General features: G+C 71.0%; 47 protein-coding genes, 2 pseudogenes and 1 riboswitch. Of the genes and pseudogenes, 30 read left to right on the top strand and 19 right to left on the bottom strand.

The window, feature by feature from the left end:
• Window positions 1–95: 95 nt before the first annotated feature.
• Together ADL12_RS34585 and ADL12_RS34580 are read left to right on the top strand one after the other, a co-directional pair.
• Window positions 96–404, top strand: a pseudogene (locus tag ADL12_RS34585) (CoA transferase); the annotation flags it as partial.
• A gap of 162 nt (window positions 405–566) precedes the next feature.
• The gene (locus ADL12_RS34580; protein ID WP_107120097.1) at window positions 567–1,547 is read left to right on the top strand and encodes a CopD family protein; all 981 of its coding nucleotides are present in this window, start codon (window positions 567–569) and stop codon (window positions 1,545–1,547) included.
• 179 nt (window positions 1,548–1,726) lie between these two features.
• Here ADL12_RS34580 and ADL12_RS34575 read toward each other — a convergent pair whose 3' ends face one another.
• A complete protein-coding gene (locus tag ADL12_RS34575) occupies window positions 1,727–2,437 on the bottom strand; it encodes a VIT1/CCC1 transporter family protein (RefSeq protein ID WP_062709674.1) in 711 nt (236 codons plus the stop codon).
• A 218-nt stretch (window positions 2,438–2,655) separates the two neighbouring features.
• Between ADL12_RS34575 and ADL12_RS34570 the strand changes: the two genes are divergently transcribed.
• The 5 genes from ADL12_RS34570 to ADL12_RS34550 all read left to right on the top strand — a co-directional run bounded on the left by ADL12_RS34570 (window position 2,656) and on the right by ADL12_RS34550 (window position 7,681).
• The gene (locus tag ADL12_RS34570; protein ID WP_062709700.1) at window positions 2,656–3,666 is read left to right on the top strand and encodes a DEDDh family exonuclease; all 1,011 of its coding nucleotides are present in this window, start codon (window positions 2,656–2,658) and stop codon (window positions 3,664–3,666) included.
• Window positions 3,667–3,745: 79 nt separating this feature from the next.
• Window positions 3,746–3,979, top strand: coding sequence for a hypothetical protein (locus tag ADL12_RS34565; RefSeq protein WP_079052436.1), 234 nt, complete (start codon window positions 3,746–3,748; stop codon window positions 3,977–3,979).
• Window positions 3,980–4,050: 71 nt separating this feature from the next.
• Window positions 4,051–4,839, top strand: a complete 789-nt coding sequence (locus ADL12_RS34560) for an SURF1 family cytochrome oxidase biogenesis protein (RefSeq protein WP_062709669.1) — start codon at window positions 4,051–4,053, stop codon at window positions 4,837–4,839.
• A gap of 293 nt (window positions 4,840–5,132) precedes the next feature.
• A complete protein-coding gene (locus ADL12_RS34555) occupies window positions 5,133–6,920 on the top strand; it encodes a glycoside hydrolase family 15 protein (RefSeq protein ID WP_062709666.1) in 1,788 nt (595 codons plus the stop codon).
• 5 nt (window positions 6,921–6,925) lie between these two features.
• Complete coding sequence (locus ADL12_RS34550) at window positions 6,926–7,681, top strand: SDR family oxidoreductase (protein ID WP_062709663.1); 756 nt, start codon at window positions 6,926–6,928, stop codon at window positions 7,679–7,681.
• A gap of 92 nt (window positions 7,682–7,773) precedes the next feature.
• On the opposite strand, the gene amaP is transcribed toward ADL12_RS34550, so the two are convergent.
• The 5 genes from amaP to ADL12_RS34525 are packed head-to-tail and all read right to left on the bottom strand — an operon-like array spanning window position 7,774 to window position 10,144.
• Complete coding sequence (amaP, locus tag ADL12_RS34545; protein ID WP_208614676.1) at window positions 7,774–8,361, bottom strand: alkaline shock response membrane anchor protein AmaP; 588 nt, start codon at window positions 8,359–8,361, stop codon at window positions 7,774–7,776.
• Window positions 8,358–9,038 carry a DUF6286 domain-containing protein gene (locus ADL12_RS34540; protein WP_062709657.1) on the bottom strand — a complete coding sequence of 227 codons (681 nt, stop codon included), beginning with the start codon at window positions 9,036–9,038 and terminating at the stop codon, window positions 8,358–8,360. Before ADL12_RS34540 ends, amaP begins: the two co-directional genes overlap by 4 nt.
• On the bottom strand, window positions 9,035–9,427 hold the full coding sequence (locus ADL12_RS34535; RefSeq protein ID WP_425265176.1) for an Asp23/Gls24 family envelope stress response protein: 393 nt from the start codon (window positions 9,425–9,427) through the stop codon (window positions 9,035–9,037). The genes ADL12_RS34540 and ADL12_RS34535 overlap by 4 nt, the downstream gene beginning before the upstream one ends.
• Window positions 9,424–9,609: a hypothetical protein gene (locus tag ADL12_RS34530; RefSeq protein WP_062709653.1), complete on the bottom strand. Its 186-nt coding sequence runs from the start codon at window positions 9,607–9,609 to the stop codon at window positions 9,424–9,426. Before ADL12_RS34530 ends, ADL12_RS34535 begins: the two co-directional genes overlap by 4 nt.
• A 58-nt stretch (window positions 9,610–9,667) precedes the next feature.
• Window positions 9,668–10,144: an Asp23/Gls24 family envelope stress response protein gene (locus tag ADL12_RS34525; RefSeq protein WP_062709650.1), complete on the bottom strand. Its 477-nt coding sequence runs from the start codon at window positions 10,142–10,144 to the stop codon at window positions 9,668–9,670.
• A gap of 87 nt (window positions 10,145–10,231) precedes the next feature.
• Here ADL12_RS34525 and ADL12_RS34520 point away from each other — a divergent pair, with 87 nt between their 5' ends.
• Entirely contained in the window at window positions 10,232–10,951 is a 720-nt protein-coding gene (locus ADL12_RS34520) for a hypothetical protein (protein ID WP_062709647.1), read from the top strand.
• Window positions 10,952–10,963: 12 nt separating this feature from the next.
• On the opposite strand, the gene ADL12_RS34515 is transcribed toward ADL12_RS34520, so the two are convergent.
• From ADL12_RS34515 to ADL12_RS34500, 4 genes are all read right to left on the bottom strand, one after another.
• The gene (locus ADL12_RS34515; RefSeq protein WP_062709644.1) at window positions 10,964–11,767 is read right to left on the bottom strand and encodes an enoyl-CoA hydratase/isomerase family protein; all 804 of its coding nucleotides are present in this window, start codon (window positions 11,765–11,767) and stop codon (window positions 10,964–10,966) included.
• Between the two features lie 131 nt (window positions 11,768–11,898).
• Window positions 11,899–12,117 (bottom strand): helix-turn-helix domain-containing protein, encoded by a 219-nt coding sequence (locus tag ADL12_RS34510; protein ID WP_019758351.1) that lies wholly within the window; start codon window positions 12,115–12,117, stop codon window positions 11,899–11,901.
• A gap of 335 nt (window positions 12,118–12,452) precedes the next feature.
• Window positions 12,453–14,051, bottom strand: a complete 1,599-nt coding sequence (locus ADL12_RS34505) for an ABC-F family ATP-binding cassette domain-containing protein (RefSeq protein WP_062709640.1) — start codon at window positions 14,049–14,051, stop codon at window positions 12,453–12,455.
• Window positions 14,052–14,144: 93 nt separating this feature from the next.
• Window positions 14,145–14,996: a hypothetical protein gene (locus ADL12_RS34500; protein ID WP_208614675.1), complete on the bottom strand. Its 852-nt coding sequence runs from the start codon at window positions 14,994–14,996 to the stop codon at window positions 14,145–14,147.
• Between the two features lie 316 nt (window positions 14,997–15,312).
• Here ADL12_RS34500 and ADL12_RS34495 point away from each other — a divergent pair, with 316 nt between their 5' ends.
• Entirely contained in the window at window positions 15,313–15,726 is a 414-nt protein-coding gene (locus tag ADL12_RS34495) for a VOC family protein (protein ID WP_062709695.1), read from the top strand.
• Between the two features lie 13 nt (window positions 15,727–15,739).
• Here the strand turns inward: ADL12_RS34495 and ADL12_RS34490 are convergent, their stop codons facing one another.
• The 3 genes from ADL12_RS34490 to ADL12_RS34480 form a co-directional block, all read right to left on the bottom strand.
• Window positions 15,740–17,149 (bottom strand): hypothetical protein, encoded by a 1,410-nt coding sequence (locus tag ADL12_RS34490; RefSeq protein WP_079052435.1) that lies wholly within the window; start codon window positions 17,147–17,149, stop codon window positions 15,740–15,742.
• A gap of 402 nt (window positions 17,150–17,551) precedes the next feature.
• Window positions 17,552–18,679: an alpha/beta hydrolase gene (locus ADL12_RS34485; protein WP_062709634.1), complete on the bottom strand. Its 1,128-nt coding sequence runs from the start codon at window positions 18,677–18,679 to the stop codon at window positions 17,552–17,554.
• Window positions 18,680–18,850: 171 nt separating this feature from the next.
• Window positions 18,851–19,591, bottom strand: a complete 741-nt coding sequence (locus tag ADL12_RS34480) for a class II aldolase/adducin family protein (RefSeq protein ID WP_062709631.1) — start codon at window positions 19,589–19,591, stop codon at window positions 18,851–18,853.
• Between the two features lie 207 nt (window positions 19,592–19,798).
• On the opposite strand from ADL12_RS34480, the gene ADL12_RS34475 reads away from it, so the two are divergent.
• The 16 genes from ADL12_RS34475 (at window position 19,799) to cobC (ending at window position 40,199) form a co-directional block, all read left to right on the top strand.
• Window positions 19,799–20,548, top strand: a complete 750-nt coding sequence (locus tag ADL12_RS34475; RefSeq protein ID WP_062709629.1) for a lysozyme — start codon at window positions 19,799–19,801, stop codon at window positions 20,546–20,548.
• 176 nt (window positions 20,549–20,724) lie between these two features.
• The gene (locus ADL12_RS34470; protein ID WP_062709625.1) at window positions 20,725–21,960 is read left to right on the top strand and encodes an inorganic phosphate transporter; all 1,236 of its coding nucleotides are present in this window, start codon (window positions 20,725–20,727) and stop codon (window positions 21,958–21,960) included.
• A gap of 43 nt (window positions 21,961–22,003) precedes the next feature.
• Complete coding sequence (locus ADL12_RS34465; protein ID WP_062709622.1) at window positions 22,004–22,225, top strand: hypothetical protein; 222 nt, start codon at window positions 22,004–22,006, stop codon at window positions 22,223–22,225.
• A gap of 216 nt (window positions 22,226–22,441) precedes the next feature.
• Window positions 22,442–22,581, top strand: a riboswitch (cobalamin riboswitch).
• 102 nt (window positions 22,582–22,683) lie between these two features.
• A complete protein-coding gene (locus ADL12_RS34460; protein ID WP_062709620.1) occupies window positions 22,684–23,628 on the top strand; it encodes a cobalamin biosynthesis protein in 945 nt (314 codons plus the stop codon).
• Window positions 23,625–25,157: a cobyric acid synthase gene (locus ADL12_RS34455; RefSeq protein WP_062709618.1), complete on the top strand. Its 1,533-nt coding sequence runs from the start codon at window positions 23,625–23,627 to the stop codon at window positions 25,155–25,157. The genes ADL12_RS34460 and ADL12_RS34455 overlap by 4 nt, the downstream gene beginning before the upstream one ends.
• Window positions 25,154–28,825: a cobaltochelatase subunit CobN gene (gene cobN / locus ADL12_RS34450; protein WP_062709617.1), complete on the top strand. Its 3,672-nt coding sequence runs from the start codon at window positions 25,154–25,156 to the stop codon at window positions 28,823–28,825. Before ADL12_RS34455 ends, cobN begins: the two co-directional genes overlap by 4 nt.
• Window positions 28,822–30,822, top strand: coding sequence for a putative cobaltochelatase (locus ADL12_RS34445; RefSeq protein ID WP_062709615.1), 2,001 nt, complete (start codon window positions 28,822–28,824; stop codon window positions 30,820–30,822). Before cobN ends, ADL12_RS34445 begins: the two co-directional genes overlap by 4 nt.
• The gene (gene cobO / locus ADL12_RS34440; protein WP_062709612.1) at window positions 30,822–31,421 is read left to right on the top strand and encodes a cob(I)yrinic acid a,c-diamide adenosyltransferase; all 600 of its coding nucleotides are present in this window, start codon (window positions 30,822–30,824) and stop codon (window positions 31,419–31,421) included. Before ADL12_RS34445 ends, cobO begins: the two co-directional genes overlap by 1 nt.
• Window positions 31,422–31,428: 7 nt before the next feature.
• Window positions 31,429–32,955 carry a cobyrinic acid a,c-diamide synthase CobB gene (locus tag ADL12_RS34435; protein WP_062709608.1) on the top strand — a complete coding sequence of 509 codons (1,527 nt, stop codon included), beginning with the start codon at window positions 31,429–31,431 and terminating at the stop codon, window positions 32,953–32,955.
• Entirely contained in the window at window positions 32,952–33,686 is a 735-nt protein-coding gene (gene cobI, locus ADL12_RS34430) for a precorrin-2 C(20)-methyltransferase (protein WP_425265175.1), read from the top strand. The genes ADL12_RS34435 and cobI overlap by 4 nt, the downstream gene beginning before the upstream one ends.
• Before the next feature lie 90 nt (window positions 33,687–33,776).
• The gene (cobM, locus tag ADL12_RS34425; protein WP_062709602.1) at window positions 33,777–34,595 is read left to right on the top strand and encodes a precorrin-4 C(11)-methyltransferase; all 819 of its coding nucleotides are present in this window, start codon (window positions 33,777–33,779) and stop codon (window positions 34,593–34,595) included.
• On the top strand, window positions 34,592–35,863 hold the full coding sequence (gene cbiE / locus ADL12_RS34420) for a precorrin-6y C5,15-methyltransferase (decarboxylating) subunit CbiE (RefSeq protein WP_244188153.1): 1,272 nt from the start codon (window positions 34,592–34,594) through the stop codon (window positions 35,861–35,863). Before cobM ends, cbiE begins: the two co-directional genes overlap by 4 nt.
• On the top strand, window positions 35,860–37,563 hold the full coding sequence (gene cobJ / locus ADL12_RS34415) for a precorrin-3B C(17)-methyltransferase (RefSeq protein ID WP_062709598.1): 1,704 nt from the start codon (window positions 35,860–35,862) through the stop codon (window positions 37,561–37,563). The genes cbiE and cobJ overlap by 4 nt, the downstream gene beginning before the upstream one ends.
• A gap of 14 nt (window positions 37,564–37,577) precedes the next feature.
• On the top strand, window positions 37,578–38,216 hold the full coding sequence (locus ADL12_RS34410; protein ID WP_062709689.1) for a precorrin-8X methylmutase: 639 nt from the start codon (window positions 37,578–37,580) through the stop codon (window positions 38,214–38,216).
• The gene (locus ADL12_RS34405) at window positions 38,213–39,154 is read left to right on the top strand and encodes a sirohydrochlorin chelatase (RefSeq protein WP_062709596.1); all 942 of its coding nucleotides are present in this window, start codon (window positions 38,213–38,215) and stop codon (window positions 39,152–39,154) included. Before ADL12_RS34410 ends, ADL12_RS34405 begins: the two co-directional genes overlap by 4 nt.
• Window positions 39,111–40,199 (top strand): Rv2231c family histidinol phosphate aminotransferase CobC, encoded by a 1,089-nt coding sequence (gene cobC / locus ADL12_RS34400; protein ID WP_079052434.1) that lies wholly within the window; start codon window positions 39,111–39,113, stop codon window positions 40,197–40,199. Before ADL12_RS34405 ends, cobC begins: the two co-directional genes overlap by 44 nt.
• Window positions 40,200–40,791: 592 nt before the next feature.
• Here the strand turns inward: cobC and ADL12_RS34395 are convergent.
• Window positions 40,792–42,150, bottom strand: coding sequence for a glycoside hydrolase family 43 protein (locus ADL12_RS34395; protein ID WP_062709593.1), 1,359 nt, complete (start codon window positions 42,148–42,150; stop codon window positions 40,792–40,794).
• 311 nt (window positions 42,151–42,461) lie between these two features.
• Between ADL12_RS34395 and ADL12_RS57065 the strand changes: the two are divergent.
• The 4 genes and pseudogenes from ADL12_RS57065 to ADL12_RS34375 all read left to right on the top strand — a co-directional run.
• Window positions 42,462–42,735 (top strand): annotated as a pseudogene (locus tag ADL12_RS57065) (sugar ABC transporter substrate-binding protein); the annotation flags it as partial.
• A gap of 1,173 nt (window positions 42,736–43,908) precedes the next feature.
• Window positions 43,909–46,215 (top strand): beta-L-arabinofuranosidase domain-containing protein, encoded by a 2,307-nt coding sequence (locus ADL12_RS34385; RefSeq protein ID WP_062709587.1) that lies wholly within the window; start codon window positions 43,909–43,911, stop codon window positions 46,213–46,215.
• 100 nt (window positions 46,216–46,315) lie between these two features.
• Window positions 46,316–47,734, top strand: a complete 1,419-nt coding sequence (locus ADL12_RS34380; protein ID WP_062709584.1) for a non-reducing end alpha-L-arabinofuranosidase family hydrolase — start codon at window positions 46,316–46,318, stop codon at window positions 47,732–47,734.
• 88 nt (window positions 47,735–47,822) lie between these two features.
• Window positions 47,823–49,469 (top strand): glycoside hydrolase family 27 protein, encoded by a 1,647-nt coding sequence (locus ADL12_RS34375; protein WP_062709581.1) that lies wholly within the window; start codon window positions 47,823–47,825, stop codon window positions 49,467–49,469.
• A 132-nt stretch (window positions 49,470–49,601) separates the two neighbouring features.
• On the opposite strand, the gene ADL12_RS34370 is transcribed toward ADL12_RS34375, so the two are convergent.
• The 5 genes from ADL12_RS34370 to ADL12_RS34350 form a co-directional block, all read right to left on the bottom strand.
• Window positions 49,602–50,534 carry an SCO1860 family LAETG-anchored protein gene (locus ADL12_RS34370; RefSeq protein ID WP_062709576.1) on the bottom strand — a complete coding sequence of 311 codons (933 nt, stop codon included), beginning with the start codon at window positions 50,532–50,534 and terminating at the stop codon, window positions 49,602–49,604.
• A 183-nt stretch (window positions 50,535–50,717) separates the two neighbouring features.
• A complete protein-coding gene (locus ADL12_RS34365) occupies window positions 50,718–51,812 on the bottom strand; it encodes an amidohydrolase family protein (RefSeq protein ID WP_062709684.1) in 1,095 nt (364 codons plus the stop codon).
• A 35-nt stretch (window positions 51,813–51,847) separates the two neighbouring features.
• Entirely contained in the window at window positions 51,848–52,657 is an 810-nt protein-coding gene (locus tag ADL12_RS34360; RefSeq protein WP_062709573.1) for an amino acid ABC transporter ATP-binding protein, read from the bottom strand.
• On the bottom strand, window positions 52,654–53,496 hold the full coding sequence (locus tag ADL12_RS34355; protein WP_062709571.1) for an amino acid ABC transporter permease: 843 nt from the start codon (window positions 53,494–53,496) through the stop codon (window positions 52,654–52,656). Before ADL12_RS34355 ends, ADL12_RS34360 begins: the two co-directional genes overlap by 4 nt.
• Window positions 53,497–53,500: 4 nt before the next feature.
• Window positions 53,501–54,352: a basic amino acid ABC transporter substrate-binding protein gene (locus ADL12_RS34350; RefSeq protein WP_062709568.1), complete on the bottom strand. Its 852-nt coding sequence runs from the start codon at window positions 54,350–54,352 to the stop codon at window positions 53,501–53,503.
• A 217-nt stretch (window positions 54,353–54,569) separates the two neighbouring features.
• Here ADL12_RS34350 and ADL12_RS34345 point away from each other — a divergent pair.
• A partial coding sequence (locus ADL12_RS34345; RefSeq protein WP_062709681.1) for a pyridoxal-phosphate-dependent aminotransferase family protein occupies window positions 54,570–55,464 on the top strand: 895 nt, incomplete at its 3' end.

Genomic DNA, 55,464 nt, shown 5'->3' with positions numbered 1-55,464 from the left:
GGTGAGTGAAGACGGCAATCTCCACTACGCCCGGAGGTCCATTCACGATCAACAACCGGTAGCAGGCGTGTCACCAACCTCCCGGCCGAGTACACCTAGACCACGGGACGGGATATCTGCTGGCGGCGGCCGTGCTGCGGGCGTTGACCGAGCAGGCGGAGCAGGGGGACGGCCGGTGCGTACGGCTGTCACTGGCGCGCACGGCGGCATGGCTGACGAACCGGATCCAGCCGGGCCCGGAGGGAGACGTGGCGTACGACGGGCCCGATGCGTGGCTCGCCGAGAGGGACAGCGCGCTCGGTCGGCTGCGGTACGCCCTGTCGCCGGTGTCGTTCGCGGGCGGTCCGGTCGACTGGGCGCGGCCGCCGGGGGTTCGGGGCGCGGATCCGGCGGGGTGGGTCTGAGGGGCAGGGAGCCGGATTCCGCGTGGCGGGCCTGAGCGCCGGGGTTGCCCGAGACGTATCCAGGGGCGGAATGACGGACCACCACTTGTTTTCCGGTCCTTGCCCGGCTCTGTGATGGTTTGTGAAGATCTTGAGGTGACGTTGACGAGACCTTCCCTTGGCATGTCCGACGGGAGCGCGCCCGGACCGCGCCCCGGCGTGGGCCGAGCCGTCGCCGTTCTCGTCCTGGTGGCGCTGGCGGCGTTGATCCCGCTGCTCGGGCCGTCGGCCGCGCTGCACGGTACCGGGGAGGCCGCCGCGCCCGGCGTCGGCGGGATCGCGCTGCTGCGTGCGGTGCTGTTCGCGGCGCTGTGCGTCCCGGTGGGCGAGCAGCTCGTGAACCAGCTGGCCCGTCACGTACCCGGCGCTCCCCCGCACACGCCCCGCAGTTGGGCGCCGTACGCGGCCGGCGCCGGTTTCGTCGCCGCCCTGGGCCTGGCCTCGGTGGTGTCCACGGGCAACCTCGTGCCGCACAGCCCTTCCGACCTCGACGTCGGCGGCCTCTACGCGTCACGCGACGGCAAGCTCGCACTGCTGGAGGTCAACGCCTTCGCCGTGGCCGGGCTGTGCGCCCTCTCACGCCGACCCGCCACCCAGCTCTGGCCGTTGACCGCGGTCGTGGTCGCCGAGGCGCTGCGTGCGCACCCCACGACCGAGCACAGCCCGCTGCTCGGCTCCGGGCTGACGCTGGTGCACCTGGCCTGCGCGTCGCTCTGGGCCGGCGGGCTGCTGCACGCGCTGCGGACCCTGCGCGGACGGGGCGACGCGGAGGCGGGCGCGGCCCTGCTGGGGCTCTACGCGCGCGTGGCGGCCGTACTGCTCGCCGCCATCACGGCGACGGGGGTGTGGAGCTCGCTGCGCCGGATGCCGTCGGACACGATCCTGGAGCAGCTGACCGAGACGGCGTACGGGCGTGCCCTGCTGGCCAAGGTGATCCTGGTGGCGGCCGTGGCCGCGCTCGCCCTGTGGGCACGGATCAGGCTGCGCCGGGCGGCCGACCCGCTGACAGCCTGCTCTCCCGCGCGGGCGGAGGTCGTCGCCCTGGGCGTGGTGGTGGCGCTGTCGGGGCTGCTGACGGCGCTGCCGGTGCCGATCCGCTGGTGACTCAGTCGGTGGCCATGACCTTGAGCGCTGTGCGCCCGCCCATCGCTTCGTAGCCGGCAGGGGACGCCCTCCAGCCCGAACGTCAGGTCGAAGCCGGGCGACGGGTAGCGCAAACCGCACGGCAACCTGGTGCCCGCCGTCACGGAGCGGTGGGCGCTACACCCCGCCTGCACCTGCGCCTACACCCCCGAAGCCCCCAGCAGCGTCCCGGCCGCGTAGGTGACCCCCATGGCCAGCGCACCGCCCGCCGCATTGCGCAGTACCGCGCGGGGCGGGGCGGCGGCGCCCAGGCGGGCGCTGCTCCAGCCGGTCAGGGCGAGGGCGGCCAGGACCGAGGCGACCGTGACCGCCAGGCGCCGGTCCGCCGGCGGCAGCACCATCGCCAGCAGCGGCAGCAGCGCCCCGGCCGTGAACGCGAGGAAGCTCGCCCACGCCGCGTGCCACGGGTTGGTCAGCTCGTCCGGGTCGATACCGAGCTCCACGCGCGCGTGCGCCTTCAGTGCGTCCCGTTCCGTCAGCTGGACGGCCGCCTCCATGGCCACGTCCCGGGACAACCCCCGTCGCTCGAGCAGCTCCGCCAACTCCTCCAGCTCCGCCTCCGGCCGCTCCCGCAACTCCCGCTTCTCCAGGGCCAACGCGGCCTTCTCCGAGTCGCGCTGGGTCGACACCGAGACGTACTCCCCCGCCGCCATCGACATCGACCCGGCGAGCAGTCCGGCCAGCCCGGCCGTGAGCAGGGCGGAGCGGTCGTCCGTCGCGCCGGCCACGCCGACGACGAGTCCCGCGATCGACACGATGCCGTCGTTCGCCCCGAGAACGGCCGCCCGCAGCCAGTTCAGCCGCTCCCCCAGCGCGCCACCGTGAGCCTCGTCATGCGTTGGTTCGGTCACATGCGGAGGATTGCACCACAGCGGTCATCAGGGACGTACCGACGCTCTCGGTCAGGTATCGGACTCACGGTCAGATATCGGGCCCTCCGGGGGGGTACGGCAACACCGTGTACGGACTGACCAGTTGACGTGCTGACGTTCGCGAGGCTCGAACAGCCGGGCGGAGCAAGGCACCTGACGGCCAGGGCTGTCAGTCCCGGCCCGTATCCTCAGTGACCATGCTCGAAGACCTCACGACCGCGGCGTCCTTCCCCACAGCGTGGCCGGCCGCGTATCCCCAGGGGTACGCGGTCGTTGACGTGGAGACCACGGGCCTGGCCCGGGACGACCGGATAATCTCCGCGGCCGTCTACCGTCTGGACGCGCGCGGCGAGGTCGAGGACCACTGGTACACGCTGGTGAATCCCGAGCGGGACCCGGGCCCGGTCTGGATCCACGGCCTGACGAGCGACGTGCTCGAAGCGGCGCCCCTTTTCCAGGACATCGCCGAGGAGTTCTCGACCCGGCTCGACGGCCGGGTGCTCGTCGCGCACAACGCCGTCTTCGACTGGCAGATGATCGCCCGGGAGTACGCGCGCGCGGAGCGCCAGGCCCCGGTACGGCAGCGGCTGTGCACCATCGCGCTGTCCAAGGAGCTGGGCCTGCCGCTGCCCAACCACAAGCTGGAGTCGCTCGCCGCGCACTTCGGCGTCGTACAGCAGCGCGCGCACCACGCGCTGGACGACGCGCGCGTGCTGGCGGAGGCGTTCCGGCCGAGCCTGCGGGCCGCGGCGGCGGGCAGCGTGCGGCTGCCGCTGCAGGAGTGCCGGCCGCTGACCGAGTGGCGGGACACCGCCACACCCCGGATCGGACAGCAGGCGGGCGGCTACAGCGGCTACGGCAGCTCCAGCAGCTATCAGCCGACCAGTTGGCGTCCGTCCCGCAAGAGGCCCGCTTGCCCCTACCCCAACCCGGGGCGCTACGAAGAGGGCAAACGGCTCAAACAGGGCATGCGGGTCGCCTTCTCCGGCGACACGTCGATCGAGCGCGACCTGCTGGAGGACCGCGCGATCGAGGCCGGGCTGCATGTGTCGACGAGCCTGTCCCGGCTGACCAGCCTGCTCGTCACCAACGACCCGGACGCGGGCACGTCCAAGGTGGTCAAGGCCCGCCAGTACGGGACGCCGGTGATCGACGAGGCGGCGTTCGGGCAACTCCTGAGGGACGTGGAACCCGCGTCGGAGCAGTGACCGTACGGACGGGTGATTGCCGCGCGACTCGCCCGGAGCCGTCTCGCCCGGGCCGCGGTGACGGCTCACCCTGTGGCGCATGGCGACATGTGAAGTATGCGGAAACGACTACGGCATGACCTTCGAGGTGCACGCGCAGGGCGCGGTGCACGTCTTCGACTGCTTCTCCTGTGCGATCCACCGCATGGCACCGGTCTGCGAGCACTGCCGCGTCCAGATCATCGGGCAGGGCGTCGAGGTCGAGGGCCACTGGTACTGCGGTGCCCACTGCGCCCGCGAAGAGGGGAAGGTGGGGATCATCGACAAAGTGTGAGCCGGCCCCGACACCGGCCCCGACCCGTACCCCCCTGAAAGCACCCCACGACCGAGTTGTACGGTCGTGGGGTGTACCGCTTCCTGTTGTCCCGGCAGTGGGTGATCCTCACGCTGGTCGCCCTCCTCCTCATCCCCACGATGATCAGGCTGGGCTTCTGGCAGATGCACCGTTACGAGGAGCGCTCCGCCCGGAACCAGCTGGTCGCCGACGCGCTGGGCGCGAAGCCGGTGCCCGTGGAGAAGCTGACCTCACCGGGGCACACGGTCACCACCAAGGAGCGGTACCGCTCCGTGACCGCCGTGGGCCACTTCGACACCGACCGGGAAGTCGTCGTCAGGCGGCGCGTCAACGCTGACGAAGAGGTCGGCTTCCATGTGCTCACCCCCCTCGTCCTCACGGACGGCAAGGTGGTGCTGGTCAACCGTGGCTGGATCCCCGCGAACGGGCCCAGTCAGACGGCCTTCCCCAAGATCCCGGCGCCGCCGAGCGGGCGTGTCACCGTCACCGGGCGGCTGATGCCCGACGAGACGACCGAGGCGAGCGGTATCAAGGACCTCAAGGGGCTGCCCGACCGGCAGGTCATGCTGATCAGCAGCGAGCGGGAGGCGTCCCGCCTCGATGCGCAGGTCCTGGCCGGGTACGTCGTTCTGACGACGCCGGAGCCGAAGGGCGATACGCCGGAGCTGATCGGCAAGCCCGGCGAGGAGAACGCCCCGCTGAACTATGCGTACGCCCTTCAGTGGTGGCTGTTCGCGGCCGGGGTTCCCATCGGCTGGGTGATCCTGGCCCGCCGGGAGGCTCGTGACCGGGCGGCGAACCAGGAGAAGGCGGTGGAGGCGGAGCCGGTGGGAGTGTAGGTCCGCCTACTCGCCATGGGTGGCTGGTGCGTCGTCCGGCGGCTGCGGGTTCTGGGGGGCTGGTCGCGCCCCCGCGGCAGAGCCGCATATGGGACACAGCTCCGCGCCCCTTGAGGGACATCCACCGACCCGCGTTCAGCAGCAGCGCCCATGGCTGATCGGGCTGTGGGTCCTCAACCAAGCCCCCGCGGATCCAAGCGTGATCTTCTCCGGCACCGGGTCCCCGGCGAGCGTCTCACTCCCCCGGCCTCATCCCTGATTGGCCCACCGGCCCTTGGGGAACCCGCGATTGCGTGCCCCAGCGCATCGAGGACTACGCCCTCATCGGCGACGAGCAGACAGCCGCTCTGATCGGCAGGGACGGCTCCGTCGACTGGCTGTGTCTGCCCCGCTTCGACTCGGCCGCCTGCTTCGCGGGGCTCCTCGGTGACAAGGACAACGGCCACTGGCGCATCGCCCCCAAGCACGCCAAGGGCCCCTGCACCCGCCGCGCCTACCGCCGCGACACCCTGGTCCTCGACACCGAGTGGGAGACCGACGAGGGCGCCATCCGCGTCACCGACCTGATGCCCCAACGCGACCGCGCCCCCGACCTCGTGCGCATCGTGGAGGGCCTCGACGGCCGCGTCACCGTGCGCAGCACCCTGCGGATCCGCTTCGACTACGGCTCGATCGTCCCCTGGGTGCGCAAGTCCGACGGGCACCGGGTGGCCGTCGCCGGCCCCGACTCGGTCTGGCTGCGCAGCGAACCCCAGGTGCACACCTGGGGCAAGGACTTCGGTACGCACTCGGAGTTCACGGTCGAGGAGGGCGAGCGGGTCGCGTTCGTCCTCACCTGGCACCCCTCGCACGAGCCGCGCCCGCCGCTTGTCGACCCGTACAAGGCGTTGCACGTCAGCGTCCGGGACTGGCGTAGGTGGGCAGGGCGCTGCCACTACGACGGCCCGTACCGCGACGCCGTCGTCCGCTCCCTGATCACCCTCAAGGCCCTCACCTACCGGCCGACCGGCGGCATCGTCGCCGCCCCCACCACCTCGCTCCCCGAGGAGCTGGGCGGTGTCCGCAACTGGGACTACCGCTACTGCTGGCTGCGCGACTCCACCCTCCTGCTGAACGTGGGACTGTCGGCGGGCTACCGGGAGGAGGCCGAGGCCTGGCGCGACTGGCTGGTGCGCGCGATCGCGGGTGACCCCGCCGACCTGCAGATCATGTACGGCCTGGCGGGCGAGCGGCGGCTGCCCGAGTTCGAGGTGCCGTGGCTGTCCGGCTTTGCCGGCTCCACGCCCGTACGCATCGGCAACGAGGCCGTGAAACAGCTGCAGTTGGACGTGTACGGCGAGGTCATGGACACACTGGCACTGGCCCGGCACGCGGGCCTGCCCATCAAGCCGCACATGTGGGCCATCCAGTCCTCCCTCATGGACTGGCTGCACGCGGAGTGGCGGCAGCCGGACGAGGGGCTGTGGGAGGTGCGCGGCGGCCGCCGCCACTTCGTGCACTCGAAGGTGATGGTGTGGGTGGCCGCGGACCGGGCGGTGCGCACCCTGGAGAAGAACCCGAAGCTGCAGGGCGACCTCGACGGCTGGCGGAAGTTGCGCGACGAGGTGCACCGCGAGGTGTGCGAGAAGGGCTACGACGCCGAGCGGAACACCTTCACGCAGTCCTACGGCTCCCGCGAACTCGACGCCGCGCTGCTGCTCATCCCTCGGGTGGGCTTCCTGCCGCCCGACGATCCGCGCGTCACCGGCACCATCGACGCGATCCGCGCCGAGCTCAGCCATGAGGGCTTCCTGCGTCGCTACAGCACCGACGGGACGACCGTCGACGGGCTGCCGGGCAGCGAGGGCACGTTCCTGGCCTGCTCGTTCTGGCTCGCGGAGGCGCTGCACATGACGGGGCGTACGAAGGAGGCACGTGAGCTGTTCGACCGGCTGGTGGGGCTCGCCAACGACGTGGGTCTGCTGTCCGAGGAGTACGACCCGGTGGCCGGCCGCCAGCTCGGCAACTTCCCGCAGGCCTTCAGCCACATCGGCCTGGTGCACACCGCCCTCGCTCTGTTCGGGTCGGACCGGGCAGGATAGGGGCCATGGATCTTGGACTGAAGGACCGGGTGTACGTCGTCACGGGGGCCACCCGGGGACTGGGCAACGCGGCGGCGCGTGAGCTGGTGGCCGACGGGGCGAAGGTTGTTCTGACCGGGAGGGATGCTGAGCGGACCGTCGCTGCGGCTGCCGAGCTGGGGCCGAATGCCGTGGGGGTGGCCGTCGACAACGCCGATCCGGAGGCGGCCGCACGGCTGATCGCCGCGGCGCGTGAGCATTTCGGTGGGTTCGACGGCATTTTCATCAGTGTCGGGGGGCCGCCTGCCGGCTTTCTCGCCGACAACACGGATGAGCAGTGGCAGGCCGCGTTCGAGTCGGTGTTTCTCGGTGCTGTGAGGCTTGCCCGGGCGGCAGCGGCGGAGCTCGATGAGGGCGGGGTCATCGGGTTCGTACTGTCGGGGTCGGTGCATGAGCCGATTCCGGGGCTGACCATTTCGAACGGGCTGCGGCCGGGGCTCGCCGGGTTCGCCAAGTCCCTTGCGGACGAGTTGGGGCCGCGGGGGATTCGGGTTGTCGGGTTGCTGCCGGCTCGGATCGATACGGATCGCGTGCGCGAGCTGGATGGCATGTCGGCTGATCCGGAGGCCACTCGGGCCGCCAACGAGGCGCGGATTCCGTTGCGGCGGTATGGGGCGCCGGAGGAGTTCGGGCGTGCGGCGGCGTTTTTGTTGTCTCCGGCCGCGTCTTATCTGACGGGGATCATGTTGCCTGTGGATGGCGGGATGCGGCACGGGTTTTGAGCGCCATCGCCGTCTGACGGGTCGTGGGGGCCGGCCGCGCCCACGCGGCGGAGCCGCATATCGATACAGCCCCGCGCCCCTTTCGGGGCGCCTCAACTGACCCTTTCAGCACCGTGCTTGACGCCCCGCAAGCGGACCTCTGTCGGCAATGATGCGAGGCCCGCTGAATTGCGGGCGTGGGTCAGGGCCTGGGCCGTGAGGTCGTTCAAAGCGGTCCCCGGGTCCACATGCGGTTCCAGCAGCAGCCGTACCCGGGCCTCGGGGGCGCTGCGCCTGCCCCGCAGGTGCACGTGGGCGCGGTGGACGCCCTCCAGGGTCGCCGCCTCGTTCGCCAGGACGGTCTCCAGCGCCCGGCCCCGCAGCAGTGCGCCCTCGCCGTCGCCGGTGTCGACCAGGACCTCGGCGAGGCGGCGTCGGCGCAGGTTCGCGGTCAGCCACCACAGGGCGAGCAGGACCAGGACGGCCAGTACGGCGATCACGGTCGGCCACCACCAGCCGTCGTCCCGCCAGCGCGTCCGCTCGGCGTCGCTGAGCAGGACGTCGTGCCGGCTGTCGTGGATCCACCAGGACGGAGGGTCCAGCCCGAGTCCCACGGCCAGGACAGAGCCGCCGATCACGAGCAGCACCAGCCCGACGATCCCGATCAGCACCCGGTTGACGACCCTGAGCACGGCCCTCACCCCTTCCGTCCGAGCCGCCGTACATGCACCGACAGCGAGGGCGGCCGGGCCAGCCCCAGGCCCCTGATCGCTTGGGCGAGCGTGGCGTCCAGGTCGGCGCGTACGTCGTCCAGTTCGCGGAAGTGCGAGACCGCGCGGACATCGGCCTTGGCCCGGCGCATCCGTACCCGGACGGACTGGACCCCGGAGACCTCCATGGCCCGGTCGCGCAGGACGAGGGCGGCCAGGTCGCGGTGGAGTCCGGCGCGGACGTCGGCGTGGGTGCGCCCCATCGGCAGGACCGAGCGCAGGCCGGGCGTGACGGCCAGGACCAGCAGCCACAGGCCGAGGACCGCGGCGACGCCCGCGCCGACCAGCACCCAGACGTCGTCCAGGGGGCGCTCGGCGAGCTGCTGGGCCAGTTCCCGGCGCCCTCGCATGGCGGGCCGGTCGGCGCGCACGGCGGCGATGTCGTACAGGAAGATGCCGGCGGCCAGGAAGAGCAGGAGCGCTGTGATCGCGGCCGGGATCCGGCGTGCCGACCAGAAGCGGCCCTCGCCGCCGCCCTTGTCGTCGACCGGGGGCGGCGGCTCGTAGGACGCTGCCGACGCCGACTGGTCGAGCGGGTCGGGTCCGGTCTCCTTCTCGATGACCGGCAGTCGTTGTGTGGTGCCCTCGGAGCCCTGGGACTCGCTCATCGCGTCCTCCCGTGTGCCGCGCCCTGCCCGGGCGCCGGGTGCAGCCGCTCCACGTGCACGGCGACCTCCGGCACCTCCATACCCACCAACGCGCCTACCCGTTCCACGACATGCCGACGCACGGCCGCGCACCGGGCACCGATGTCGGTGGGGTAGTCGAGTTCGAGGTGGACGCGGACGCGGGCGGTCTCGTGGGCGACGACGACATCGGCGTACGGCCGGGCGGCGTCCTTGGCCGGCGCCCCCACCGCCTCCCGTGCGGCCTGCGAGGCGATCTTCGCGACGACCCGGTCCGCGATCCGGGTCGCCCCGCGTTCGCCCGGCGGGACGACAGGAAGAGCTCTGCCGAGCTCACCGGCCTCACCGGCCCCCGCGGTCACCGGCCTCACCGCCGCCGTTCGTCACGGCGCCGGAAGAAGTCACCGAGCTCGTACTCCCCCTCCAGGAACCGCCCGACGACGAAACCGACGGCGCCCAGGGCCGCCACCAGCAGGAAGGCGCCGAATCCGCCGAAGTACCCGGCGAAGCCCAGTGCCATGCCGGCGATCATGCCGACCACGGCCATGCTCATGGTGCGCTCCTCAGCTCCTCAGCGGCTCCCGGCCACCGAGTTGTCGGTCGCCGACGCCTCACTGGATCCGGCGCTCCGGTTCCTCTTCCTCTTCCTCCGGAAGCTTCACGTCACTCACCGCGATGTTGACCTCGACAACTTCGAGGCCGGTCATCCGCTCGACGGCGGTGATCACGTTCTCGCGCACGTCCCGGGCCACGTCGGCGATCGACACGCCGTACTCGACGACGATCTCCAGGTCGAGCGCGGCCTGCACCTCGCCCACCTCGGCCTTCACCCCGCGCGTCACCGACTTCGCCCCGCCCGGCACCCGGTCGCGCACGGCCCCGAAGGTCCGGGCCAGTCCGCTCCCCATGGCGTGCACACCGTCCACATCGCGTGCGGCCATACCGGCGATCTTCTCGACGACGCCGTCCGCGATGGTCGTACGTCCCCGGGTGCCGGGGTCTCCCCCACCCCGCCTGACCGCCTGGGTCTTCCGTGTGCTGAGGGCCTCGCCCTCCGTTCCTCGGCTCTGCTCCGTCGTCTCAGTCATGGCCGTACGTCCCTTTCGGTTGCCGTCCATCGACCACGTTAATCACGGTTACGCGATCGCGCGCCAGGGATGCGGCAGGCTGGAGGAATGACGGCGGACCGATGGACGCAGGCAGTGAAACGGCAGCTCGGCCTGGGCAGACTCCTGCCCCTGGGCAGCCCGCACGACGGCGCGTGGATCGCCGAGGCGGCGGCCGAGGCAGTGCTGCGGCGCGCGACCGAGGACATGCGCGGGGTACGGCTGGACGCGCTCCGGATCGCGCTCATCGACCCGGACGGCGCCGACGAGGCGGCCGTACCGCCGCCGCCCAGCGCCCTGCCGCCCGGTCGGCTCCTGGTGACGGCGGATTTCGCGGCGACGGCGACCGACCCGCTGCCGACGACGGCGGAACGGCTGCGCGAACTGCTGACCGCAGCGGCGACGGAACGCCTCGGTCTGACGGTGACCGAGGTGGACCTACGAGTGACGGCCCTGCTCGACGAGGACGCGGAACCCGCGCCCGTACGGCAGCCTGAGCCGGCGCAGGCCGCCGAGCCCCAGAACCCCGACGAGGAGCGCATCGCCGCCGCGGCCCTGGCGGTACCGGGCGTGACCCGACTGACGGGCGCCCTGGGCGGATTGGGCCGTGCGGTGCACATCGAGGAGCGGCAGGACGAGACCGCCCTGCCGCGCCTGCACGCGCGCGTGGAGATCGCGGTGAGCGCGGACCACCGGGCCGTGGAAGTGGCCCGGGAGGTCCGCAAGAGAGCGGGAAACGCGCTGCCGGATCACCCGACGGTGGCGGTGCTGATCACCGCCGTCGGCTGATCGGCACATGGCTCATTCGCCGAGGCCGGCCAGGTCCCGCAGCCGCCGCGCCTGTGCGGCACGCTCGGCGCCGCGCTGCTCGTCGTACACACGATCCACGGCACCACGAAGCAGCGCCTTGGTCTCGATCACGGCATCCCGCGGCGCGGCCACGACCGCCCCCGCCAGATCCCGTACGGCGTCGTCGAGCTGCTCGGCGGGCACCGCGAGGTTGGCCAGCCCGCTGCTCACGGCCTCCTCGGCCAGCACGAAGCGGCCGGTGACACAGATCTCCAGCGCACGGCCGTATCCGACAAGGCCGACCAGCGGATGGGTGCCCGTCAGGTCCGGCACCAGCCCGAGGCTGGTCTCGCGCATGGCGAACTGCACGTCGTCGGCGACGACGCGCACGTCACAGGCGAGTGCGAGCTGGAAGCCCGCCCCGATGGCATGGCCCTGTACGGCGGCGATGGACACGATGTCGTTGCGCCGCCACCAGGTGAAGCCCTCCTGGAACTCGGCGATGGCAGCGTCCAGTTCGGCATCGCTGCTGCGCGCGAGATCGATGAAGGAGCGTTCGCCCTCGATCCCCTCGGGCGTGAACATCTGCCGGTCGAGCCCCGCGGAGAAGGACTTGCCCTCACCACGCAGCACGACCACACGCACGCTGCCCGGCAGCAACTGCCCGGCCTCGGCGAGCGTCCGCCACATGGCGGGGCTCTGTGCGTTGCGCTTGGCCGGGTTGTTCAGCGTCACCGTGGCGATCGCGCCGTCGACGGTGAGCTGTACGCCGTTCTTGTCGAGCAGGGGAGCGAGTTCCTGGTCGGACGAAGCCATGGGGTGCCTCCGATGAGTGCGGTCATCACGGGATGCCCGGAGGGCACCCCCTAAGTGACTGCACAGTAACCACCCGGCCGATCAGTTGACCGACCGGGTGGCCACCATCGAAGCCGATGGGCCGCCCGGTCTCAGCCGGCGGCCTTCTTGCCTCGTGTCGCACCGCCACGCCCACGAAGCGTGACGCCCGACTCGCTGAGCATCCGGTGCACGAAGCCATACGAGCGGCCGGTTTCCTCGGCCAGTGCCCGAATGCTCGCACCGGAGTCGTACTTCTTCTTCAGGTCTGCCGCGAGCTTGTCGCGCGCGGCGCCGGTTACCCGGCTGCCCTTCTTCAGAGTCTCGGCCACCCGTGCCTCCTCATGGGAAGTGCGCTCTGGTCCCCTCATGATCACCCCTCCGGGCCTTCATGGCCACCCATTCGGCAAGGTCCGTGAGACATGGTTTTGACGACAGGAGCACATCCCCACATGCGGAATCTGAAATTCCGCAGCGAGTTGTCCGTACGGCCGAACGGGTTCTTTCGCGAAGTACCAGGTCAGGGACGCGCGACGGCCGAGCCCTTGTCGATAAAGGACTCGGCCGTGAAATCGATGTAGTACACACCTCGGTACGAGGAGATCTCACACAGATGATGGATCACCGATAGGCCGAATGATCCATACGCTGTTGATCACGCATTCGATCAAGCCAGGGCGACGAGATCCGCGTAGTCGGCGCCCCACAGGTCCTCGACGCCGTCCGGCAGCAGAATGATCCGCTCCGGCTGGAGCGCCTCCACGGCGCCCTCGTCGTGGGTGACGAGCACGACCGCGCCCTTGTAGGTGCGCAGCGCGCCGAGGATCTCCTCGCGGCTGGCCGGGTCGAGGTTGTTGGTGGGCTCGTCGAGGAGCAGGACGTTCGCCGAGGAGACGACGAGGGTCGCGAGGGCGAGGCGGGTCTTCTCGCCGCCGGAGAGGACACCGGCCGGCTTGTCGACGTCGTCGCCGGAGAACAGGAACGAGCCGAGCACCTTGCGGACCTCGACGAGGTCCATGTCGGGGGCCGCGGAGCGCATGTTCTCCAGGACCGTGCGGCCGGCGTCCAGGGTCTCGTGCTCCTGGGCGTAGTAGCCGATCTTGAGCCCGTGGCCGGGGACGACGGCGCCGGTGTCGGGCTGCTCGGCGCCCGCCAGCAGGCGCAGCAGGGTGGTCTTGCCGGCACCGTTGAGGCCGAGGATGACGACCCTGGAGCCCTTGTCGATGGCCAGGTCGACGTCGGTGAAGATCTCCAGCGAGCCGTACGACTTCGACAGGCCCTCGGCAGTCAGCGGGGTCTTGCCGCAGGGCGCGGGCTCCGGGAAGCGGAGCTTGGCGACCTTGTCCGAGACGCGGACCGCGTCGAGGCCGGCGAGCAGCCGGTCGGCCCGCTTCGCCATGTTCTGCGCGGCGACGGTCTTGGTGGCCTTCGCCCGCATCTTGTCCGCCTGCGAGTGCAGCGCGGCGGCCTTCTTCTCGGCGTTCTGCCGCTCGCGCTTGCGGCGCTTCTCGTCGGCCTCGCGCTGCTGCTGGTAGAGCTTCCAGCCCATGTTGTAGACGTCGATCTGGGCGCGGTTGGCGTCCAGGTAGAACACCTTGTTGACGACCGTCTCGACCAGGTCGACGTCGTGGGAGATCACGATGAAGCCGCCGCGATAGGTCTTCAGGTAGTCGCGCAGCCAGACGATCGAGTCCGCGTCGAGGTGGTTGGTCGGCTCGTCGAGGAGCAGCGTGTCGGCGTCCGAGAACAGGATGCGGGCCAGCTCGATACGGCGGCGCTGACCACCGGAGAGCGTGTGCAGGGGCTGGCCGAGCACCCGGTCGGGCAGGTTGAGCGCGGCGGCGATGGTGGCGGCCTCGGCCTCGGCGGCGTACCCGCCCTTGGTGAGGAACTCCGTCTCCTGGCGCTCGTACTGCCTCAGGGCCTTCTCACGGGTCGCGCCCTGGCCGTTGGCGATGCGCTGTTCGTTCTCGCGCATCTTGCGGATCAGTACGTCCAGGCCGCGCGCGGACAGAACGCGGTCGCGGGCGAGGACGTCGAGGTCGCCGGTGCGGGGGTCCTGCGGGAGATAGCCGACCTCGCCGGAGCGGCTGATGGTGCCGCCGGCGGGGATGCCCTCGCCGGCGAGGCACTTGGTGAGGGTGGTCTTGCCGGCGCCGTTGCGGCCGACGAGGCCGATGCGGTCACCCTTGGCGACGCGGAAGGTCGCGGACTCGATGAGGACGCGCGCACCGGCGCGCAGCTCGATACCGGAGGCGGAGATCACGGACAGACTCCAGGGCGGGGGTAGGTGGCGGGATGGGCGGCTGAGGACGTTCCCGCCGTCTAATGCGCGAGGAGAATGGCCATGGGAGCCAGTCTAACGGGGCCGTGCAACCACTTTTTCTGGGTTCAGGTGTTCGGGCCGGGGCCCGCCGCCTTCCCCGACGACTTCATTGCCGAGCGGTCTGCGCTGCGGGGTGACCCGTCCCAGGTCGTCCACGGCGATGAGCTGGGCGGTCCAGGCCGCGTGGGGGCAGGGCTGGGCGATGAGAAGTGTCCCGGCGTGATGTACGGCACGTGCGGGCTCGAACGCACAGCCCTCACGGGCGGGCAGCACCCAGCGCAGATCGCCGTCGGCGATGCGGTACGCGGAGACGCGGCGCGGCGTCACGACGGCGAGGATGCCGCGTCCCAGGGGGCGCAGGACGCCGGTGCCGCCCTGGGCCGGGAGCCACTCGCCGGCCGCGGGCAGGGCGCGGTGCCAGCGCACGGAACGGCCGTCGGTGTCGGTGACCATGCCGTCGTCCCAGAGCGTGATGGCCTCCATGCGCGCGTGGAGCGACATGCGCGTGCGGAGTGACATGAGCGGGCGCCGGTCTTTGCGGGTGTAGCGCCAGAGGGTGTCGCCGGTGCGGGGGGCGTAGGCCTCGACGGTCGTGGCGCGTGGGCGCAGTTCCGTCGGGGGCGGTGGGTTCCCAAGCGGTGCGGTGACGTGGCGCACGCGCGCGTGGACGGCATGGACGGCGTGGACCGTGAGGTGGTCGCCGTAGGGGACGGGGCGTGCGTGGTGGGCGAACGCCAGGAGCGGGACAGCGAGGAGAAGAAGGAGGAGGAGAAGAGCGAGAGCCGTCGGCAGCAGCAGCCGGGAGCGGGGGGACGCGGAGCGCTCGGGGGCCGCGCCGAGCGCCGCCGCGGTCGCTTCGGTCTCCTGGACCGGCAGAGCGGCCACCACGCCCCCTTGGAACCCGTCTCGGAGCCTTCTCGGAGCCTTCTCGGCCCGTTTCGGACCCGCTTCCGCGGATCCGGCGCAGAGCGTAGCCATGGCTGTGGCGGGTGGCGGGGACTTGCCGACGGGACACGGCGAGCGGACGCAGGCCTGTCCCCCGTCCGGCCCCGCGCCCGGGCGCCCGCCCCAACCCGGCAGCGGGCATGCGCCTTCGGTGCGCGGGCCGTTGTCAGTGGTCGCTGCAAGACTTGGCTGTGGGTCGGAATTCCGGCAGTCGACGGCAAGGATCACTGCGATTGATCACGAAGGGGTGATCGGCATGGCAGGCACGAGCGGAGGGCGTCCGAGCATCTACCCGACGCTGCTGTACGCGGACGCGAAAGCGGCGCTCAAGCAGCTCACGGAGGCCTTCGGGTTCACAGAGCTTGCGGTGTACGAGGACGAGGACGGCTCGGTGGCACACGCCGAGCTGGTGCAGGGCAACGGCGCGGTGATGCTCGGCTCGAAGGGCACCGGCAGCGCCTTCGACAAGGCGATGAAGGACGCGGGCACCACCGGGGTGTACGTCGTCGTGGACGACGTCGACGCACACCACCGCCGGGCCGTGGAGCACGGCGCGGAGATCCTGATGCCCCCGACGGACCAGGACTACGGCTCGCGTGACTACATGGCCCGGGACGTTGAGGGCAATGTGTGGAGCTTCGGCACCTACGCCCCTGAGATAGCGGGCTGAGCGCCGGTCCGGCTCAGCTGCCCCCGGTGTGCACCTGGAAGGCGGCGCGACGTACGGCCTTCGCGAGCGCGGGATCGGGGTGCGCGGCGGCGAGCGCGACCAGGACCTGCACGGTGCGCGGGTGACCGACGGCACGCACCTCGTCCAGGAGCATCGGCACCGTCGGCTGCACCGCGGACTCCAGGTGCCGTACGAGCATCGGGGCCTCGCCGTGGTCGGCGACGGCGGCGGCGGTGTCGACCCACAGCCAGGTGGCCTCTTCCCGGGTGAGCACCTCGTGGGCGTCCTCGGGGTCGATGCCGTCGTGCTCGGCGAGCCAGAGCAGGGCGTACGGCCGCAGGGTCGGCGCGTCGTGGACGGCGCGTACATCGGGCTCGGCGGGGGCGCCGACGACGCGCAGGGCCTCGAAGGCGAGGCCGCGCAGCAGGGCGTCCTCGCCTCGGGCGGCGTCGAGGAGTTCGGTGACGGCGCTGCCCACGGGGCGGGCGGCGAGCCAGGCGCGGTATTCGTCGCGGGCGGCGTTCGGGCGGAGCTGTGCGCAGCCGCGGAGCATGTCCTCGGCGGACTGCTCGATGTTCCCGGCGGGGCTCTGGGCGGCGACGCAGATCTGCTCCAGCTTGACCCAGACCGCCCAGTTGCCGAGGGGGGTGAGGGTGGCCTGGCCGTCGCCGTAGGTGAGGGCGCCGACGGAGGCGAGGGCGTGCAGGGCCCAGTCGAGGAGGGCGGCGAGAGGCGTGTCGTCGGCGGACGCTGCGGTGTCGGCGACCGGCTCGGGCTGAGGGCCGTAAGGAATCTCGCAGCGCTCGGTGCGCAGTTCGGTGACCCGCTGTTCCAGCAGGTCCAGGAGTTGCTCCACCGGGACCGGCCCGGCGGACAGCTGCAGGAAGGAGAGAACCTGGGGCATGGCAGAGACGACGTCGGCCACGGCGGAGCCGTGCGCATGCTGCTCGGGTTCCGGGTGCGCGAGCGACCAGGCGTCGAAGAGGGCGACCCAGCCGCGCAGTACGGCGCTGTCGTCACGGTCCCAGGCGCGCAGCCGCCAGCCGGAGCGGGCGCTGTCGCCATGCACCTCGATGAGGCCCGCGAGGCGGGCGGTGTCCCAGTCCGCGCGGACCTGAGCGACGGTCAGGCCGAGGTCCTGGGCCGCGCGTTCGGCGGTCGCGTCGGAGAGAGTGCCCTTGCCGTCGGGGCTCGCACCGTCACGGCCGGGGCGCAGCGCGACGTCGGCCCAGTGGGCGACGCGGGCCGCGGTGGCCAGACCGGAGCGAGCCATTCTCGCCAGCTCGGCCCGGGCCGGCGTGCCCTCCGGTGGGCGGGGTGCGGGGCGGCGTGGGCGCCGCTGGTTCACAGCTCTGGGGGCGGCGGCCAGGGGTCGCGGGCGGACGAGTCGAAGCCTGGAGTCGCGCGGGATACGGGACGTCACGGGTGCAGTCTTCCGGTTGACGGTCCGAAAACCCAAACGGAATGTCACGAGGGGCGACGGGGATGGCCAACGCACGGGGCCCTGCGGGCGGCGAGGGACCGATAACAGGCCAGTGGTACGGCGTTAAACGGAATCTGTGCGACCGGTGCGGGAGGAGGGAGGCGAAGGGGAGCAGCGGCGCAGGGGGAACGAGGCTGGGAGCGGTGGTAGGAGGGGGCGGCGGCGCGAGGCGGAGGGGGCGGCGGGTGCGGACGGGTGTGGCACCGCCGAGCGCGCCTGTCGGGTTGAGCGCCGTCGCGGCGTGGGGGGAGGGGGCGGGGGAAAAGGGGGGGGAGGGCCGTCTGAGCAAGCGGCCGCGGTGGAGTGGTCTGGGCGGGCCGCATGCCGGCGGGCCCATGAGTGTCACATGAGCGGTGTGATGAAGCGGCGCAGGGACTCCTCGTAGGACTCGGGGTCGGCGTTCCACATGGCGGCGTGGGGAGCGTGCTTGACGGTGTTGAGGGCCACCAGGTTGGGGTGGGCGTCGGCCAGGCGGCGGGAGAGGGTCCAGGGGGCGACCCTGTCGCCGGGGCCGTGGAAGATCAGAGTCGGCACCGTGAGGCGGTCGGGAGCGCCGGTCTCGGTGCCGCGGTCGGTGTTGAGGCCGGCGCGGCCCTGTGCCGCGCGGACCGCGAGCGGCAGCAATGCGCTCGGCGTGTGGCGGGCCGTGGCGAGGGCACGCAGTGTGGCTTCCCAGCTGAGCACCGGGGAGTCCAGGACGAGGCCCGAGACATGGTCACGCAGCCCCGAGTGCGCGGCGGCGCGCAGCGCCATCGTCGCGCCGGTGGACCAGCCGAGCAGGACGAGTTGCTTGGCGCCGTACCGCACGGCGTAGCGCATGGCCGCGTCCAGGTCGCGCCACTCGGTCTCGCCGAGGTGGTTCAGGCCGTCCGGTGGGCGGGGTGCGCCGATGTCTCCGCGGTAGGCGAGGGCGAGGACCGGGAAGTGGCGGCCGTTGAGGAACTTCATGACGTTCATGGCGTGTTCGCGGGTGGTGCCGAGGCCGTGCACCGCGATGACCCAGGTGTCGCGGGCGCCGGGGACGAACCATGCGGGCAGGGCGCCGAGTTCGCCGGGGATGTCGACGTCGGCGTGGTCGAGGCCGAGGGCGGCGCTCGGGTTGCCGACGTGGACGTTCGGGGTGAGCCAGACGCTGTCGCCGGGGCGGAGGGTGCCGTGCGTGACGCGTTCCAGGCGGCGTACGACGGTGTCGGCGGAGTGGTTCGCCGCGGCGAGGACGGGGCCGACGACGGCGTGCGAGCCGTCGCCGGAGAGGCCGTAGGTGCCGGGGCGCAGGGAGGCCAGGTCGCGGGTGAGCGCGATCTGGCCGGCGGCCGTGGCGTGCACGGTGAGCCTGGGTTCGGTGGGCAGGGGCCTGCCAGGGGGCGCCTTCAGCGCGGCGCCGCTGGCGAACCGCCCGGCGGCGACGCTCACGGCGCCGGCGGCGAGAGCCACGGTGACGGCAGCGGCCGTCGTTTTGACAGTGCGCACGGGTCCAGTGTCCGGGTGGACCCGAGGACCGGCCAGTGGGAGGGACTCCGTCGGCTGAACCGAGTCACGGGGCGCCGCAGCTTGCAAGGGATCCGGCGTCGCTGCGGGCCCCTGCTGGCGGCTGCCGCCCCCAGACCCCCGCTTCGGCCCTGACCGGCATCGAGGAAACCGTCATCCCCGCTGCCCATACCCCCGCAGCCGCTCCGCCGCCTCCGCCACCTGCCCCTTCGACAGCAGCGTCGGCGCCAGCCCCGGTACCGAGGACGCCGTGAGCCACAGGCGGGACATCCACTCGAGTTGGGCCGTGCGGTCGTAGGCCTGGTCCAGGGTCGTGCCGTAGGTGATCGTGCCGTGGTTCTGCAGGAGGCAGGCGGTGCGGTCGGTGAGGGCACGGAGCATGTTCTCGGCCAACTCCTGGGTGCCGTACGTCGCATACGGGGCAATCCGGACGGGGCCGCCGAGGGCGCCCGCCATGTAGTGGATCAGCGGGAGCTCCGGCACCAGGGTCGAGACGGCCGTCGCGTGGACCGCGTGGGTGTGGACGACCGCACCGGCGTCCGTGGCGCGGTACACGGCGAGGTGCATGGGCAGCTCGCTCGTCGGCACCAGCGCGCCCAGCACCTGCCTGCCGTCCAGGTCGACCCCTGTCACGTCCTCGGACGTCAGGCGGTCGTACGGCACTCCCGACGGCGTGACCAGCACCGTGTCACCGACGCGCACCGAGACGTTGCCGGAGGTGCCGACGACCAGCCCGTCGGACACGGTCCGGCGGGCCGTCGCCACGAGGGCCTCCCAGGCGTCCGCCTCCTCGGGGCGCACACGCCTGCCCCATGACTCCCCCACTTCCTGTGCGCCCTCCCGCGCATCCCGCACGCCCCGCCGGTCCCCCTGATCCCGCTGCTCCTCAGCCATACGGCGATCCTGCCAGCCGTGACCGCGACGCGCCCTCAAGTCGCAGCCGAGCCGGGGCACTTTAGGGCGGAAGACCGACGTCCGGAAGAGTGCATATACGGATACATCACTCTCTTCTCATGCTTGGCCGGAGATCGATCGGCATTCAATGACCTCCCAGTAATCTCTGGGTGATTTGTCGTGCACGTCGCCATTCCGGGGGGAAATATGGCTCGTGATCGCAAACCGTCCCGTCACCGCTCCCGCCTCATAGCGGTATCCGTGGCCGCGCTCGCCCTCGGGGGGACCGCACTCGCCGAGATTCCGGCCGCGGCGGCCGGCAAGCCCAAGGGACATGACGTCTCGTCCCACCAGAAGAACGTCAACTGGCAGAGCTCGAAGGCGAAGGGCGCCAAGTTCGTCTACGTCAAGGCGACCGAGTCCCACACCTACCGCAACCCGTACTTCAACCAGCAGTACAACGGCTCCCGCAACGCGGGCCTGATACGCGGCGCATACCACTTCGCGCTGCCGAACAAGTCGTCGGGCCAGGCGCAGGCGGCGCACTTCGTGCGCAACGGCGGCGGCTGGAAGTCGGACGGCTGGACTCTGCCGCCCGCGCTCGACATCGAGTACAACCCGTACAGCAAGCACAAGTGCTACGGGCTGAGCAACGCGAAGATGGTCACCTGGATCCAGTCCTTCAGCAATGAGGTGAAGCGGCTGACCGGCCGCCGTCCGGTGATCTACACCACGACGCACTGGTGGAACACCTGCACCGGCGCCAGCCGCGCCTTCGCCTCGAATCACGCGCTGTGGATAGCCCGCTACGACTCCGCGACCGCGGGGGCGCTGCCGGCCGGATGGCAGTTCTGGACCATCTGGCAGTACGACAACGCCAGCGGCAGCCTGCCGGGTGACCAGAATCTCTTCAACGGGTCCATGACCCAGCTGAGGAAGTTCGCCCGAGGCTACTAACCCTTGGGGCGCCTGGGCCGCGCGTGGGACCAACGGGGTCAGCGGAGCGGGATCCTCCGCTTCCGGCAGAACAACACTCCCCGGCGGACACCGTGCGGCCTGCCTCAGTTCATCTTCCGTTCACCCAGGTTACCTACGTTCGTCCAGCCAATGACCTCGAACGATTGCCTGGGTAAATGGAAAACTTCTCGCTGATCCTCGCGATTGTGGTGGTAACCGCACTCGCGTTCGATTTCACGAACGGTTTCCACGACACCGCCAACGCGATGGCCACGACCATCTCGACCGGTGCGCTCAAGCCCAAGGTCGCGGTGGCCATGTCCGCCGCGCTGAACCTTGTCGGCGCCTTCCTCTCCGTGGAGGTCGCCAACACGATCTCCAAAGGTCTCGTCGACGAGACCGGCATCCGTCCCGAGGTCATATTCGCCGCGTTGGTCGGCGCGATCCTCTGGAACCTGCTGACCTGGCTGGTCGGTCTGCCCTCCAGCTCCTCGCACGCCCTCATGGGCGGTCTGATCGGCGCCACCATCGCCTCGGCCGGCTTCGGCGCGGTCCACGGCGACGCGCTCGTCACCAAGGTGCTGATCCCGGCGATCGCCGCCCCGCTGGTCGCGGGCATCGCCGCGCTGCTGGCCACGCGCCTGACCTACACCCTCGGCAAGAAGGCCGACGGCAACGCCGCCAAGAAGGGCTACCGCGCCGGCCAGATCGCCTCCGCCGGCCTGGTCTCGCTGGCCCACGGCACGAACGACGCGCAGAAGACGATGGGCATCATCACCCTCGCCCTGGTCGCCGGCGGCACCCTCGCCCCCGACTCCGACCCGCCCATGTGGGTCATCCTCTCCGCCGGCCTGGCCATCGCGCTCGGCACCTACCTCGGCGGCTGGCGCATCATCCGCACCATGGGCAAGGGCCTGACCGACCTCCAGCCGCAGCAGGGCTTCGCCGCCCAGACGAGCGCCGCGACGGTCATCCTGGCCTCTTCCCACCTCGGCTTCTCCCTCTCCACCACGCACTCCGTCTCCGGCGCGGTGATGGGCGCGGGCCTCGGCCGCAAGGGCGGCGTGGTCCGCTGGTCGACGGCCACCCGGATGTTCGTCGCCTGGGGCCTCACGCTTCCGGCCGCCGCCCTGGTCGGCGCGCTCGCGGAGTACGTCACGGGCTTCGGCGCCTGGGGCACGACCCTCGTCGCGATCTTCCTGGTCGCCTCCAGCGTCGCCATCTGGAAGATCTCCCGCCGCGAAGTCGTCGACCACACGAACGTCAACGAGAGCGACGAGCCGGCCGGCGTCGTCACCACGGCGATGGCCGCCGTGACCGTGCCGCCCGCGGGCAGCACGGCGACCGAGGACCTGGCGGCCACGATCCCGGCCCCGTCCTCCGAACCGGCGCCTTCGCAGGCCACCGTCTGACCCCCACCCGGTTACTCACCCCAGTTACTCAGGAAGAAGAATCATGAAGATCGACTGGGCGGCCCTCGGCTCCGTCTTCGGCGTCAGCCTCGTGGTCACGGTGGCCCTGGTGGGCCTGTTCACCCTCGGCATCGCGGGCCTGTCCCGCCAGGAGAAGGCCTCGGCCCAGGGCAGCTCGGCCGCTCTCGCGCTCACCGGCGCGTACGCCTGCTTCGCGGCGTGTGCGGCGGCTGTGGGGTACGGGATCTATCTGATCGTGGCCTGAGCCGGCGCGATCTGACGTACGGCATCCACCGGGCGGATGCGGGGACTGTGTTCCTCGCACCCGCCCGGTCTGCGTGTACCGGCTTCACGGAACGCCACTCGTCACAGGGAAATTCGCCCGGAGTTCGGTCCACGGGGCCCCGGCGAAGTGCCGGCCGAGGTCACTCGTGTGGGGTTCTGCACACTCTCCCCTCGCAGGTCAACGGCAAGTTGACGCCCCTTCCAACCCCGTGGTGGACTGCCGGGGCCATGTACGGCAGCAGGAGAGGAAGCCGGTGGAAGTCCGGCGCGGTCCCGCCACTGTCACCGGGGTAGAAAGCCCCGGGAGCCAGGAACTCTCGCCGCCGGTCTCGTCGAACCAGGGCGTGGACACCCTGAGTGAGGACATAACGCGATGCTCGCCTGCCGATCGACATGCAGTATCAGACCCGCGTCTGACCCAGCGGTCGGCTGACCCCGATGCGTGCCGATCGCGTCTTCGCGTACGGCGCCACCGCCGGACTTCTCGGTGATCTGCTGCTCGGCGACCCTCGCCGGGGGCATCCGGTCGCCGTGTTCGGGCGGGCCGCCGCCGCTGTGGAACGGGTGATGTGGCGCGACCACCGCGCCTGGGGTGCGGTGCACACCGCCGTGTGCGCCGGAGGTGCCGCTGCCGTCGGAGCGCTCGCCGCTCGTGTCGTACGTACGTCCCCTGCCGCCTCCGTCGCGTTGACCGGCGCCGCCACCTGGGCGGTCGTCGGGGGGACTTCGCTCGCCCGGGAGGCCCGGGCTGTCGGGCGTGCCCTGGAGGCCGGGGACGTCGAGAAGGCCCGGGAGAGGCTTCCGCATCTGTGTGGGCGGGATCCGCAGGCGCTGGACGCGGACGGGATCGCCCGGGCGGTCGTGGAGTCCGTTGCCGAGAACACCTCCGATGCGGTGGTGGGGGCCCTCGTATGGGGAGCCGTCGCAGGGGTGCCCGGGCTCGTCGGGTTCCGCGCCGTGAACACGCTCGACGCCATGGTGGGGCACAAGTCGGCCAAGTACCGGCGCTACGGGTGGGCTTCGGCTCGGCTCGACGACGTGGCCGGGTGGCCGGGGGCGCGGCTCACCGCCGTACTGGCCGCTGTCGCCGGGGGTGACCCCCGGGGTGCCGTACGCGCCTGGCGCGCCGATGCCGCCAAGCACCCGAGCCCCAACGCCGGGCCCGTCGAAGCCTCGTTCGCCGGGGCCCTCGGGGTGCGGCTTGGCGGGACCCTGTCGTACGGCGGGCGGGTGGAGCACCGGCCCGTGCTGAACGGGGCCGCCGGACGGGCCGTTCAGGTCACGGACATCGAGCGTGCCGTACGTCTCTCGCAGCGCGTCAGCTGGCTGGCGCTGGGCGTGTGCGCCGGCGCGCGACTCCTGAAGAGAGGGCGTACGTCATGAGCGGGGGTCTCCTGGTCGCCGGTACCACCTCCGACGCCGGCAAGAGTGTCGTCACCGCCGGGATCTGCCGGTGGCTGGTGCGGCAGGGGGTCAAGGTCGCGCCGTTCAAGGCGCAGAACATGTCCCTCAATTCGTTCGTGACGCGGGAGGGTGCGGAGATCGGGCGGGCGCAGGCCATGCAGGCCCAGGCCTGTCGGGTGGAGCCGACCGCGCTCATGAATCCCGTGCTGCTCAAGCCCGGTGGCGAGCAGAGCAGTCAGGTCGTGCTCATGGGCAAGCCGGTCGGTGAGCTGAGTGCGCGCGGCTATCACGGGGGGCGGCAGCAGAAACTCCTCGGGACCGTGCTCGACTGTCTCGCCGAGTTGCGGGGCACGTATGACGCGGTGATCTGTGAGGGGGCCGGTTCTCCCGCCGAGATCAATCTGCGGCGGACGGACATCGTGAACATGGGGATCGCGCGCAACGCGCGGCTTCCCGTGCTTGTCGTCGGTGACATCGACCGTGGCGGGGTCTTCGCCTCGTTCTTCGGGACGGTCGCGCTTCTCTCCCCCGAGGATCAGGAGCTCGTCGCCGGGTTCCTCGTCAACAAGTTCCGGGGGGACGTCAGCCTGCTGGAGCCCGGGCTCGACATGCTGCACGGGCTCACCGGGCGGCGGACGTTCGGCGTGCTGCCCTTCCGGCACGGGCTCGGCATCGACGAGGAGGACGGGCTGCGGGTCTCCCTGCGGGGAGCGGTTCGGGAGTCCCTGGTCTCCGCCCCCGTGGGTGAGGACGTGCTGCGCGTCGCCGTCTGTGCCGTCCCGCTCATGTCCAACTTCACCGACGTCGACGCCCTCGCCGCCGAGCCGGGTGTCGTGGTGCGGTTCGTGGACCGGCCGGAGGAGTTGGAGGACGCCGATCTGGTGGTGATCCCCGGCACTCGCGGGACCGTCCGCGCCCTGGAGTGGCTGCGGGAGCGGGGGCTGGCGCAGGCCGTCGTCCGAAGGGCCGCCGAGCAAAGGCCCGTTCTCGGGATCTGCGGCGGCTTCCAGATCCTCGGCGAGCACATCGAGGACGAGGTCGAGAGCCGACAGGGGCATGTCGACGGGCTCGGGATCCTTCCCGTACGGGTGCGGTTCGCCCGGGAGAAGACCCTGACCCGGCCGACCGGGGAAGCCCTCGGTGAGCCCGTCGAGGGGTACGAGATCCATCACGGGGTCGCCGAGATCAGCGGCGGCACCACGTTCATCTCTGATGGCCATGGGCACAGCCTGGACGGCTGCCGGGTCGGTCAGACCTGGGGCACGCACTGGCACGGCTCGCTGGAGTCGGACGGTTTCCGGCGGGCCTTCCTGCGTGAGGTGGCGGCCACCGCGGGCCGCCGTTTCGTGCCGGCCGCCGACACCTCGTTCGCCGCGCTGCGCGAGGAGCAGCTCGACCGGCTCGGCGATCTGATCGAACAGCACGCGGACACGGACGCGCTCTGGCGGCTCATCGAGTCGGGCGCGCCGCAAGGACTGCCTTTCATTCCACCGGGAGCGCCCGCATGAGCACTGTGTTGTTGTTGTCGACCGCCGACACGGATCTGCTGGCGGCCCGCGCCGCCTCCGGTGCCGCCTACCGGATCGGCAACCCGACCCGCGTGGACGTCGAGAGCGAGCTGCCCGCGCTGCTCGACGGCGCGGACCTCGCCGTCGTGCGGCTGCTGGGCGGCAAGCGGGCCTGGGAGGACGGGCTCGCCAAGCTGAAGGCGTCCGGTGTCCCGACCGTGCTGCTGGGCGGCGAGGCCGTCCCCGACGCCGAGTTGATGGCCGAGTCGTCCGTCCCGGCCGGTGTCGTGGCCGAGGCGCTGAAGTATCTCGTCGAGGGCGGGCCCGCCAACCTCACCGAACTCGCCCGGTTCCTCTCCGACACCGTGCTGCTGACGGGCGAGGGGTTCGTCGAGCCGCAGAAGATGCCGGAGTACGGCGTCCACGGCGAGCGTCCCCTCGTCGACGGCCGTCCGACGGTCGGCGTGCTCTTCTACCGGGCCCATGAGCTGAGCGGCAACACCGCCTTCGTGGACACCCTGTGCGACGCCATCGAGGCGCGGGGCGCCAACGCCCTTCCCGTGTACTGCGGTTCGCTGCGCGGCGCTGCCCCGGAACTCTACGAGATCCTCGGCAAGGCCGACGCGCTCGTCGCCACCGTCCTCGCCGCCGGCGGCACGCACGCCTCGCAGGCGTCGGCGGGCGGCGACGAGGAGGCGTGGGACATCGGTGCCCTCGCCGACCTCGACATCCCGGTCCTGCAGGGCCTCTGCCTCACCTCCAGCCGCGCTGCCTGGGACGAGTCCGACGCGGCCCTCTCCCCCATGGACGCGGCGATGCAGGTCGCGATCCCCGAGTTCGACGGCCGCCTCATCACCGTCCCCTTCTCCTTCAAGGAGCAGGGCCCCGACGACGTACCCGTGTATGTCGCCGCCCCGGAGCGGGCAGCGCGCGTCGCCGGGATCGCCGTACGGCACGCGCAGTTGAAGCACAAGCCGAACGCCGACAAGAAGCTGGCGCTCGTCTTCACCGCCTACCCGACCAAGCACTCGCGCGTCGGCAACGCGGTCGGCCTCGACACGCCCGCGTCGGCGGTGCGGGTGCTGGACGCCCTCAAGGACGCCGGGTACGGGCTCACCGAGTACCCCGCGGGCGGCGACGAGTTGATCCACCGCCTCATCGAGGCGGGCGGGCACGACGTCGAGTGGCTCACCGAGGAGCAGTTGGCTTCCGCGCCCGCGCGCGTGCCGCTGGCCGACTACCGGGCCTGGTTCGACAAGCTGGACCCGGACCTCAAGCAGGCCATGCTGGAGGCCTGGGGCGAGCCGCCGGGGTCGCTGTACGTCGACGGGGACGACATCGTCCTCGCCTCGCTCCAGTTCGGGAACGTCGTCGTGATGATCCAGCCGCCGCGCGGCTTCGGCGAGAACCCGATCGCGATCTACCACGACCCGGACATGCCGCCGTCGCACCACTACATGGCGGCCTACCGGTGGCTGGAGGCTGCAAAATCGGAGGGGGGCTTCGGAGCCGACGCGATCGTGCACATGGGCAAGCACGGCACGATGGAGTGGCTGCCGGGCAAGGGGCTCGGGCTCAGCGGCGGTTGCGCTCCGGATGCCGTGCTCGGTGATCTGCCGCTGATCTACCCGTTCATCGTCAACGATCCCGGCGAGGGCACCCAGGCCAAGCGCCGCGGTCACGCCACCGTCGTCGACCACCTCGTGCCGCCGATGGCGCGCGCCGACACCTACGGCGACCTGGCCAAGCTGGAGCAGCTCCTCGACGAGTACGCGCTCGTCTCCGACCTGGACCCGACGAAGGCGCCCGCGGTCCGGGCGCAGATCTGGACGCTGGTCAAGGCGGCCGAGCTCCACCACGACCTGCATGTCGACGAGCAGCCGGACGACGAGGCGTTCGACGAGTTCGTCATGCACATCGACGGCTATCTGTGCGAGATCAAGGACGTGCAGATCCGCGACGGTCTGCACATCCTGGGTGGCGGTCCGGTCGGTGAACCGCGCGTCAACCTCGTGCTCGCCGTGCTGCGCGCCTCGCAGGTGTGGGGCGGGCAGGCCAATGCCCTGCCGGGGCTCCGCGCTTCGCTGGCCGCTCATTTCGGGCTCGACGAGAAGGAGCTGCTGGGCGAACCGGGTGCGCCGGTGAAGGTGCCGGTGGAGCTGTCCGACCTCGTCGAGGGCCCGTCGCGTACCGCCGCCGACGCGATCGACCTGCTGGAGCAGCTGTGCCGGCGGATCGCGGAGGGGATGGAGGAGCGCGACTGGGCGGTCGCGGAGAGCCGTCCTCTGGTGCGTGCCGTCGTCGGCACCGAACTCCCCGACGCCGTCGCCGTGGTGGAGTTCGCCTGCAACGAGGTCGTGCCCCGCCTGGCGAGGACCACCGACGAGATCGGCCACATCCTCAAGGCCCTCGACGGCGGTTACGTCCCCGCCGGTCCGTCGGGTTCGCCGACGCGCGGGCTCGTGAACGTGCTGCCGACCGGCCGTAACTTCTACTCCGTCGACCCCAAGGCCATCCCGTCCAGGCTGAGTTGGGAGGTCGGCCAGTCGCTCGCCGACTCGCTGGTCGCCCGCTACCTCCAGGACACCGGCGAGTACCCGAAGTCCGTCGGCCTGACGGTCTGGGGCACGTCCGCTATGCGCACCCAGGGCGACGACATCGCCGAGATCCTGGCGCTGCTGGGCTGCCGGCCGGTGTGGGACGACGCCTCGCGCCGGGTGACCGGCTTCGAGGTCGTCGGCCTGGAGGAACTCGGGCGGCCGCGCATCGACGTCACGGTGCGCATCTCCGGCTTCTTCCGGGACGCCTTCCCGCACGTGGTCGGGCTGCTCGACGACGCGGTGCGGGCGGTGGCGGAGCTGGACGAGCCGGCCGACCGGAACTTCGTGCGCGCCCACGCCGACGAGGACACCGCCGAGCACGGCGACCGGCGGCGCGCGACGGCCCGTATCTTCGGCTCCAAGCCGGGTGCGTACGGCGCCGGTCTGCTGCCGCTGATCGACGCCCGGAACTGGCGTTCCGACGCCGACCTGGCCGAGGTGTACGCCGTCTGGGGCGGCTACGCCTACGGGCGCGGGCTCGATGGGCGGGCGGCGCGCGGGGACATGGAGACCGCGTTCAAGCGGATCAACGTCGCCGCGAAGAACGTCGACACGCGCGAGCACGACCTCGTCGACGCCGACGACTACTTCCAGTACCACGGCGGCATGGTCGCGATGGTGCGGCACCTGACGGGCGCCAACCCCGAGGCGTACGTGGGTGATTCGGCCACTCCCGACCAGGTGAAGACCCGCACGCTGGGCGAGGAGACGCACCGCGTCTTCCGGGCCCGCGTGGTCAACCCCCGCTGGATGGCGGCCATGCGGCGGCACGGCTACAAGGGCGCCTTCGAGATGGCGGCGACCGTGGACTACCTCTTCGGCTACGACGCCACGGCGGGCGTGGTCGACGACTGGATGTACGAGAAGCTGTCGGCCGAGTACGTCTTCGACGCCGAGAACCGGGACTTCATGAAGAAGTCCAACCCGTGGGCGCTGCGTGGCATCACCGAACGGCTCCTGGAGGCCGCCGACCGCGGGCTGTGGGCCGAGCCGGACGCGGACACGCTGGAGCGGCTGCGGGCCACCTACCTGGAGCTGGAAGGCGACTTGGAGGGCGACGAGAAGTGACAACTCCCTTCCCTTTCACGGCCGTTGTCGGCCAGGACGATCTGCGGCTGGCGCTGCTGCTGAACGCCGTGTCACCGGCGGTCGGCGGTGTGCTGGTGCGCGGCGAGAAGGGCACGGCCAAGTCGACGGCCGTACGCGCGCTTTCGGCGCTGATGCCCCAGGTCCCGGTCGTCCCCGGGTGCCGTTTCTCGTGCGACCCGACCGCTCCCGACCCGGCGTGCCCGGACGGGCCGCACGAGGCGGGGCCGGGTGCCGAGCGCCCTGCCCGCATGGTCGAACTCCCCGTCGGCGCCTCCGAGGACCGGCTGGTGGGCGCGCTGGACATCGAGCGGGCGCTGGCCGAGGGCGTGAAGGCCTTCGAGCCGGGTCTCCTCGCGGACGCCCACCGCGGAATCCTGTACGTCGACGAGGTCAACTTGCTCCACGACCACCTGGTCGACCTGCTGCTGGACGCGGCGGCGATGGGTGCCTCGTACGTCGAGCGCGAGGGCGTCTCCGTACGGCACGCCGCCCGTTTCCTGCTCGTCGGGACCATGAACCCCGAAGAGGGCGAGCTGCGGCCGCAGCTGCTCGACCGGTTCGGGCTGACCGTCGAGGTCGCGGCCTCGCGGGAGCCCGACCAGCGGGTGGAGGTCGTACGGCGGCGGCTCGCCTACGACGACGATCCGGCCGGCTTCGCCGCGCGGTGGGCGGACGAGGAGGCCGCCGTACGGGCGCGGATCGTGGCGGCACGGGAGCTGCTGCCGTCGGTGCGGCTGGGCGACGGGGCGCTGCGGCAGATCGCGGCGACCTGCGCCGCCTTCGAGGTCGACGGGATGCGGGCCGACATCGTGATGGCCCGTACGGCCACCGCGCTGGCCGCGTGGGCCGGGCGGACCGATGTGCTCGCCGAGGATGTGCGGCAGGCGGCGCTGCTGGCGCTGCCGCACCGGCGACGGCGCAATCCCTTTGACGCGCCGGGGCTCGACGAGGACAAGCTCGACCAGACGCTGGAGGAGTTCTCCGGTGAGGGCGAGGGCGACGAGGATCCCGACCCCGACGGGCCCGGCGGAGGTGGCGGACAGCCGCCGTCCGAGGGACCCCAGGCCGACGGTGGTTCCGGCGCCCGGCCCGAGGCCGGCGAGGGCGGGGAGCCGCAGGCTTCCGGGGCCGGGGAGCAGACTCCCGTACGGGCGTCCGAGCCGTTCCGGGCGAAGGTGCTGAGCGTGCCGGGCATCGGTGAGGGTGCCGCCGGGCGGCGTTCGCGGGCGCGGACGGAACATGGGCGCACCACGGGGGCTCGGCGTCCCCGAGGGGCCCTGACCAAGCTGCACTTGGCGGCCACCGTGCAGGCGGCCGCGCCGCATCAGCGGGCTCGGGGGCGGTCCGGGCGGGGTCTCGTCGTGCGCCGGGACGATCTGCGGCAGGCCGTGCGGGAGGGGCGCGAGGGCAATCTCGTGCTGTTCGTCGTGGACGCCTCCGGGTCGATGGCGGCCCGGCAGCGGATGAGTGCGGTGAAGGGGGCCGTGCTGTCGCTGCTGCTGGACGCGTATCAGCGGCGGGACAAGGTGGGGCTCGTGACGTTTCGCGGGTCGGCCGCCGATGTCGCGCTGCCGCCGACCTCGTCGGTGGATGCCGCCGCGGCTCGGCTGGAGTCGCTGCCGACCGGTGGGCGTACTCCGCTGGCGGCCGGGCTGCTCAAGGCCCATGAGGTGCTGCGGGTGGAGCGGCTCAGGGATCCGGCTCGGCGGGCGCTCGTCGTGGTGGTGACCGATGGGCGGGCCACGGGTGGGCCGGAACCGGTCGCGCTCGCGGGGCGGGCGGCTCGGTTGTTCGCGGCGGAGGGCGTCGCGTCCGTGGTGGTCGACTGCGAGTCGGGGCCCGTGCGGCTGGGGCTGGCCGGGCAGCTCGCGGGTGAGCTGGGGGGTGCCGCGGTGACGCTGGACGAGTTGCGGGCGGACTCCATCGCCGGGCTGGTGCGGGATGTGCAGGGTGTGTCGAAGAGGAGGGCCGCATAGTGCCTCAGGGTCAGCCGAGTGTGGTGCCGAACGATGGACTGACGACTCGTCAGCGTCGTAATCGGCCGCTTGTCGTCGTGCACACGGGCGTCGGGAAGGGCAAGTCGACCGCTGCGTTCGGGCTCGCCCTGCGCGCCTGGAACCAGGGGTGGCCCATCGGGGTGTTCCAGTTCGTCAAGTCGGCCAAGTGGAAGGTCGGCGAGGAGAAGGCGCTGCGGGTGCTCGGTGCCAGTGGTGAGGGCGGGTCCGTCGACTGGCACAAGATGGGTGAGGGCTGGTCATGGGTGCAGCGTGACGATCAGATGGACAACGAGGACAAGGCCCGGGAGGGCTGGGAGCAGGTCAAGCGGGACCTGGCTGCCGAGACGTACAAGCTGTACGTGCTCGACGAGTTCGCCTACCCGATGCACTGGGGGTGGGTGGACACCGACGAGGTCGTCGATGTGCTGCGGAATCGGCCCGGGAACCAGCATGTGGTGATCACCGGGCGGAACGCGCCCGAGAAGCTCGTCGAGTTCGCCGACCTCGTGACCGACATGTCCAAGGTGAAGCACCCCATGGACGCAGGTCAGAAGGGCCAGAGAGGCATCGAGTGGTGATCGCGTGATGTCCTCCTCGTCGTCCTCGTCGTCCTCGTCGTCCTCGTCCGTCCCTCGGTTGGTCATCGCCGCGCCGGCCTCCGGCAGTGGCAAGACCACCGTCGCCACCGGGTTGATGGCCGCGCTCGCCGCGCGGGGGCTTGCCGTGTCTCCGCACAAGGTGGGGCCGGACTACATCGATCCCGGGTATCACGCGCTCGCGACCGGGCGGGTGGGGCGGAACCTCGACGCGTATCTGTGCGGGCCGGAGTTGATCGGGCCGTTGTTTCTGCACGGGGCGCGCGGGTGTGACATCGCCGTCGTCGAGGGCGTCATGGGGCTGTACGACGGGGCCGGCGCGGAGGGTGAGCTGGCGTCCACCGCGCATGTGGCGAAGTTGCTGCGGGCGCCGGTGGTGCTTGTCGTCGACGCGTCGTCGCAGTCGCGGTCCGTTGCGGCGCTGGTGCATGGGTTTGCGTCGTGGGATCCGGAGGTGCGGGTCGGGGGCGTGATTCTGAACAAGGTCGCGTCGGATCGGCATGAGGAGTTGCTGCGGGAGGCGTTGGATTCGGCCGGGGTGCCTGTGATGGGGGTGCTGCGGCGGGTGGCTCAGGTGGATACGCCGTCGCGGCATCTGGGGTTGGTGCCGGTGGCTGAGCGGCGGGCTGCTGCTGTGGAGGCGGTTGCGGCGATGGCCGCGCAGGTTGAGCGAGGCTGCGATCTGGAAGGGTTGCTGGGGCTGGCCCGGAGTGCGGGAGCGTTGTCGGGTGCGGCTTGGGATGCAGCCGAGGTCGTGGCTTCCTCGCCCCCGCCGCCCCTTCCCGTCCCGACCCTGGGGGCCGCGCCCCCAGACCCCCGCTTCGGCCCTGAACGGGCCTCGTCCTCAAACGCCGGACGGGCTGGAGGGTGCGGGCCGGCGTCGACAAGCGCGGGCGGCTGTTCTCGTCCTCAAGCGGTGAGAGTTGCCGTCGCCGGTGGTCCCGCCTTCACCTTCTCCTACGCCGAGCACGCCGAGCTGCTCGCCGCCGCCGGTGCCGAAGTCGTCCCCTTCGACCCCCTTCGGGACGAGCAACTTCCCGACGGCACCCGTGGCCTGGTCATCGGCGGCGGATTCCCCGAGGTGTACGCCGCCGAGCTGTCCGGCAACGAACCCCTGCGCAAGGCCATCGGTGACTTCGCGTTGAGCGGCGCTCCCGTCGCCGCCGAGTGTGCCGGGCTGCTCTATCTGTGTCGGGAGCTGGACGGGCAGCCCATGTGCGGGGTGCTCGATGCCACCGGCCGGATGAGCGAGCGGCTCACGCTCGGGTACCGGGACGCCGTCGCCGTCAGCGACAGTTCCCTCGCCGCTGCCGGGACGCGGATGCGGGGGCACGAGTTTCATCGGACCGTCGTCGAGCCCGGCTCGGGGGCGGCGCCCGCCTGGGGGGTCAGGGCCCCTCAACGGCGGGTCGAAGGTTTCGTACAGCAGGGCGTGCACGCGAGTTATCTGCACACGCACTGGGCCGCACAGCCCGGTGTCGCCCGTCGGTTCGTCGAGAGGTGCCGGACGTCATGAGCAGCAGCAGGTTGATCGGAGTCGGCGTCGGTCCCGGCGATCCGGAGCTGGTGACCGTCAAGGGCGTCAACGCGCTGCGTGCCGCCGATGTCGTCGTCGTGCCCGTCATGGACACGGGCGAGCGGGGGCGTGCTGAGGCGACCGTGTTGCACTACGTGCCCGCGGAGAAGATCGTCCGGGTCGTGTTCGCGCTCAACGAGCGGACCGACCGGGCTCGGCGCGAGGCCGCCTGGGATGCGGCGGGCGAGCGGGTCGCCGAGCTGCTGCGGAGTCACTCCACGGTCGCCTTCGCCACCATCGGTGACCCCAACGTCTATTCCACCTTCACCTATCTCGCCCAGACCATCGGCGAGTCGCTGCCCGACACTGTCGTCGAGACCGTCCCCGGCATCACCGCGATGCAGGACCTCGCCGCCCGTTCGGGAGCCGTGCTCACCGAGGGGACCGAGCCGCTCACGCTCGTGCCCGTCACGGCGGGGGCGACGGTGCTCAAGGAGGCCCTCGGCGGGTCCGGGACCGTTGTCGCCTACAAGTTCGGGCGGCAGGCCGGGGAGGTCGCCGAGGCGCTGCGGGAGACCGGGCGGATCGAGAACGCGGTGTGGGGGTCGGCGCTGGGGCTGGCGGAGGAGTCGATCCGGCCGGCCGCCGACCTCGACGACGCTCCCCTGCCCTACCTGTCGACGCTCATCGCACCCGCCCCGCGCGACGGTGGGCGGGGCGGCAAGTTGTGAGCCCCTCGCCCACCCGGTGCCGTGACGTACGGCTCCGGCATCCGCAGACCTCGTCGCACTCGTAAGACCCGTAGGAGAGGACCGATTCCCATGGCCGATGCCCCCACCGGCAAGGTGACCTTCGTCGGTGCCGGCCCCGGCGCCGCCGATCTGCTGACGTTCCGTGCCGCGCGTGCCATCGCCGAGGCCGATGTCGTGATCTGGGCGGCCAGCCTGGTGCAGGCGGAGGTCCTCCAGCACGCGCGCGAGGACGCCGAGATCCTCGACTCGGCCACCATGTCCCTGGAGGACGTCGTCGCCGTGTACGAGCGGGCCCATGAGGCCGGGCTCAAGGTCGCGCGTATTCACTCCGGTGACCCTGCCCTGTGGGGCGGTACGCAGGAGCAGCTCGACCGGTGTGCCGGGATCGGAGTCGCCACCGAGGTCGTGCCCGGCGTCTCCGCCTTCTCCGCCGTCGCCGCGCTCGCCCAGCGCGAGCTGACCATCCCGGAGGTCGCGCAGTCCGTCGTCCTCACCCGGCTCGGGGGCGGCAAGACGCCGATGCCGCCCGGCGAGGAGGTGCGGGAGTTCGCCAAGCACGGGACCACCATGGCGATCTTCCTGTCGGCCGCCCGTAGCGGACAGCTGGTGCGGGAACTGCTGGAGGGCGGGTATCCGACGGACACACCGGTCGTCGTCGCCTACCAGGCGACCTGGCCGGAGGAACTCGTCGTGAAGTGCACCATCGGGACTCTGGAGGAGACCGTCAAGGAGCACAAGCTCTGGAAGCACACCCTGTTCCTCGTCGGCCCGGCCCTCGACGCGCACGGCACGCGCTCGCACCTCTACCACCCCGGTCACTTCCACGGGTACCGGAAGGCCGACCCGCAGGCGCGGCGGGCGCTGCGCGAGCGCGGGGCAAGCACGTGATCTCCGAGCGGCCGATCCCCGAGCGCCCGATCACGGTCGTCGGTACAGGGACGGGGGCGCCGCTGCCCGAGGACGTCCTCGCCGGGGCCGAGCTGGTGGTCGGCGGGCGGCGGCATCTGGACGCCGTACGACTGGCCGACGGCGTGGAGCGGGTCGTGCTCGGGGCGCTGGCTCCTGCCCTCGACACCGTCGCGGAGTACGTCGCGAAGGACCGGCGGGTGGTCGTGCTGGCCTCCGGCGACCCCGGGTTCTTCGGAATCGTGCGGGTGCTGGCCGAGCGGTTCGGGGCGGAGCGGCTCGATGTGCGGGCCGGTGTGTCCTCCGTCGCCGCCGCCTTCGCGCGCCTCGGGCTGACCTGGGACGACGCGGTCGTCGTCAGCGCGCACGGGCGGCAGCCGCACACGGCCGTCAACGTCTGCCGGGCGCATCCGAAGGTCGCCGTGCTGACCGGACCGGGCGCCGGGCCCGCCGAGTTGGGCGCGGCGCTCGCCCGTACCGCCCCCGGGCGGGTCCTGGTCGTCGCGTCCGCGCTGGGCGACCCCGCCCGCGAGCGCGTGGAGCGGGTGTCCCCGGGCGAGGCCGCGCGGCGGGACTGGGGTACGGCGGTGAGTGTCGTGCTCTGCCTGGACGAGACGCGGGCGCCGGGTGGCGTGCGTACGGTCGCCGGGGCGGCCGCCGCACCCGCCGAATGGGCCCTGGACGAGGGCGAGTTCACGCATCGCGACTCCATGATCACCAAGTTCGAGGTACGGGCTCTCGCCCTGGCCCGGCTCGGGCCGCGCCTCGGCGACCTCGTCTGGGACATCGGCGCCGGCTCCGGGTCGGTGGCCGTGGAGTGCGCACGGTTCGGTGCCGCCGTCACCGCGGTCGAGAAGACCGCGGACGGCGTGGAGCGGATCCGCGCCAACGCCGCCGCGCACGGCGTCGACGTCCACGTCGTGCACGGGGCGGCGCCGACCGTCCTGTCCGACCTCGACGATCCCGACGCGGTGTTCATCGGGGGCGGGGGGCGCGAGCTGCCCGCCATCGTCACGGCGTGCGCGCGGCGGGCGCGGCGGGCGGTCGTGGTCGCCATGGCGGCCCTTGACCGGGTGCCTGCGGCACGTGAGGCGCTGAAGGGTGCCGGGTTCGACTGCGACGGGGTGCTGTTGCAGTCGTCCAGGCTCGCGCCGCTGCCGGGGGACGTGACCCGGCTGGCGGCCACCAATCCCGTTTTTCTCCTGTGGGGTGTCAGGCCCGACAGCCGTATTGAAGGAGTTGCACAGTGATCGGCCTCATTTCCGCCACCGCGGCGGGGGCGGCGGCGCGGGACCGGCTGGCCGCGGCGTGGCCGGACCGCGTGCGCGTGTACGACGGGCCCGTCGGGGACGCCGTACGGCGGGCGTTCGCGGAGTGCGAGCAGCTCGTGTGCTTTCTGGCCACGGGAGCGGTCGTACGGCTGATCGCCCCGCTGCTGGGTGACAAGGCGACCGACCCGGGTGTGGTGTGCGTCGACGAGGGCGGGCGGTTCGCCGTGTCGCTGGTCGGCGGGCACGGCGGCGGGGCCAATGAACTCGCCCGGGAGGTCGGGGAGTTGCTGGCGGTCGAGCCCGTGGTGACGACGGCGACCGATGCCGTGGGGGTGCCCGGTCTGGACACCCTCGGGTTTCCGGTGGAGGGCGATGTCGCCGGGGTCTCGCGGGCCCTGCTCGACGGTGAACCGGTGGCGTTGAAGGCCGAGTTGGCCTGGCCGCTGCCACCGCTCCCGGTCGCCGCCGAGGGTACGTACACCATCCGTCTGACGGATCGGCTCGTGGAGCGCGCCGCCGAGCGCGAGGTCGTCCTGCGCCCGCCGTCCCTCGTCGTCGGCGTCGGTGCCTCCAAGGGCGCCCCTGTCGACGAGGTACTCGGGCTGATCGAGAGCGCGCTCGGCGACGCCGGCCTCTCCCCCGCTTCCCTCGCCGAACTCGCCACCGTCGACGCCAAGGCCGACGAACCCGGCATCGTCGAGGCCGCCGCCCGGCTCGGCGTCCCCCTCGTCACCCACTCCGCCGAGGAACTGGCCGCCGTCGAGGTCCCCAACCCCTCCGACGCGCCCCTCGCCGCCGTGGGCACCCCCTCCGTCGCCGAGGCCGCCGCACTCGTGCGGGGCGGCGAACTCCTTGTACCCAAGCGGAAGTCGGAGCGCGCCGACGGGCAGCCGGCGATGGCGACCTGTGCCGTCGTACGGCGTCCGGGGCGCGGGCGACTCGCGGTCGTCGGGCTCGGGCCCGGTGCCCGTGATCTGCTGACGCCGCGCGCGACGGCGGAACTGCGGCGCGCCTCCGTGCTCGTCGGGCTCGACCAGTACGTCGACCAGATCCGCGATCTGCTGCGGCCCGGCACCCGGATCCTGGAGTCGGGGCTCGGCGCCGAGGAGGAGCGGGCCCGGACGGCCGTCGAGGAGGCCCGCAAGGGGCAGGCGGTCGCGCTGATCGGCAGCGGGGACGCGGGCGTGTACGCCATGGCCTCCCCCGCGCTCGCCGAGGCCTCCGACGACATCGACGTGATCGGGATCCCGGGCGTCACCGCCGCCCTCGCGGCCGCCGCGATCCTCGGGGCGCCGCTCGGACACGACCACGTGTCGATCAGCCTCTCCGACCTGCACACTCCGTGGGAGGTCATCGAGCGGCGGGTGCGGGCCGCGGCCGAGGCCGACATCGTGGTCACCTTCTACAACCCCCGCTCCCGGGGCCGCGACTGGCAGCTGCCGAAGGCCCTCGCGATCCTCGCCGAGCACCGGAAGCCGACGACGCCGGTCGGTGTCGTACGGAACGCGTCGCGGCCGGACGAGTCCAGTCGGCTCACGACACTGGGCGCCCTCGACCCGGCGACGGTCGACATGATGACGGTCGTGACCGTGGGCAACACCGCGACCCGGGACATCGCGGGGCGCATGGTGACGCCGCGCGGCTACCGGTGGCAGGCATCGCAGGAGGGCGCCAAGTGAACCGTGTGGATCGCGTGGATCGTGTGGTTCATCCGATCGAAGTGGAGTCCTACCGGCGGCTGCGCGCCCGCCTGGACACCTCGCACTTCCCGCCGCTGACCCGGGCGGTGGTGGAGAGAGTCATCCACTCCGCCGCGGATCTCGACTACGCCACCGATCTCGTCATGGACGAGGGCGACCTGGAGAAGGCGCACTCCGCGCTGCACTCCGGCGCGCCCGTCGTCACGGACGTGGAGATGGTCGCGGCCGGCATCACCCGGCGGGAGACCGTCTGCCGGCTCAGGGACGCCAAGTCCGGTCCGGGACTGACCCGTTCGGCGCACGCGATCCGGCTCGCCTACGAGCAGGTCGGCCCGGGTGCCCTCTGGGTGATCGGCAACGCGCCGACCGCCCTTGAGGAGCTGCTGACCCTGGACGCCGCCCCGGCCCTCGTCATCGGCCTGCCCGTCGGCTTCGTCGGCGCGGTCGAGTCCAAGGCCGCGCTGCGCGAGAGCGGGCTGCCCGCCGTGAGCAACGTGTCCGAGAAGGGCGGTTCGGCGGTCGCCTCCGCCGCGCTCAACGCCCTGCTGTACCACCCCCTTGCGCAGAAGACCGAGCTTCAAAAGACCGAGTCTCAGAAGAACGAGTCCCAGAAGACCGAGGAGAAATCGTGACCACCCCGCCGCCCGCCCTGCTCATCGCCGGTCATGGCACCCGGGACGACGCCGGGGCCGAGGCGTTCCGCGACTTCGTCCGGGAGCTGGGGGCCCGCCACCCCGAGCTGCCCGTCGCGGGCGGCTTCATCGAGCTGTCCCCGCCGCCGCTGGGCGACGCCGTGACCGAGCTGGTCGAGCGGGGCGTACGGCGGTTCGCCGCGGTGCCGCTGATGCTGGTGTCCGCCGGGCACGCCAAGGGGGACATCCCGGCGGCGCTGGCCCGCGAGAAGGAGCGGCACCCCGGGATCTCGTACACCTACGGCCGCCCGCTGGGCCCGCACCCGGCGCTGCTGTCCGTCCTGGAGCGGCGCCTGGACGAGGCGCTCGGCACCGAGGGCCGCACGCCCGGCGACCGGGCCGACGTGACCGTGCTGCTGGTCGGGCGCGGTTCCACGGACCCCGACGCCAACGCCGAGGTGCACAAGGCGGCGCGGCTGCTGTGGGAGGGGCGCGGATACGCGGGCGTGGAGACGGCGTTCGTGTCGCTCGCGGCGCCGGACGTGCCGAGCGGCCTGGATCGCTGCGTGAAGCTGGGGGCGCGGAAGATCGTCGTCCTCCCCTACTTCCTCTTCACCGGCATCCTGCCGGACCGCGTACGGCAGCAGACGGAGGGCTGGGCGGCCGCGCACCCGGAGGTCGAGGTGCGCTCGGCGGACGTCATCGGTCCCGAGCGGGAGCTGCTCGACCTGGTGATGGAGCGCTACGAGGAGGCCCTCAAGGGCGACCTGCGGATGAACTGCGACTCGTGCGTGTACCGCATAGCACTGCCCGGCTTCGAGGACAAGGTCGGCATGCCCCAGCAGCCGCACTTCCACCCGGACGACGACGGCCACCACCACGGGCACGGTCATCATGACCACGGCCACCACCACGGCGCCCACTCCCATGCCCACTGAGGCGCACGACCTTCGCCACCACGGCGACGCCGAGGTCCGTGACGACGGCTCGGCGCTCGTCGACCTCGCCGTGAACGTCCGCGCGGACACGCCGCCCGCGTGGCTGCGCGAGCGGATCGCCGAGTCGCTGGGCTCCCTCGCGGCTTACCCGGACGGGCGGGCCGCGCGGGCGGCGGTGGCGGCGCGGCACGGGCTGCCGGCGGAACGGGTGCTGCTGACGGCGGGGGCCGCGGAGGCGTTCGTCCTGCTGGCGCGGGCACTGAAGGTACGCCGACCGGTCGTCGTGCACCCGCAGTTCACGGAGCCGGAGGCGGCCCTGCGGGACGCGGGCCACACGGTCGACCGGGTGCTGCTGCGGGAGGAGGACGGCTTCCGCCTCGACCCGGCGGCCGTCCCTGAGGAGGCCGACCTGGTGGTCGTCGGCAACCCCACCAACCCGACCTCGGTGCTCCACCCGGCCGCGTCCCTCGCCGAACTCGCCCGCCCCGGGCGGACGTTGGTGGTGGACGAGGCGTTCATGGACGCGGTGCCGGGTGAGCGGGAGGCGCTGGCGAGCCGCACGGACATACCGGGTCTGGTGGTGCTCCGCAGCCTGACCAAGACCTGGGGCCTGGCCGGCCTGCGGATCGGCTACGTCCTCGCCGCCCCGGAAACCATCGCCGACCTGGAGCGCGCCCAGCCCCTGTGGCCGGTCTCCACACCCGCGCTCACCGCCGCCGAGGCCTGCATGTCGTCCCCGGCCCTGGCGGAGGCGGCCCACGCGGCCCACCGCATCGCCGCCGACCGGGCCCATCTCGTCGCGGGGCTGGGCGAGTTCGCGTCGGCAGGACTCCGGGTCGTCGAGCCCGCCGAGGGGCCCTTCGTGCTCGTCCGCCTGCCGAGGGCGGCAGCGGTACGGGAGCATCTGCGCGAGCTCGGGTTCGCGGTGCGGCGTGGGGACACCTTCCCCGGGCTGGGCGAGGAGTGGTTGCGGCTGGCGGTGCGGGACCGGGGGACGGTCAGTTCCTTCCTGCAGGCGCTGGACCAGGCGCTGGCGCGTCGCTGAGGCGCGGGACTGCATCGCTGCTCCGCGGGCACGCACGGATCGTGTCCGTGGTCCGGGAATACGGGGGCGGTTTCCCTCACGCCTCCGGGCCACGGATTCGGCCTGGACGGTCCGATGCCCCGCACGATCACTCCGGTCGTGTGGGGGCGGTGCCTTCTGTCGGAGATGCTGATCCGGCATCGCAGCTCGGCGCCCCGGGCGTTCACCGAAGCAGGGTCGTCGCCTTCGAGCTCGACATGAGGGCAGGCCCGGCCTTCGGGCAGGCCCGACGGAGTCGGGGCCGCGGCGGGCACGCATGGTGGCCACGATCGCCTCGTCCCTGCCTTCGACCTCGCTGGGCGCACAGCGCAGGATTGCGGGCAGGCGTCCTCGAAGGACGTGAACGGCTGCAGCACCACGACCGGGGCGAACAGCGCGTACAGGAGCCGGTGGCGTCGTTGCCTCACAGCAGCACCGCACCCTCGCTCGTCGAGCGGGTCGCCGACGCGCAGCAGCTTGGTGCGGGCGACGAACGCCTCGCGGAAGCGCTCGTAGACCTCGCGCCGCCGCGGGTGGGGTCCGCGACGGCACGGCAGGAGGTGGGTCGGACAGGTCAGGCCCAGGGGTTGACCACCGTGAAGGAGCTGTCGGCGCGGAACGTGTCGGTGTTCTGGTAGAGGTCCACGCGCAGCGCGTAGTTGTAGTGGCGCAGGTAGCGGCCGGGGTAGTTGTACGACTCCAGGCTGACGGAACCGGAGGCGGTGCCCGGGCGGGCGCAGTAGGTGGCGTCCTTCTTGAAGGTGTCGGTGCCGTTGCTGCTGTCGAAGCGGACCCGGAAGTCCCAGTGGCGCAGATAGCGGCCGGAGGAGTCGCGGAAGGAGTAGCAGTTGGCGTCGGCGAGGCCGGGCACGACGGTGAAGGTGGCGCCCTGCTTCACGGCGGTGCTGCTGGAGGCGCTCACCGGGTCGATGTAGCCGAGGCTGTCGGAGCGCACCACGGCGTAGCGGTCGGGGAAGTTGACCGACTGAAGCGACCGGGTGGTGTTGGTGGGCGTGGTGACGCCGCCGGAGACCGTCTCCTTCAGCACGGTGGCGTGGCGTATGAATCCGGTCAGCCCGGGCACCTCGGTGGGTGTCGTCCAGGTGGCGAAATTGTCGTAGCTGTCGCTGTACCAGTACTTCCCGGCGCGGTAGCCGTCGTAGTAGATGCGCCAGCCGCCGTTGTCGAGCTGGACCAGGGCCGGGCCCTCGACCCAGTCGCCGAAGCCCGCCCAGTTGCCGGTCTTCTTGAAGGTGTACGGGCCGGTGAGGCTGGAGGCGGTGGCGTACTCGATGTACTTCGTCGTCTCGTTCTTGGTGAACGCGTGGTAGGTGGAGTCGACCTTGACGACAAAGGTGTCGATGTAGTTCGGGCCGATGCCGGACAGCTGGGTGGGCGCGGACCAGGTGGTCAGCGCGGAGTTGGTCGCCGTGATCTTGTAGGCGGTGAAGTGGGTGGCGGTACTCGCCGCCGTCAGCGACACGATGATGTTGACGCTGCCGTCGCTGTCGACGAACCACTCCGGCGCCCAGGTGCGGGTCAGCCCGCTGATCGGGATCGTGTAGTTGTACATGAACGTCCAGTTCACCCGGTCGGCGCTCCGGGCGAAACCGATCGTGTTCCCGGTCCAGTTGGTGGTGTACGTGATGTAGTAGAAGCCGTCCGTGTGCTTGAAGATGCTGGGGTCCCGGATCAGACCGGACGGCGGGGTGTACGCCGGGCCCTTGCGGAGGGTGAAGCCGGTGGCGTCCGGCGAGTCGTACACGTACATGTTCGACTCACTGGAGTTGGTGAACGCGGTCATCGTGTACCGCGTGGCCTGCCCGGCCGGCGGGGCGGCGGCGGCCGCGGTGCCCTGAAGGGCGGGGGCACCCAGCAGGACCAGCAGCAGCGGGCCCAGCAGGGTGAGCAGTTTTCTTATGGTTCTGTTCAACTCTTCCTCCAGGGGCCCGGCCCGTCCGCTTGACCGATCCCCATGACAGGGAATGTCATTTGTTCGGAATTACGAACAATGTGCGGCAGTTCGAGCAGAAGATAGGTTTCAGCCATGCGTGCGTCAATGCATCAGGGGCATCCCGTTCCGCAGGCGCGGGACCGCCGGGGAGCACATGGCCAACCTCCGTCGCAAGGAGGCCCCGTTGGCGGTGCCGCCCTCGTCGACGGCGAGGCAGGGGAAGGCGCCACCCGCGTCGTCGTCTCCGGCAGCAACACCTCGGTCACCGAGCGGGCAGACCCTCGCGGTCGCCAGGGCCACCAACCGACTTCTGGAACTGGTACATCAAGTACACGCCGGAGTACGCCAAGGAGCTCGGCGTCTCCCTGAAGGCCACCAACTCCCAGAACGACGTCGCCAAGCTCACCGCCAGCGCCCAGACCTTCATCCGCCAGGGCGTCAAGGGCCTAGCGATGACCCCGCAGGACACCGCCGCCATCGCGCCGACGCCGGCGCAGCTGGAGGCGCCAGTACCTCGGCACCAAGCTGGGCGGCAAGGGCGAGGTCGCCATGCTCCAGGGCGGCCCTGCCCCGGTAAAAACGCCATGCGTGGCACATTCGCCGACCGCGACCAGCCTTCTCAGGTCCCACGGACTACTGCTGCCGGAGGTATTGACGCATCCCGCTTCCCACACTTAGCGTCTGCCCGAACTTACGAACGCCGTTCGATTTATCGGACAACTAGCTTCCCCCGGCCGAGCGCTGGGTGGCACACCGCACGGCGCGACAGCGGTCAGGACCTGGAGGCGGAGACCCGGTCGACCGCCGCCGACTTGGCCGTACTTCGAAGGCCGCTGGGCCTGAACAAGAGAGAAACAGGGGTCGTACGAGAACAGGACGTGCGAAGCGGCGCAGGCGAGGAGCCGCCTCGCAGCGTCGAAAGAACCGCAGACCGTCTCGCCGCACACGCGCGCTCGGATCGGCAACCGGCATCGCGTGCCCAGGCCCGCCGTCACCCACGGCGAAGTGCACCGCGCACGGCAGACACACCGTCACCCGGATCCAGTCGACCCCTTCCGCGTCGCGCGGCAGCCGGTCCTGTCCCGCCAACACCGAGACCGAGCTTCCCCCGCCATCCCGATCTGGCGCTCCACGCCCGGTGATGGCCTGCACAGAACGACAGGAGATGTACATGTCAGTCTGCGGACTGCACGCAGCCTCCGCTTCCTCACCACTCAGGAAGCCGCCGCACTCGCACTCCTCACAATCCTTCTCAACACATCCAATGTCTGGCTTGGTTGCCAGGGCGCCGGCCGGACGCTCATCCGGGAAGTGGGCAAGACTTTTGTGTCGCAAGGCTAGACAGAAGCAGTGTTCATATCCGTTAATCCATCCCATGTCTCAGTGGAGAGGACCGATGGGTCCGAGACCCCCTATGGGCCTCGGGCTTCCTTTTCGAGCCGTGCTGCCGCCTTGCCCGCAGACGCCGAGTCCGGGCGGAGTTCCGACGATCGAACAGGACGAACCACAGTGCCGGATGAGTCTCACGCGCATGAGTTCCCGCCGGCATGGCGGCCAGGACGGTGCCCTCCACCAACAGCTTTGCTGTGATGCCGTCGGCCTGCCGGACGTATGGCGCCACAGGGCCGCCACACCGGCAGCACACATGCCCGTGACGTGCTGCACCCGACCGTCGGACATGTGAGCCAAACACACCAACGGCCAAGTAATCGCTCTCTCACCACCGAAGGGTTCAAGATGTCTTCCTCCGTCAGCAGACGGCGCCTCCTGCAAGTAGCCGGGGCCACGGCCGTTGCCTCTGCGACCGGATCCCTCATCGGCAGTTCCCCTGCCCAAGCGGCCGTCCCCCCGGCAAGGGCCGACATCGGAGTCTCCGCGCACCCCTTCGAACTCGGCCAGGTCCGGCTCACCGCGAGCCGGTGGCTGGACAACCAGAACCGTACGCAGAACTACCTGCGGTTCGTCGATGTCGACCGGCTGCTGTACAACTTCCGCGCCAACCACCGGCTGTCCACCAACGGCGCGGCAGCCAACGGGGGTTGGGACGGGCCGACGTTCCCCTTCCGCACCCACGTCCAAGGGCACTTCCTCACGGCATGGGCACAGCTGTACGCCGTGACCGGGGACACCACCTGCCGGGACAAGGCAACCCACATGGTTGCGGAGTTGGCCAAATGCCAGGCCAACAACAGTGCCGCCGGTTTCAACGCCGGGTACCTCTCCGGCTATCCCGAGTCCGACTTCACCGCTCTCGAGCAGCGGACCCTGACCAACGGCAACGTGCCGTACTACACCATCCACAAGACTCTCGTCGGCCTGCTGGACGTATGGCGCCACATCGGCAGCACACAAGCCCGTGACGTGCTGCTTGCCCTGGCGGGGTGGGTCGACTGGCGCACCGGCCGGCTGAGCAGCCAGCAGATGCAGGCCATGCTGGAAACCGAGTTCGGCGGCATGAACACCGTGCTGACCGATCTCTACCAGCAGACCAACGACGCGCGGTGGCTCACCGTCGCCCGGCGGTTCGACCACGCCGCGGTGTTCGACCCTCTGGCGTCCAACCAGGACCGGCTCAACGGACTGCACGCCAACACCCAGGTGCCCAAGTGGATCGGGGCCGCCCGGGAGTACAAGGCCACCGGCATCACCCGCTACCGGGACATCGCCACCAACGCCTGGAACATCACCGTCAACTCGCACACCTATGCCATCGGCGGCAACAGCCAGGCGGAGCATTTCCGCGCCCCGAACGCCATCGCCGGCTTCCTGAACAAGGACACGTGCGAAAGCTGCAACACCTTCAACATGCTCACCCTCACCCGGGAACTGTTCGCGCTGGACCCGAACCGGGCCGCGCTGTTCGACTACTACGAGCAGGCGTGGCTGAACCAGATGATCGGCCAGCAGAACCCGGCCGACGACCACGGCCACGTCACCTACTTCACCCCGCTCAACCCGGGAGGCCGACGCGGTGTGGGCCCGGCGTGGGGCGGCGGCACCTGGAGCACCGACTACGGCACCTTCTGGTGCTGCCAGGGCACGGGCCTGGAGATGCACACCAGGCTGATGGACTCCATCTACTTCCGCAGTGACAACACGCTGTTCGTGAACCTGTTCGTGCCCTCGGTGCTCAACTGGTCGGAGCGCGGAATCACGGTCACCCAGACCACGTCGTACCCGAACAGCGACACCACGACCCTGCAAGTCACCGGCAACGTCAGCGGAACCTGGGCGATGCGCATCCGCATCCCGAGCTGGACCACCGCGGCCACCATCAGCGTCAACGGCGTCACGCAAACCATCACCACCACCCCCGGCAGCTACGCCACCCTGAGCCGCTCCTGGACCTCCGGCGACACGGTCACCGTCCGCCTGCCCATGCGGATCGTCATGCGAGCGGCCAACGACAACGCGAACGTCGCCGCGATCACCTACGGCCCGGTGGTCCTGTCCGGCAACTACGGCAACTCCTCGCTCAGTTCGCTCCCGTCGCTGAACACGTCCTCGATCACACGGACCAGCAGCAGTTCGCTCGCCTTCACCGCCACCGCCAACGGCTCCACCGTCAACCTGGGCCCGTTCCACGACGCGCACGGGCACAACTACACCGTCTACTGGAACGCCGGCGGCACCTTCCGTCTCGTCAACGTGGGCAGCGGTCTCCTGCTGGGCATCCAGAACATGTCCACGGCCGACGGCGGCCGCGCTCTGCAGTGGTCGGACAACGGCACCGCCGACCACGACTGGTACATGATCACCGACGGAAGCGCGGTCCGCTTCCGCAACGCCCACAGCGGCAAGGTGCTCGGCGTCCTGAACATGTCCACGGCAGACGACGCGACCGTACTGCAGTGGTCGGACACCGGCACCGCCGACCACCGATGGACGCTGCTCGACCAGGGCGACGGAACCTACAAGATCCGCAACGAGAACAGCGGCAAGCTGCTCGCCATCGCGGCCAACTCCACCGCCGTCGGCGCGTTCGCGGTCCAGGACTCGGACGACGGCACCGCCGACAACCGGTGGCGCATCGTGAGGAACTAGGCCTGTTGCGGAACTTGGCCGTTCTCCGCCCTTCAACCTGCTCGACGCTTCGACCATCGTTCGGTATGGCGAACACTACTCAAGGATGACGAGGTCCCCCATGCACCGACTCAGTTTCAGCCGCAGACGCCCGTCTGCGGTGCTCGCCGCCGCGGTTGCGGCCCTGGTCTCGTTGGCGGCGCTGCTCGTCGCCGGCCCGGCCCAGGCGGCCACCAGCGGCACCTTGCGCGGCGTCGCTTCCGGCCGGTGTCTCGATGTGTCGGGCGCCAGCCAGACCGACGGCACGAACGTGCAGATCTGGGACTGCCATGGCGGGACCAACCAGCAGTGGACACTGACGGACAGCAACCAGCTGACCGTGTACGGCAACAAGTGCCTGGATGTTCCGGGCCACGCCACCACGGCCGGTACCCGGCCGGTGATCTGGTCCTGCAACGGCGGCACGAACCAGCAGTGGCGGGTGAACTCCGACGGCACGGTCGTCGCCGTGGAGTCCGGGCTGTGCCTGGACGTCAGCGGCGGCGCCACGGCCAACGGCACGGCGGTGCAGCTCTGGAACTGCACCGGCGGCAACAACCAGAAGTGGACCGGCCTGTCCGGCACGACCAACTCGTGTTCGCTTCCGTCGACGTACCGGTGGAGCTCGACCGGTCCGCTGGCGGAGCCAGCGAACGGGGCGGCCTCGTTGAAGGACTTCACCGCCGTGAAGTACAACGGCCAGAACCTGGTCTACGCGACCACCGCGAGCGCATCCGGGTGGCGCGCGACGGGGTTCCGTCCCTTCACCAACTGGTCGGACATGGCGACGGCTCCCCAGACCGCAATGAGCGGGGCTCCCATTGCGCCCACGCTGTTCTACTTGGCGACCAAGAACATCTGGGTGATGGCCGCGAACGGGTGGGACACCGGCTGGGCCTTCACCTACCGCACGTCCACCGACCCGACCAACCCCAACAGCTGGTCCGCGCCGCAGCCGCTGTTCACCGGCAGCCTCCCCGTCGGCGGCCCGATCGACCCGACCCTGATCGCCGACGACAAGGAGATGCACCTGTTCTTCGCCAATGACAAGGGCAGCATCTTCAAGTCGAGCATGCCGATCGGGAACTTCCCGAGCAGCTTCGGCTCGTCGTACACGACGGTCATGAGCGACACGGAGGACAACCTGTTCGAGGCGCCGGAGGTCTACAAGGTCCAGGGCCAGAACCAGTACCTCATGATCGTTGAGGCGAAGGGTAGGAACGGGCGCTTCTTCCGGTCCTTCACCGCTTCCAGCCTGAACGGTCCGTGGACCGTCCAGGCCGGCAGCGAGAGCGCCCCCTTCGCGGGCAAGGCCAACGCCAACGCGACGTGGACCAACGACATCAGCCACGGTGACCTGGTCCGCAACAACCCCGACCAGACCAAGACCATCGACCCCTGCAACCTGCAGTTCCTCTACCAGGGCAGGAACCCCGCATCGGACGGCACCGACTACCTGTTGCTGCCGTACCGGCCGGGCCTGCTCACCCTGCAGCGCTGACCGCGCGCACATGATCAGAAGCTTGTGACCGTGCCCGTCAGGCACGGTCACAGGCGGTTTCCGCTTCATCTCCCAGGAAGGACCCTCCATGGTTCCCCCACCCAGACGACTGCTGCGTCTCCTCGCGGCCACCGCGCTGACGCTCACCGCCTGTGTCACCGCCTCCGCCGGCACGACCGCCGAGGCCGCGCCGGGCAGCCCCGCGCTGACCCCGCCGCTGGGCTGGAACAGCTGGAACAGCTTCGGATGCGGGATCAACGAGGCGCAGGTCCGCCAGGCCGCCGACGCGATGGTGTCCTCCGGCATGAAGGACGCGGGCTACCAGTACGTCGTCGTCGACGACTGCTGGTTCGACCCGCAGCGTGACAGCGCGGGCAACCTCCGGGCCAACCCGACCACCTTCCCCAGCGGCATGAAGGCGCTCGGGGACTACATCCACAGCAAGGGCCTGAAGTTCGGCATCTACCAGGCACCCAACGAGAAGACGTGCGCCCAGGGCGTGGGCAACTACCCCGGCTCCACCGGCAGCAAGGGCCACGAGGCCCAGGACGCCGCCACGTTCGCCTCATGGGGCGTGGACTACCTCAAGTACGACTGGTGCTCCGGCAGCGGCACCCTCAGCGAGCAGGTCGCACAGTTCACGCTCATGCGCGACGCCCTGCGCGCCACCGGCCGTCCGATCGTCTACAGCATCAACCCCAACAGCTTCCACCCCATCACCGGCGCCACATACGACTGGGGCCAGGTCGCCGACCTGTGGCGGACGACCGAGGACCTGCTCGACATCTGGCAGAACGGCAACACCAACAGCTACCCCATGGGCGTCGGCAACGTCCTGGACGTCAACGCCCCGCTGGCCGCTCAGTCGGGTCCGGGCCACTGGAACGACCCCGACATGCTGGTCGTCGGCCGTCCCGGCCTGTCCCTGACCGAGTCCCGCTCCCACTTCGCCCTGTGGGCGCTGATGAGCGCACCGCTCATCGCGGGCAACGACATCCGCACCATGTCCAGTGACGTGAGCGCGATCCTGCGCAACCCGCGTCTGCTGGCGGTGAACCAGGACTCGCTGGGCGCGGGCGGTCGCCGGGTGCGCGACGACGGCGACACCGAGGTGTTCGCCAAGCGCCTGTCCGACGGCTCGGTCGCGGTGGGCCTGTTCAACCGGGGAAGCAGCACCGCGACCGTCACGGCCACGGCCGCGCAGGTCGGCCTCACCGGAGGCTCGTTCACCCTCACCGACCTGTGGACCGGCGCCACGTCCAGCACCTCCGGCCAGATCTCCGCCAGCGTCCCGGCGCACGGTGTCGCCGTGTTCAAGATGACCGGCGGCAGCCCGCTGGCCTCCACCACAGCACGCCTGCGCGGTACCGGGTCCGGCCGCTGCCTGGACGTGGACCGCGCCTCCACCGCGGCCGGGGCGGCGACGCTGATCTGGGACTGCCACACGGCCGCCAACCAGCTCTGGACCACCTGGGCCGGCGGCGAGATCCGCGTCTACGGCGACAAGTGCCTGGACGCCTCCAACCAGGGCACCACCAACGGCACACCGGTCATCATCTGGCCCTGCAACGGCCAGAACAACCAGAAGTGGACCGTGCAGGCCGACGGGTCGATCCGCAACGTCAACGCCGGGCTGTGCCTTGACGTCAACGGGGCCGGCACCGCCAACGGGACCCCAGTCATCCTGTGGACCTGCAACGGCCAGAACAACCAGAAGTGGACCACGCTCCCGTAACCCGCCCCCCTGCCGCGCAGGGAAGCGCCCGACCGGAAGAGGGCAGTCCCACGACAGCATGCCAGGCTACGGGGACTGCCCTCCTCCACGACTGCGCGCGTGCGCCGATCGCGGATCCGTGCGCCCGCCCCGTCAGCCCCGGGTCCGCCGCGTCAGTGCCACCGCTCCCCCACCCACGACGAGGAGCGCGACCGCGCCGCCCGCGATGTACGGCGTCATGGAGCTGCCGCCGGTCTCGGCGAGGCCGTCGTCGGCGGACTCGCCCTGGGGCTTGACGTCGCCGGCCGAACCGGTGCCCGGGGCGGTGCTGGGGCCGGTGCTCGGGTCGGCTTCCTGCGCGGGCGCGTCCGGTGTCTCGCAGGTCGCCTCGGCCAGGGTCAGGGTGCCCTGGACGTCGGCCACGTTCAGCTTCAACGGGTTGACGGAGATCTTGAGTTCGAGGGCGGTGGCGGCGGCCGTACGCGATGCGGTCTCCGTCTTGGAGTAGTCCAGCCGCACGTCGCCCACGCCCGGCACCTCGACCTTCGTGGTCCCTCCTGCGGTCAGCGTGACCTTCTTGCCCAGTACGGTGACGTCGCCCAGCAGGTTGGACGAGGCGGTCGGCGTCTTGCCGGCCTCGCAGGTGGCCTTGGAGGTGACCTGGCCGACCTCGATGAGGGAGAGCAGCGGCAGGCCGGGGACGTGGACCTTGGCGTGGGCGAGGTTGGTGTAGCCCTCGGCCTTGCCGTCGGCGACCGTCGCCTTCGACGAGGCGACCTCCGCGCTCAGCACGCTGAACGGCTTTCCGCCGTCCACGCCGTTCAACTGGGCCGTCAGCGTGGACTTTTCGGCACTCTCGGGCGCCTGCACCTCGTTCAGGGAGACCGCCAGCGGGACGTTCACGGTCTTGTTGAGCAGGGAGACGTCGAGACCGGTGCGCAGCACGACGGCGCTTGCGCGACCCTCGTCACCGGTCGCGTACGCGGGTCCCGCGGCGGCCAGGACCGCGGGACCCGCGGCCAGGGCGGTGGCCGTCGCGACGGTGGCGAGACGGCGTGCGGGCATGCGGAGGTTCTTGCCGTTCAAGGTGGGGACCCCTCGGGGGAGACTTGCTCGGGACCTGCCAAGAGTCGCGCATGCGGGATGCCCGGTCAGCATCCTGCCGAGAGTTCACCCCTACGTGTGTTTCCCGTGCAGGTTTTCGAACCTCATGGCACGCACGTTCTCCACAGTCACAGGCGCAACACAGTCACAGGCGCAACGGCCGACTCAGCCCACGATCTTCCCGTTCAGGACGATCCGTCGAGGCGCCGCCAGCACCCGTACGTCGGCCCGCGGGTCGGAGTCGTACACGACGAGGTCCGCCGCCGCCCCCTCTTCCAGGCCGGGGCGGCCGAGCCACTTCCGGGCGCTCCAGGTCGTCGCCGCGAGGGCCTCGACCGCGGGGATGCCGGCGGTGACCAGTTCCGCCACCTCGGCCGCCACCAGACCGTGGGGCAGGGTGCCGCCCGCGTCCGTGCCCACGAAGACCGGGATGCCGGCGTCGTAGGCGGAGCGGACCGTGTCGTAGCGGCGTTCGTGGAGCCGGCGCATATGGGCCGACCAGCGGGGGAACTTGGACTCGCCGCCGTCGGCCAGCTTCGGGAAGGTCGCGATGTTGACCAGGGTCGGCACGATCGCCACGCCCCGCGAGGCGAAAAGCGGGATCAGGTCCTCGGTCAGGCCCGTGGCGTGTTCGATGCAGTCGATGCCCGACTCGACCAGGTCCTGGAGGGAGTCCTCCGAGAAGCAGTGCGCGGTGACCCGGGCGCCCAGGCGGTGGGCCTCCGCGATGGCCGCCTCCACCGCGTCCCGCGGCCAGGTCGGCGTGAGGTCCCCGAGGTCGCGGTCGATCCAGTCGCCGACCAGCTTGACCCAGCCGTCGCCGCGCCCGGCCTCCTGGGTGACGTAGGCGACCAGGTCCTCCGGTTCGATCTCGTGCGCGTAGCCGCGGATGTAGCGGCGGGTGCGGGCGATGTGCCGCCCGGCCCTGATGATCTTCGGCAGGTCCTCGCGGTCGTCGACCCAGCGGGTGTCGGAGGGCGACCCCGCGTCGCGGATCAGCAGGGTGCCCAAGTCGCGGTCGGTCAGCGCCTGCTTCTCCGCGGTGCCGTCGTCGACCGGGCCGTGCGCGCCGAGGCCCACATGGCAGTGCGCGTCGACGAGGCCGGGCAGGGCCCAGCCCTCGACGGTACGGACGTCGCGGGCGCCGGCGGGACGGTCGTAGGAGATCCGGCCGTCGACGACCCACAACTCGTCCCGGACGTCGTCGGGCCCGACCAGGACCCGGCCCTTCACGTGCAGCACACCCGCGCGATCGCTCATGTACTGCACCTTAATGACCGGACCTCGATGACCGGCTAGTCGCCCTTGCCCACCTGGTCCGAGGTCTCCTCCTCCACCTCGGCCATCGCCGGGTCGAGGAGGCGGGAGAGGAAGTGGCGGGTGCGTTCGTGCTGCGGGTTGCCGATGACCTGGTCGGGGATGCCGTCCTCGACGATCACTCCGCCGTCCATGAAGACGACGCGGTCGGCGACCTCGCGCGCGAAGGTCATCTCGTGGGTGACGACCATCATCGTCATGCCCTCGTTCGCGAGCATGCGCATCACGGCCAGTACGTCCCCCACCAGCTCCGGGTCCAGCGCCGACGTCGGCTCGTCGAAGAGCATCACCTCGGGGCCCATGGCGAGCGCGCGGGCGATGGCGACGCGCTGCTGCTGGCCGCCGGAGAGGGAGGACGGGTACGCCGTCGCCTTCTCCGACAGGCCGACCCGCTCCAGGTTCTCGGCGGCGACCTTCGCGGCCGTCGCCTTGTCGCGCCCCAGGACCCGGCGCTGCGGCAGGCTGAGGTTCTCGGTCACCGTGAGGTGCGGGAACAGGTTGAACTGCTGGAAGACCATGCCGATACGACGGCGTACGGCGTCGATGTCGACGTCCGGGTCGGTGAGCTCGGTGCCGCCGACGAAGACCTGCCCCTTGGTGGGCTCTTCGAGCAGGTTCACGCAGCGCAGGAGCGTCGACTTGCCGGAGCCGGACGGGCCGATGACGCACACGACCTCGCCCTGGCCGATCTCCAGGTCGATGCCGCGCAGCACCTGGTTGTCGCCGAAGGACTTGTGCAGGCCGCGGACTTCGATCTCCGGTCGGGAGCCAAGGGTCTTCTTTGTCACTTCACGGCCTCCTGGGCCTTCGCCTCCATGCGGCGTACGACGAAGCCGAGCGGGATCGTGACCAGCAGATAGCACAGGCCGGCGACCAGGATCGGCGTGGAGTTGGCGGTCTGGCTGGCCAGGTCGCGGCCGAACTTGGACAGTTCGCGCTCCTCCAGCGTCACACCGAGGAACAGCACCAGCGAGGAGTCCTTGAAGAGCAGGACGAGTTCGTTGGTCAGCGGCGGGAGGATGATCCGGAACGCCTGCGGGATGATGATCGAGATCATGGCGCGGGCGGGCGAGAACCCGAGCGAGCGCGCCGCCTCCATCTGCCCCTTGGGCACCGCCTGGATGCCGGCGCGGATCGTCTCCGCCATGTACGCGGCGGCCACCAGGCCGAGCGCGAGCGCGACCTTGCCGTACGTACCGCCCGGGATCTCCGTGCCCGGGAAGGCCAGCGGCACGGCGACCCCGATGAAGATGAAGATCAGCAGGGCGGGCAGACCGCGGAAGATCTCGATGTAGACGCCGGCGAGCCAGCGGTACGGCCCCACGGACGACAGCCGCATCAGCGCGATCACCATGCCGAGGACCAGTCCGACGGCGAAGCCGGACACGGTGTACAGCACGGTGTTCTTCAGCGCGAGCGTGATGACCTCGGGGAACATCTGCTCCGCTATGGCCTTCTGCGCGAACTGGTTCTGCAGCCGGTCCCAGTCGGCCGCGACCGCGAAGGCGATCACGGCCGCGACGAAGACGACGTACTGGATACCGCGCGACAGGCTGCGCTTCTGACGCCGGGTCAGGCCCTTTTTCTTCGGCTGGAGTTCTACGTCTGCGCCGGTGGTGTCGGTCATCGGGTCAGGACGCGGCGGGCGAGGCAGAGGCGGCGGACTCGTCGTACGGGCCGATCCACTGCTCGTACAGCTTCTTGTACGTGCCGTCGGCCTTCGCGTCCTTGATCGCCTTGTTGATGGCCTCGCGGAGCTTGGTGTTGCCCTTCTTCACCGTGAAGCCGTACTGCTCACCGGTGTTGAGCTGCTCGGCGACCTCGAAGGCGTCCGCGTTGGCCTTGTCCTTCAGCCAGCCCTGGACGACCGGGTAGTCGATGACGACCGCCTCGACCTGGCCGGTGCGCAGGCCGTTGATGACGGCGTCGGAGGACTCGAAGGAGACGGGGTCCAGGCCCTTGCTCTTGGCGTAGTCCTCGCCGGTGGTCTGCGCCTGGGCGCCGACCTTCTTGCCCTTGAGGTCCGCGAAGGAGGAGATGCCGCTCTTCTTGTCGACCAGGACGGCCTGGGTGGCCTCGAAGTACGGGTCGGAGAAGTCGACGTTCTTCTTGCGCTCCTCGGTGATGGTCATGCCGGCGGCGGCGAGGTCGCACTGGCCGGCGTTGAGGGATCCGCCGGTCTTGAAGTTCTCGAAGGGCTGGTCGACGATGTCCTGCTGCACGCCCAGGTCGTCCGCGACCAGGTCGATGAGGGAGACGTCGAAGCCCTGCACCTTGCCGTCGATCTCCGACTGGAACGGCGGGTACGGCAGGTGGGTGCAGGTGGTGAGCCGGCCCGCCTTGACGAGCTCGACGCCGCCGGCCGCGGTCTTCGTGCCGCTGCCTCCGTTGTCGTCGGAGGAGCAGCCGGCCACGAGCACCAGCCCGGCCGTCGCGGTGGTGGCGGCCAGAATGCGGGTCCGGCGCCCGAGGGTCGTCTTCACGGGGAGCCTCCTGTCGGGGAACTGTGGGTTCCGATTATAAGGAGAAGTTTGAGGCCCTCAAATCAAACCGATGGCTAAGGGGCTGTTCGACCTAAGAAGTCGGGAGCGGGAAGAGGTGCGGAAAGGGTGTGGGGCGCCCGCTCCATGCCCGGTCACCGCTCGGTTTACGCTCGTCTGCGTCGATCCCGGAGTCGAAGAGAGCGAAGTGAGCCCCGCCGTGACCCACCCCTTCCTGGACCTGGCCCCGCTGAGCGCCGCCCGATTCGCGGCCGTCGAGGACCGGGTGGCCCGGCTGCTCGGGACCGAGCAGGACGTCGTGATCATGCAGGGCGAGGCGCTGCTGCCGCTCGAAGGGGCGATCCGGGGGACGGCCGGGCCCGGCACGACCGCGCTGAACGTGATCACCGGTCCGTACGGGCAGACCTTCGGGGACTGGCTGCGTGACTGCGGCGCGACCGTGATCGATCTGGCGGTGCCCTTCCATACGGCCGTCACGGCGGAGCAGATCCGGGAGGCCTTCGCCGAGCACCCGGAGATCGACTTCGTGTCCCTGGTGCATGCGGAGGCGGCGACCGGCAACACCAATCCCGTCGCCGAGATCGGTGAGGTCGTACGGGCGCACGGGGCGCTGTTCTACCTGGACGCGGTGGCGTCGATCGGGGCCGAGCCGGTGCTGCCGGACGCGTGGGGCGTGGACCTGTGCGTCATCGGGGCGCAGAAGGCGATGGGCGGGCCGGCCGGGGTGTCGGCGGTGTCGGTGAGCGAGCGGGCGTGGGCGCGGATGGCGGCGAATCCCAGGGCGCCGCGACGGTCGTATCTGTCGCTGCTCGACTGGAAGGAGCGGTGGATCGACGGTGGGCGCAAGGCGCTGCTGCATGCGCCTGCGCAGCTGGAGATGCTGGCGCTCGAGGCGTGTGTGGAGCGGATCGAGGCGGACGGGCTGGATGCAGTGATGGCCCGTCACCGGGCCGCTGCGCTGTCTGCTCGGGCGGGGGCGGTTGCGCTGGGTGGGGGTTTGGAGCCGTACGTGTACGAGGCCGGGGAGGCTGCGCCGGTTGCTACGACGCTTCGGGTGCCGGCGGGGGTGGTGGCGTCGGAGGTGGTGGCTCGGG

The sequence above is a fragment of the Streptomyces regalis genome (genome assembly GCF_001509475.1).
GTDB lineage: Bacteria > Actinomycetota > Actinomycetes > Streptomycetales > Streptomycetaceae > Streptomyces > Streptomyces regalis.
Note: the sequence above shows the minus strand (reverse complement) of the source record. Positions and strands in the feature narration are given on the sequence as shown.

What these genes read in the sequence shown, in the direction of transcription:
- ADL12_RS34550 (WP_062709663.1), top strand. Translation starts at nt 6,926, where the DNA reads ATGGATCTTGGACTGAAGGACCGGGTGTACGTCGTCACGGGGGCCACC.
- cobM (WP_062709602.1), top strand. Translation starts at nt 33,777, where the DNA reads ATGGCCGATGCCCCCACCGGCAAGGTGACCTTCGTCGGTGCCGGCCCC.
- ADL12_RS34365 (WP_062709684.1), bottom strand. Translation starts at nt 51,812, where the DNA reads ATGAGCGATCGCGCGGGTGTGCTGCACGTGAAGGGCCGGGTCCTGGTC.
- ADL12_RS34525 (WP_062709650.1), bottom strand. Translation starts at nt 10,144, where the DNA reads ATGACTGAGACGACGGAGCAGAGCCGAGGAACGGAGGGCGAGGCCCTC.
- ADL12_RS34470 (WP_062709625.1), top strand. Translation starts at nt 20,725, where the DNA reads ATGGAAAACTTCTCGCTGATCCTCGCGATTGTGGTGGTAACCGCACTC.
- cobN (WP_062709617.1), top strand. Translation starts at nt 25,154, where the DNA reads ATGAGCACTGTGTTGTTGTTGTCGACCGCCGACACGGATCTGCTGGCG.
- ADL12_RS34375 (WP_062709581.1), top strand. Translation starts at nt 47,823, where the DNA reads ATGGTTCCCCCACCCAGACGACTGCTGCGTCTCCTCGCGGCCACCGCG.
- ADL12_RS34475 (WP_062709629.1), top strand. Translation starts at nt 19,799, where the DNA reads ATGGCTCGTGATCGCAAACCGTCCCGTCACCGCTCCCGCCTCATAGCG.
- cobC (WP_079052434.1), top strand. Translation starts at nt 39,111, where the DNA reads ATGACCACGGCCACCACCACGGCGCCCACTCCCATGCCCACTGAGGCG.
- ADL12_RS34515 (WP_062709644.1), bottom strand. Translation starts at nt 11,767, where the DNA reads ATGGCTTCGTCCGACCAGGAACTCGCTCCCCTGCTCGACAAGAACGGC.
- ADL12_RS34455 (WP_062709618.1), top strand. Translation starts at nt 23,625, where the DNA reads ATGAGCGGGGGTCTCCTGGTCGCCGGTACCACCTCCGACGCCGGCAAG.
- ADL12_RS34530 (WP_062709653.1), bottom strand. Translation starts at nt 9,609, where the DNA reads ATGAGCATGGCCGTGGTCGGCATGATCGCCGGCATGGCACTGGGCTTC.
- ADL12_RS34570 (WP_062709700.1), top strand. Translation starts at nt 2,656, where the DNA reads ATGCTCGAAGACCTCACGACCGCGGCGTCCTTCCCCACAGCGTGGCCG.
- ADL12_RS34565 (WP_079052436.1), top strand. Translation starts at nt 3,746, where the DNA reads ATGGCGACATGTGAAGTATGCGGAAACGACTACGGCATGACCTTCGAG.
- ADL12_RS34520 (WP_062709647.1), top strand. Translation starts at nt 10,232, where the DNA reads ATGACGGCGGACCGATGGACGCAGGCAGTGAAACGGCAGCTCGGCCTG.
- ADL12_RS34480 (WP_062709631.1), bottom strand. Translation starts at nt 19,591, where the DNA reads ATGGCTGAGGAGCAGCGGGATCAGGGGGACCGGCGGGGCGTGCGGGAT.
- ADL12_RS34460 (WP_062709620.1), top strand. Translation starts at nt 22,684, where the DNA reads ATGCGTGCCGATCGCGTCTTCGCGTACGGCGCCACCGCCGGACTTCTC.
- ADL12_RS34580 (WP_107120097.1), top strand. Translation starts at nt 567, where the DNA reads ATGTCCGACGGGAGCGCGCCCGGACCGCGCCCCGGCGTGGGCCGAGCC.
- ADL12_RS34495 (WP_062709695.1), top strand. Translation starts at nt 15,313, where the DNA reads ATGGCAGGCACGAGCGGAGGGCGTCCGAGCATCTACCCGACGCTGCTG.
- ADL12_RS34380 (WP_062709584.1), top strand. Translation starts at nt 46,316, where the DNA reads ATGCACCGACTCAGTTTCAGCCGCAGACGCCCGTCTGCGGTGCTCGCC.
- ADL12_RS34540 (WP_062709657.1), bottom strand. Translation starts at nt 9,038, where the DNA reads ATGAGCGAGTCCCAGGGCTCCGAGGGCACCACACAACGACTGCCGGTC.
- cobI (WP_425265175.1), top strand. Translation starts at nt 32,952, where the DNA reads ATGAGCAGCAGCAGGTTGATCGGAGTCGGCGTCGGTCCCGGCGATCCG.
- ADL12_RS34435 (WP_062709608.1), top strand. Translation starts at nt 31,429, where the DNA reads ATGTCCTCCTCGTCGTCCTCGTCGTCCTCGTCGTCCTCGTCCGTCCCT.
- ADL12_RS34465 (WP_062709622.1), top strand. Translation starts at nt 22,004, where the DNA reads ATGAAGATCGACTGGGCGGCCCTCGGCTCCGTCTTCGGCGTCAGCCTC.
- ADL12_RS34385 (WP_062709587.1), top strand. Translation starts at nt 43,909, where the DNA reads ATGTCTTCCTCCGTCAGCAGACGGCGCCTCCTGCAAGTAGCCGGGGCC.
- ADL12_RS34355 (WP_062709571.1), bottom strand. Translation starts at nt 53,496, where the DNA reads ATGACCGACACCACCGGCGCAGACGTAGAACTCCAGCCGAAGAAAAAG.